Origin of the sequence: Roseivirga thermotolerans (genome assembly GCF_014653175.1) — a bacterium.
Taxonomy (GTDB): Bacteria; Bacteroidota; Bacteroidia; order Cytophagales; family Cyclobacteriaceae; genus Roseivirga; species Roseivirga thermotolerans.
In genome coordinates this window covers 173,015-230,685 of the sequence record NZ_BNAG01000002.1, presented here as the reverse complement: position 1 = coordinate 230,685, position 57,671 = coordinate 173,015, and the positions used below count along the sequence as shown (strand labels likewise).

46 protein-coding genes (2 of these 46 running past the window's edge) are annotated in these 57,671 nt (G+C 43.4%); 29 read left to right on the top strand and 17 right to left on the bottom strand.

Annotated elements, in window-relative coordinates:
• Positions 1–87, top strand: the final stretch of a protein-coding gene (locus IE164_RS06955) for an FkbM family methyltransferase (RefSeq protein ID WP_189629498.1). It extends 726 nt beyond the left edge of the window; only the last 87 of its 813 coding nucleotides appear in the window; the start codon falls outside the window, past its left edge; it ends in the stop codon at positions 85–87.
• A gap of 48 nt (positions 88–135) precedes the next feature.
• On the opposite strand, the gene ahcY is transcribed toward IE164_RS06955, so the two are convergent.
• Both ahcY and IE164_RS06945 read right to left on the bottom strand, forming a co-directional pair.
• Positions 136–1,443 carry an adenosylhomocysteinase gene (gene ahcY / locus IE164_RS06950; protein WP_189629497.1) on the bottom strand — a complete coding sequence of 436 codons (1,308 nt, stop codon included), beginning with the start codon at positions 1,441–1,443 and terminating at the stop codon, positions 136–138.
• A 62-nt stretch (positions 1,444–1,505) separates the two neighbouring features.
• Positions 1,506–2,216: a biotin--[acetyl-CoA-carboxylase] ligase gene (locus IE164_RS06945; RefSeq protein WP_189629496.1), complete on the bottom strand. Its 711-nt coding sequence runs from the start codon at positions 2,214–2,216 to the stop codon at positions 1,506–1,508.
• Positions 2,217–2,321: 105 nt separating this feature from the next.
• On the opposite strand from IE164_RS06945, the gene rsfS reads away from it, so the two are divergent.
• From rsfS to IE164_RS06925, 4 genes are all read left to right on the top strand, one after another.
• A complete protein-coding gene (gene rsfS / locus IE164_RS06940) occupies positions 2,322–2,675 on the top strand; it encodes a ribosome silencing factor (RefSeq protein ID WP_189629495.1) in 354 nt (117 codons plus the stop codon).
• Between the two features lie 58 nt (positions 2,676–2,733).
• Positions 2,734–4,824, top strand: a complete 2,091-nt coding sequence (gene ftsH / locus IE164_RS06935; protein WP_189629494.1) for an ATP-dependent zinc metalloprotease FtsH — start codon at positions 2,734–2,736, stop codon at positions 4,822–4,824.
• Positions 4,825–4,905: 81 nt separating this feature from the next.
• Positions 4,906–5,667: a UDP-2,3-diacylglucosamine diphosphatase gene (locus IE164_RS06930; RefSeq protein WP_189629493.1), complete on the top strand. Its 762-nt coding sequence runs from the start codon at positions 4,906–4,908 to the stop codon at positions 5,665–5,667.
• Positions 5,657–6,460: a hypothetical protein gene (locus tag IE164_RS06925; RefSeq protein ID WP_189629492.1), complete on the top strand. Its 804-nt coding sequence runs from the start codon at positions 5,657–5,659 to the stop codon at positions 6,458–6,460. Before IE164_RS06930 ends, IE164_RS06925 begins: the two co-directional genes overlap by 11 nt.
• Here IE164_RS06925 and IE164_RS06920 read toward each other — a convergent pair.
• From IE164_RS06920 to IE164_RS06910, 3 genes are all read right to left on the bottom strand, one after another.
• Positions 6,450–7,796 (bottom strand): TolC family protein, encoded by a 1,347-nt coding sequence (locus IE164_RS06920; protein ID WP_189629491.1) that lies wholly within the window; start codon positions 7,794–7,796, stop codon positions 6,450–6,452. The genes IE164_RS06925 and IE164_RS06920 overlap by 11 nt on opposite strands.
• A gap of 258 nt (positions 7,797–8,054) precedes the next feature.
• Complete coding sequence (locus tag IE164_RS06915) at positions 8,055–8,750, bottom strand: ABC transporter ATP-binding protein (RefSeq protein WP_229838613.1); 696 nt, start codon at positions 8,748–8,750, stop codon at positions 8,055–8,057.
• 51 nt (positions 8,751–8,801) lie between these two features.
• On the bottom strand, positions 8,802–10,049 hold the full coding sequence (locus IE164_RS06910) for an efflux RND transporter periplasmic adaptor subunit (RefSeq protein WP_189629489.1): 1,248 nt from the start codon (positions 10,047–10,049) through the stop codon (positions 8,802–8,804).
• Between the two features lie 583 nt (positions 10,050–10,632).
• Between IE164_RS06910 and IE164_RS06905 the strand changes: the two genes are divergently transcribed.
• The 9 genes from IE164_RS06905 (at position 10,633) to IE164_RS06865 (ending at position 18,854) form a co-directional block, all read left to right on the top strand.
• Positions 10,633–12,009: a sigma-54-dependent transcriptional regulator gene (locus IE164_RS06905; RefSeq protein ID WP_189629488.1), complete on the top strand. Its 1,377-nt coding sequence runs from the start codon at positions 10,633–10,635 to the stop codon at positions 12,007–12,009.
• Between the two features lie 10 nt (positions 12,010–12,019).
• Positions 12,020–13,348, top strand: coding sequence for a sensor histidine kinase (locus tag IE164_RS06900; protein ID WP_229838565.1), 1,329 nt, complete (start codon positions 12,020–12,022; stop codon positions 13,346–13,348).
• 51 nt (positions 13,349–13,399) lie between these two features.
• Entirely contained in the window at positions 13,400–13,639 is a 240-nt protein-coding gene (locus tag IE164_RS06895; protein WP_189629486.1) for an acyl carrier protein, read from the top strand.
• Positions 13,640–13,770: 131 nt separating this feature from the next.
• A complete protein-coding gene (locus IE164_RS06890) occupies positions 13,771–14,607 on the top strand; it encodes a UDP-2,3-diacylglucosamine diphosphatase (RefSeq protein ID WP_189629485.1) in 837 nt (278 codons plus the stop codon).
• A 4-nt stretch (positions 14,608–14,611) separates the two neighbouring features.
• Entirely contained in the window at positions 14,612–15,754 is a 1,143-nt protein-coding gene (locus IE164_RS06885; RefSeq protein ID WP_189629484.1) for a glycosyltransferase family protein, read from the top strand.
• A 94-nt stretch (positions 15,755–15,848) separates the two neighbouring features.
• Positions 15,849–16,220: a thioredoxin gene (trxA, locus tag IE164_RS06880; RefSeq protein ID WP_189629483.1), complete on the top strand. Its 372-nt coding sequence runs from the start codon at positions 15,849–15,851 to the stop codon at positions 16,218–16,220.
• A 185-nt stretch (positions 16,221–16,405) separates the two neighbouring features.
• Positions 16,406–16,543, top strand: coding sequence for a hypothetical protein (locus IE164_RS06875; protein ID WP_189629482.1), 138 nt, complete (start codon positions 16,406–16,408; stop codon positions 16,541–16,543).
• A 47-nt stretch (positions 16,544–16,590) separates the two neighbouring features.
• On the top strand, positions 16,591–17,577 hold the full coding sequence (locus IE164_RS06870; RefSeq protein WP_189629481.1) for a bifunctional methionine sulfoxide reductase B/A protein: 987 nt from the start codon (positions 16,591–16,593) through the stop codon (positions 17,575–17,577).
• Between the two features lie 110 nt (positions 17,578–17,687).
• Positions 17,688–18,854 (top strand): DUF3667 domain-containing protein, encoded by a 1,167-nt coding sequence (locus tag IE164_RS06865; protein WP_189629480.1) that lies wholly within the window; start codon positions 17,688–17,690, stop codon positions 18,852–18,854.
• On the opposite strand, the gene hemL is transcribed toward IE164_RS06865, so the two are convergent.
• Genes hemL through guaA form a run of 3 tightly spaced genes read right to left on the bottom strand, consistent with a single transcriptional unit; the run spans position 18,848 to position 23,492 of the window.
• A complete protein-coding gene (hemL, locus tag IE164_RS06860; protein ID WP_189629479.1) occupies positions 18,848–20,143 on the bottom strand; it encodes a glutamate-1-semialdehyde 2,1-aminomutase in 1,296 nt (431 codons plus the stop codon). The genes IE164_RS06865 and hemL overlap by 7 nt on opposite strands.
• Before the next feature lie 2 nt (positions 20,144–20,145).
• Positions 20,146–21,963 carry an ABC transporter substrate-binding protein gene (locus IE164_RS06855; protein WP_189629478.1) on the bottom strand — a complete coding sequence of 606 codons (1,818 nt, stop codon included), beginning with the start codon at positions 21,961–21,963 and terminating at the stop codon, positions 20,146–20,148.
• The gene (gene guaA / locus IE164_RS06850) at positions 21,963–23,492 is read right to left on the bottom strand and encodes a glutamine-hydrolyzing GMP synthase (protein WP_189629477.1); all 1,530 of its coding nucleotides are present in this window, start codon (positions 23,490–23,492) and stop codon (positions 21,963–21,965) included. The genes IE164_RS06855 and guaA overlap by 1 nt, the downstream gene beginning before the upstream one ends.
• Positions 23,493–23,714: 222 nt before the next feature.
• Between guaA and IE164_RS06845 the strand changes: the two genes are divergently transcribed.
• On the top strand, positions 23,715–24,122 hold the full coding sequence (locus IE164_RS06845; RefSeq protein ID WP_189629476.1) for a DUF3052 domain-containing protein: 408 nt from the start codon (positions 23,715–23,717) through the stop codon (positions 24,120–24,122).
• An 86-nt stretch (positions 24,123–24,208) separates the two neighbouring features.
• Positions 24,209–25,573: a cell envelope integrity TolA family protein gene (locus IE164_RS06840; RefSeq protein ID WP_189629475.1), complete on the top strand. Its 1,365-nt coding sequence runs from the start codon at positions 24,209–24,211 to the stop codon at positions 25,571–25,573.
• A 39-nt stretch (positions 25,574–25,612) separates the two neighbouring features.
• On the opposite strand, the gene IE164_RS06835 is transcribed toward IE164_RS06840, so the two are convergent.
• From IE164_RS06835 to hisG, 7 genes are all read right to left on the bottom strand, one after another.
• Positions 25,613–28,243 carry an ABC transporter permease gene (locus tag IE164_RS06835; protein WP_189629474.1) on the bottom strand — a complete coding sequence of 877 codons (2,631 nt, stop codon included), beginning with the start codon at positions 28,241–28,243 and terminating at the stop codon, positions 25,613–25,615.
• 1 nt (position 28,244) lies between these two features.
• Positions 28,245–28,586: a PadR family transcriptional regulator gene (locus IE164_RS06830; RefSeq protein WP_373298968.1), complete on the bottom strand. Its 342-nt coding sequence runs from the start codon at positions 28,584–28,586 to the stop codon at positions 28,245–28,247.
• 463 nt (positions 28,587–29,049) lie between these two features.
• Complete coding sequence (locus tag IE164_RS06825) at positions 29,050–29,979, bottom strand: hypothetical protein (RefSeq protein ID WP_189629473.1); 930 nt, start codon at positions 29,977–29,979, stop codon at positions 29,050–29,052.
• Positions 29,980–30,002: 23 nt separating this feature from the next.
• Positions 30,003–31,100: a bifunctional histidinol-phosphatase/imidazoleglycerol-phosphate dehydratase HisB gene (gene hisB, locus IE164_RS06820; protein WP_189629472.1), complete on the bottom strand. Its 1,098-nt coding sequence runs from the start codon at positions 31,098–31,100 to the stop codon at positions 30,003–30,005.
• Between the two features lie 55 nt (positions 31,101–31,155).
• Positions 31,156–32,205, bottom strand: coding sequence for a histidinol-phosphate transaminase (gene hisC, locus IE164_RS06815; protein ID WP_189629471.1), 1,050 nt, complete (start codon positions 32,203–32,205; stop codon positions 31,156–31,158).
• Complete coding sequence (hisD, locus tag IE164_RS06810; RefSeq protein WP_189629470.1) at positions 32,198–33,484, bottom strand: histidinol dehydrogenase; 1,287 nt, start codon at positions 33,482–33,484, stop codon at positions 32,198–32,200. The genes hisC and hisD overlap by 8 nt, the downstream gene beginning before the upstream one ends.
• Positions 33,481–34,341 (bottom strand): ATP phosphoribosyltransferase, encoded by an 861-nt coding sequence (gene hisG, locus IE164_RS06805; protein ID WP_189629469.1) that lies wholly within the window; start codon positions 34,339–34,341, stop codon positions 33,481–33,483. The genes hisD and hisG overlap by 4 nt, the downstream gene beginning before the upstream one ends.
• Before the next feature lie 210 nt (positions 34,342–34,551).
• Between hisG and IE164_RS06800 the strand changes: the two genes are divergently transcribed.
• From IE164_RS06800 to IE164_RS06785, 4 genes are all read left to right on the top strand, one after another.
• Positions 34,552–35,634 (top strand): hypothetical protein, encoded by a 1,083-nt coding sequence (locus IE164_RS06800; RefSeq protein WP_189629468.1) that lies wholly within the window; start codon positions 34,552–34,554, stop codon positions 35,632–35,634.
• Between the two features lie 445 nt (positions 35,635–36,079).
• Entirely contained in the window at positions 36,080–37,255 is a 1,176-nt protein-coding gene (locus IE164_RS06795) for a hypothetical protein (RefSeq protein WP_189629467.1), read from the top strand.
• A gap of 88 nt (positions 37,256–37,343) precedes the next feature.
• The gene (locus IE164_RS06790) at positions 37,344–37,664 is read left to right on the top strand and encodes a PadR family transcriptional regulator (protein ID WP_189629466.1); all 321 of its coding nucleotides are present in this window, start codon (positions 37,344–37,346) and stop codon (positions 37,662–37,664) included.
• A 4-nt stretch (positions 37,665–37,668) separates the two neighbouring features.
• Positions 37,669–40,260: an ABC transporter permease gene (locus IE164_RS06785; RefSeq protein WP_189629465.1), complete on the top strand. Its 2,592-nt coding sequence runs from the start codon at positions 37,669–37,671 to the stop codon at positions 40,258–40,260.
• Between the two features lie 170 nt (positions 40,261–40,430).
• Here IE164_RS06785 and IE164_RS06780 read toward each other — a convergent pair whose 3' ends face one another.
• Positions 40,431–43,526, bottom strand: coding sequence for a VPS10 domain-containing protein (locus IE164_RS06780; RefSeq protein ID WP_189629464.1), 3,096 nt, complete (start codon positions 43,524–43,526; stop codon positions 40,431–40,433).
• Between the two features lie 405 nt (positions 43,527–43,931).
• Between IE164_RS06780 and IE164_RS06775 the strand changes: the two genes are divergently transcribed.
• The 8 genes from IE164_RS06775 (at position 43,932) to IE164_RS06740 (ending at position 56,490) form a co-directional block, all read left to right on the top strand.
• A complete protein-coding gene (locus IE164_RS06775) occupies positions 43,932–46,304 on the top strand; it encodes an ABC transporter permease (RefSeq protein WP_189629463.1) in 2,373 nt (790 codons plus the stop codon).
• A 104-nt stretch (positions 46,305–46,408) separates the two neighbouring features.
• Entirely contained in the window at positions 46,409–46,750 is a 342-nt protein-coding gene (locus tag IE164_RS06770) for a PadR family transcriptional regulator (protein WP_189629462.1), read from the top strand.
• A gap of 102 nt (positions 46,751–46,852) precedes the next feature.
• The gene (locus IE164_RS06765; protein WP_189629461.1) at positions 46,853–49,516 is read left to right on the top strand and encodes an ABC transporter permease; all 2,664 of its coding nucleotides are present in this window, start codon (positions 46,853–46,855) and stop codon (positions 49,514–49,516) included.
• Positions 49,517–49,628: 112 nt separating this feature from the next.
• Positions 49,629–52,259: an ABC transporter permease gene (locus IE164_RS06760; RefSeq protein ID WP_189629460.1), complete on the top strand. Its 2,631-nt coding sequence runs from the start codon at positions 49,629–49,631 to the stop codon at positions 52,257–52,259.
• 106 nt (positions 52,260–52,365) lie between these two features.
• The gene (locus tag IE164_RS06755) at positions 52,366–53,898 is read left to right on the top strand and encodes a ferritin-like domain-containing protein (protein ID WP_189629459.1); all 1,533 of its coding nucleotides are present in this window, start codon (positions 52,366–52,368) and stop codon (positions 53,896–53,898) included.
• 21 nt (positions 53,899–53,919) lie between these two features.
• Positions 53,920–54,606, top strand: a complete 687-nt coding sequence (locus IE164_RS06750; RefSeq protein WP_189629458.1) for a hypothetical protein — start codon at positions 53,920–53,922, stop codon at positions 54,604–54,606.
• A gap of 103 nt (positions 54,607–54,709) precedes the next feature.
• Entirely contained in the window at positions 54,710–55,660 is a 951-nt protein-coding gene (bufB, locus tag IE164_RS06745; RefSeq protein ID WP_189629457.1) for an MNIO family bufferin maturase, read from the top strand.
• Positions 55,657–56,490 (top strand): HvfC/BufC N-terminal domain-containing protein, encoded by an 834-nt coding sequence (locus IE164_RS06740; protein ID WP_189629456.1) that lies wholly within the window; start codon positions 55,657–55,659, stop codon positions 56,488–56,490. Before bufB ends, IE164_RS06740 begins: the two co-directional genes overlap by 4 nt.
• 66 nt (positions 56,491–56,556) lie before the next feature.
• Here the strand turns inward: IE164_RS06740 and IE164_RS06735 are convergent, their stop codons facing one another.
• The gene (locus tag IE164_RS06735) at positions 56,557–57,477 is read right to left on the bottom strand and encodes a heme-binding protein (protein ID WP_189629455.1); all 921 of its coding nucleotides are present in this window, start codon (positions 57,475–57,477) and stop codon (positions 56,557–56,559) included.
• Positions 57,478–57,648: 171 nt separating this feature from the next.
• Between IE164_RS06735 and IE164_RS06730 the strand changes: the two genes are divergently transcribed.
• Positions 57,649–57,671 carry the start of a DUF4349 domain-containing protein gene (locus tag IE164_RS06730; RefSeq protein ID WP_189629454.1) on the top strand. It continues 634 nt past the right edge of the window, so 23 of the gene's 657 nt are visible here — the first part of the coding sequence; the start codon lies at positions 57,649–57,651; its stop codon lies beyond the right edge, outside the window.

Sequence of the window (57,671 nt, the reverse complement as noted above, 5' to 3'; positions counted from 1 at the left end):
ACAGAAGTTTTCGAAAAGGCTATTGCCAAATACCCTTTCGATAAGAGCATTAGTGGGGAGAACCTAGTTTACATCAATAGAAACTAAAAAGGCCTCCTTTTCAGGAAGCCTTTCTATTATTTTATCTGAATCAGATTAATATCTATAATGCTCCGGCTTGAATGGGCCTTCTACCGTAACACCAATATACTCTGCCTGATCTTGAGTAAGCGTATCGAGCTCTACTCCAATTTTTGCCAGATGCAATGCGGCTACTTTTTCATCCAAGTGCTTAGGCAACGTATAAACCGCGTTTTCGTAGGCTCCAGAATTAGTCCAAAGCTCTATTTGAGCAAGCGTTTGATTGGTGAAAGAGTTAGACATTACAAACGATGGGTGACCTGTAGCACATCCAAGGTTCACAAGTCTTCCTTCTGCCAACACTATGATGTCATTACCCTCGATATTGTATAAGTCCACCTGAGGTTTGATTTCAACTTTGGTACTGCCATAGTTCTTGTTCAACCAAGCCATATCAATCTCATTGTCGAAATGACCAATATTACAAACGATGGTTTTATCCCTCATGAGCTTGAAGTGCTCTCCTGTAATAATGTCTTTATTTCCTGTTGCTGTCACCACAATATCGGCTCTTTTCACAGCATCCACCATCTTCTTCACTTCGTAACCATCCATGGCAGCCTGAAGTGCACAAATTGGATCAATCTCTGTAACAATAACCCTCACACCTGCGCCTCTGAGAGATGCTGCAGAACCCTTTCCTACATCGCCATAGCCTGCCACAACGGCAACTTTACCGGCCAACATTACATCGGTAGCTCTTCTGATCGCATCTACCAGTGATTCCTTACAACCGTATTTATTATCGAATTTTGACTTGGTTACTGAATCGTTCACATTGATGGCAGGCATGGGGAGTGTACCCTTCTTCATACGCTCATACAATCTGTGAACACCCGTAGTGGTTTCTTCAGAAAGACCTTTAATTTCAGGCACCAACTCAGGGAAACGATCCAAAACCATGTTCGTTAAGTCTCCTCCATCGTCCAAAATCATATTCAATGGCTTACCTCCTTCAAAGGCAAAAAGTGTTTGCTCAATACACCAGTCAAACTCCTCTTCGTTCATACCCTTCCAGGCAAACACAGGAATGCCCGCTTTGGCAATGGCAGCCGCAGCATGATCTTGAGTAGAGAAAATATTGCATGACGACCAAGTGACTTCCGCTCCTAGTTCTACCAATGTCTCAATAAGCACAGCCGTCTGGATAGTCATGTGAAGACACCCTGCTATTCTTGCTCCTTTGAGTGGTTTGCTGGCTCCATATTCTTCTCTCAAAGCCATAAGCCCTGGCATTTCTGCCTCAGCCAATTGAATTTCTTTTCTACCCCATTCTGCCAGGTTAATATCCTTAACCTTGAATTTTACTCCTGTTTCTTGCATTGAATATTCTTTTTTCGAGGCGCAAAGGTAACACCTTAGCCTCTGCCGATCAATTGTTTATGTTAATTCCAGATAAATTCTATTGCTTTAAAGTCAAAATATTCGGTACCTCCTGAAGTTCTCATCTTCAACAGTCCGGCATCAGTCACATCTTCAATTATGCCATCGAACACTACTTCCGACCTGTATTTTCGCCTCTGCCTATAGCCAAGAAGGTGTTGCAGATACAGTTGCTTTATCTCCTCATATCTACCTGCCTTCAATTTCAAATAATATGCCTCCAAACATTCCAGAAGTCTCTCAAAAACCAACGAAAGGGCAAACTGATGACCTGCCACAGTGCTTAATGACACCGCACCTTCAAGACTCCACTTTTGTTGATTAACGTTGAGACCTATACCAACAACCGAGTTATCCAACACTTCCTTCTTCAAACTATTTTCTATGAGTATTCCACTCACTTTTTTACCATTCAGGTATACGTCATTTGGCCATTTCACTACCACAACAGCCCCAGGCAATAAACCGGCAATTGTATCTCTAACAGCCAGGGAGCTAATCATGTTAAGGTAGAATTGTTGGGCGAGCCTGAGAAAAGATGGTTTTAAAACTAGCGACAGCGTTAGGTTCTCACCGGGGTTTGTCAGCCACGCGTTACCCCGTTGCCCCTTCCCTTTGGTTTGTTCATCAGTAACTATTATTGCCCCTTCGGTTGTGGCAGTGTTTTGCAACAACTCACGAGCACTGTCATTGGTTGAATGACAGGATGGCATATAAAAGATCGCCTTACCGACAAATAAGGTATTAGCAGGAATTTTGTACAACAGTTTTCGTAGTTTTACGCGCAAAGAAATCAAAAATACTTCACTAACTCATTAATGAATTCGGAAGAACTGAGCAAGGTGGTTGTTAAGGGCATGGAGGAGAAAAAGGCCGAAGACATTGTCATCATGGACCTTCGTAAGGTTAAAGGGGCAATCTGCGACTTTTTCGTTATTTGTTCGGGCAACTCAGACACACAAATAGAAGCAATTGCTAAATCTGTTGAAGAAGAGGTAGAAAAAACCAAAGAAAGAGCCTGGAGAAAGGAAGGCTTCACCAATAGAGAATGGATTCTTATTGATTACGTGAACGTTGTAGCCCATGTATTCAGAAAAGATCGGAGGTCTTACTACGGCCTTGAAGAACTATGGGGAGATGCCGCGATCACTTCAGTGACCAACGCCAGCTAACCTTTGTGTCAGTAAAGCGTTATAAAGAAAATTTATCTAAGACTCAAATAATTGAATAATGCCAGATAGTCCAAGAAAGAAGAATATTCTGGGCAAACCAGCCCCCGGAGGTGGTAAAAAACCGAATAATCAAATATGGGTTTTCATCTCACTGATTATTCTATTTTTCGCCATTTCATTCTTTACCAATTCCAATTCAGGAATACCAGTTACCAAAGCCAAGTTTGAAAACATGCTGAAAAGCAATGATGTTGGCAAAATACTTTATATCGAAAATCAGAACATTGTAGAAATCACTCTCAAAGGCGAAGCTCTAGAGAATGCCAAATACAAAACGGAGATTGAGAAGAATAATACCTTTGGGTTCAATACAGGACCTCACTACAAAATTGAAAAGCAGTTCTTTTCTGCTGAAGATTTCCGCGACTATTACGATACGTTTGTAAGAGAAAACAATATTCCCAGCAACCAGAAGGTTTCTATTGAGTTCGACAACCGAACCACCATCTTAGAATTCCTGAGCACCTGGGGTTTCCTGATTCTCATTATCCTTTTCTTCTGGCTCATGATGCGTAGAATGACTGGAAATGCAGGTCCCGGAGGTCAAATTTTCAACATTGGAAAATCTCGTGCGGCACTTTTCGATACGGAAAACAAAGTGAAAATCACTTTTGACAACGTGGCAGGACTCGATGAAGCCAAAGAAGAAGTAAAAGAGATTGTTGACTTTTTAAAGAACCCTTCCAAATTCACAAAGCTAGGTGGTAAAATACCGAAAGGTGCTTTACTGGTAGGCCCTCCGGGTACCGGTAAAACCTTACTTGCCAAAGCCGTTGCAGGAGAGGCAGGCGTACCCTTCTTTTCCCTTTCCGGATCAGATTTTGTCGAAATGTTTGTGGGTGTAGGTGCTGCCCGAGTAAGAGACTTGTTTAAGCAAGCCAAAGAGAAAGCACCTTGTATAGTCTTTATCGATGAGATTGATGCCATTGGTAGATCGAGAGGTAAAGGTCAAATGCCGGGGTCTAATGATGAACGCGAAAATACCCTCAACTCCCTACTGGTGGAGATGGATGGTTTTGCCACAGACTCAGGAGTAATTATTTTGGCCGCTACCAACCGTCCCGATGTACTGGACAATGCCTTACTTAGACCGGGACGATTTGACCGTCAAATAAGCATAGACAAACCCGACATTGTGGGTAGGGAGGCTATCTTTAAAGTACACCTTAAGCCAATCAAGCTCGAAAAAGATGTAGACCCTAAGAAGCTTTCGGCCCAAACTCCCGGCTTTGCCGGTGCAGAAATAGCCAACGTGTGTAATGAGGCCGCCCTTATTGCCGCCAGAAAAGACAAAAAAGCAGTTGATATGTCCGATTTTCAGGACGCTATAGACCGTGTAATTGGAGGGCTTGAGAAAAAGAACAAAATTATTTCTCCTGAAGAGAAAAAGATTGTGGCTTACCACGAAGCAGGACATGCCGTGGCCGGCTGGTTCCTGGAACATGCCGATCCGTTGGTTAAAGTGTCTATCGTACCTAGAGGAGTAGCCGCTTTGGGCTATGCGCAGTATCTGCCCAAAGAGCAGTTCCTTTACCAAACTGAGCAATTGCTCGATGAGATGTGCATGACTCTGGGTGGTAGAGCTGCCGAAGAGATTATTTTCGGCAAAATATCTACCGGTGCCTTAAGCGATCTGGAAAGAGTAACCAAAATGGCCTACAGCATAGTAACGGTTTATGGAATGAACGACAAGATTGGTCATATTTCGTTCTATGACTCCAAGCAAAACGACTACAGTTTCAACAAACCTTATTCAGAAGATACGGCCAAAACCATCGATGAAGAGGTTAAGAAGATTGTTGCTCAGGCCTATGAGCGCACCAAACAGTTGCTATTAGAAAAGAAGAAAGAGCTGGAAATTTTGGCCAAAGAACTTCTTGACAAAGAAATTCTTTTCCAGTCCGATTTGGAAGGCCTTATTGGTAAGCGTCCTTTTGAGAAGGAAACCACTTACCAGGCTTACACCAACAGCAGCAATGGAAAAGCAAAAAAAGAAGCAGAAGCTGCAGAAAAAGAAAGTGTAGAAGAAACGGCTGAAACGAAAGAGCAAACCAGCCTTGACGATAGCCCTCCTAAAGAAGAATCATAATCCATAAAAAAATCAGGCTTACCGCCTGATTTTTTTTGTTTTACCCTTTCCGCTAACTTGCGCCAATTCCTTTTTTAACCCATGGAGCTTAAGCCTAAAGCATCAGAAAAAGTTTACTTCGCATCGGATTTTCATTTGGGCATACCCAACAAAGCAAAGAGTCGGGAGAGAGAACAAAAGATAATTGATTGGCTTAGTCAATGCCAAAAAGATGCCCATGCCATTTTTCTAGTGGGCGACTTATTCGATTTTTGGTTTGAGTATAAGACCACCATCCCCAAGGGCTTTTTGCGTTTCCAGGGCAAATTGGCCGAAATAGCTGATTCCGGTATAGAGCTTCATATTTTTACCGGAAACCATGACCTGTGGATGTTTGGATACTTTGAGGAAGAATTTAATGCCAAGGTATATACCGAACCCATTGACCTATTCATTAACCAAACCAGCTTGTATGTTGGGCATGGTGACGGCCTGGGGCCGGGTGACAAGGGCTATAAGTTTCTAAAAAAAGTATTTACCAATCGTTTCTTTCAATGGGCCTTTCACTGGCTACACCCCAATGTGGGTATTGGCCTGGCCAATTTTTGGTCCGGAAAAAGCAGGGCTCAGGCCAACAACACTGAGCAAAGATTTCTGGGAGAAGAAGAATGGCTTTGGTCTTATGCCAAGTCTTTAGAAAAAGAAAAACACAGAGACTATTATATTTTCGGTCATCGTCATCTGCCGCTAGATCTTGAGGTGGGAAACAACAGCCGATACATTAACCTGGGTGAATGGCTTGGTGCCTTTACTTATGCTGAATATGCTGAAGGTAAAGTAGAACTAAAGACCTATGAGGGCTAGCTTCTTACTTCTTGTGCTTCTTTGCAGTACCCAACTCGCTGCTCAGCAATTGGTATTCAAACACCGATTCGAAATTAATTTTATTCCGGAAGCAGCTTCAATAGATCGCCAGGGTTACTTGTACTTTGCCAGTAAAGACGGTACCATTGAGAAATACGATAGCAACGGCAAAATGCTATACCACTTTTCGCCACAGCGCAAGGCAGCCCCCACTTTGCTCGAAGCCTGGCAGGGTTTAAGAGTTTTTGCTTACTACCAGAACTTTCAGGAGTACCTTTTCTTAAATCGCTTTCTTACCGATTCTGAGCGCTATCCTCTGCAGTCGCTCAGCATAAGTAATTTTAGTGGTCTGGCCACCCTCTCCGGAGATAACAACCTATGGTTGTTCGACAACAATACATTGGCCGTTAAGAAGGTTGACCTAAACAATGGAGAAACCATTCTTGATAACATTTTATCCCTCAGTCTTTCAGTAAAAAACATTCAGCCCACTTTTATGCGCGAATATCAAAACCTGCTTTTTGTTGGTGATAAGAATTCAGGAGTACTCGTTTTTGATAATCTGGGCAATTATATGGACACAATTCCCCTCAAAGGGGGAGCTTACTTTAGTTTTAGAGAAAACTCACTGGTAAGCATAGAAGAAGGGCAGATAGTACTGGTAGATATCTACTCTAAGCAAAAAAGAAAGGTTGGACGTGCCAACCCTTCTTTTAAAACAGTATTTATGGAAAACAATCAGATTATCATTCAGTCTGGTAAAGTTGTTGAATACTATACCATTAATTATTAGTGGGAGAAATTAATTCGCCCATATAAATATCCAAAATCAGCTTTCTCAGATATATGCTGTATTTCGATCTCAACATTTCGAAATCTCCCCTATTCTTAGCATTAAGACTCTGCAGGTATGTGACAAAGTCTATCGTTCCATTTTCATAGCGGGTCTTCGCAAATTCAAACGACTGGTTTAGATTCAATTGACTTTGCTTAGCTGCCCCATAGGTAGTTTTAGCATTTACCAAATCCAGATATGCCCGCTGCAACTGATTGGTTAGGTCATTTTTAGCCTGCTCCAATCCTAGCTCAGAATTAAGCATTTGAATCTTGCTGGTCTGCATCTGAGTTCTATTCCTAAAGTTGTTAAACAATGGAATGTTAAGGTTTAAGGAGGCAGACTTTCTTCTGTTATTATCGAACTGGGTAGAAAGGTCAATTACAGAACCATCGGTTTGGTCTCTCAGGTTGGATGACCAACTGGTTCCGTAGCCTGCCGAAATAGATAGGTTTGGCATCCACAAATATTTGGCCGACTGCATGGCTTTTCTGGAAGCTTCTAAACTCAACTCGGCCGAACGTACGCCCGGAGAAAAGCTCATGGCCTTTTCATGCACCTCATTATAGTTTTGTAGTTCTTGTTCCAGCAAACTATCGTTGAGCGTTATGCCCTCGAAACTATATTCTTCCGAAGGATCCAACAACAAGAGCTGAATAAGCTGCAACTTAGAAGACTCTAGCGTATTCCGGTTATTTACTATAACCAGGTCTTGCTGGGCAATTTGAGATCTGAAGTTATACACTTGCTCCATATTACCCACTCCCGCTCGTTCTCTAATCTCTTCCCTTTCCAGTTGTTCTTGTAACAATTCTCTAAGGGCTTCATTAATTTTGAGGCTTTCTTTGGTGGTTACCACCTGAAGAAAAGCGTTTACCACATTGGCTTGGGTTAGCTGAACAGTACTCTTTACATTTTCTTCTGCAGCCTCATAACTAGCCTTGGCTTGTTGCATACCTAGCAAATTCGAAAATCCATCGAACAGAGTCATACTGGCACCAATGGAACCACCACCACTTAGGGTAGTAGTATTTACCAGATTTCCCGAAGTCTGGTCAAAAGAAAGTCCTTCGAACCAGTTGTGGGAAGCCCCCGCACTCAAAGAAGGTAAAAAGTTGAACTTGCTTTGGGTATATTGCGCCCTGGCAATTTCAGCACTGTTTCTGGCCCTTTTTAAAGCAATATTGTTTTGCAAAGCAATATCGATACACTCTTCTAGTGTAAGCACTTTTTGTGCAAACACCCCCGGCATGGCCATTAGCAGTAATAGGGCTATTGAAAGTATCTTTTTCATAATAATGTTTTCTATCCGTTAGGCAATAAAGATCTGAGGGAAGCCTATGTCCCTGTTATTTCAGGAGGTTGCCTCAAAAGCCAGATAAGCGCCACCCCGAACTTGCCTGCCTGCGGCAAAAGCAGGTTTCAGGGGCTTCATAGTGCTCTTTGTAGAACTTATAGATTCTGAAATTAACCTGCCTGTCAGTAGACAAGTTCAGAATCACTTGTTTTGAAGCTTTTGAGACCGCCTCACATTCAGCATTCTACTGAGTTACTAAACCAGTGAATTCTCTTTAGAATTGATGTTCTCAGATACAATCTGACCATCGAACAGGTTCACCACTCTGTGAGCGTATTCTGCATCGGTAGCAGAGTGCGTTACCATAATTACGGTTGTACCTCCTGCATTCAAATCGCTAAGAAGTGTCATTACTTCCTGGCCGTTGGTAGAATCAAGGTTACCCGTTGGCTCATCCGCAAGAATTAGGTTAGGCTTGGCAACAACCGCTCTGGCTACAGCCACCCTTTGCTGCTGACCACCTGATAACTGTTGTGGAAAGTGGTCTTTTCTATGCATAATTTGCATATGTTCCAATACTTCTTCTACCCTTTGCTTTCTTTCAGAAGATGGATATTTGAGATAGATTAGAGGAAGCTCCACGTTTTCATATACCGTTAGCTCGTCAATAAGGTTGAAGCTCTGAAACACGAAACCAATGTTTCTTTTTCTAAGCTCTGCTCTTTGTCTTTCAGAATATTTTGAGACCTCTTCATCGTAAAAATAGAACTCCCCTTCAGAAGGGTTATCCAATAGACCAATGATGTTTAGTAAAGTAGATTTACCACAACCCGATGGTCCCATGATTGCAACAAACTCACCTTCAGCAATCTGAAGATTTACGTTATTCAACGCGGTCGTTTCGATTTCATCCGTGTAATAGAACTTCTTCAGCCCCTTAGTGGTGATGATACTCTTGTTGTTTCCCATAATTATAAAAGTTAATTAGTTGTTTGAATTAATTTATTTCTTGATGATAAGCTTGTCCTTATCTTCATACCCTTCGTATGATGAAAATATCACTTTTTCTCCAGGTTTTAAACCTTCCAGTACTTCATAGTTCCGTGGAGTTTGGTTTCCAATCTTGATTCTCCTCTTGACGGCTTCGGTTTCATCTTCGTTCAACACAAAGATCCAGTTACCACCTGTAGTTTGAAAGAAGCTACCTCTAGGTATCTGAATAGCTCTTTTTTCCTCACTCAATTGGAGTCGCACAGAAAGCTCCTGGCCTCGTCTGACTCCTTCAGGAATCTCACCAACAAGCTCTACCACAAACTGACCGTTGTTGATTTCAGGAAACTTCTTTCTGATTTCCAGCTTGTAGGTATTTCCGGCAAAATCATAAGTTCCTACCAGCCCCTCATATATTCTGGGCAAATAGTGCTGATCTACTAAAGCCGACACTTTAAAGCCGTCCAAATCATCAATTTGGGCAATAGTAGTTCCCTGTCCTATTTGCTGGCCAATCTCTGCATTTACTGTAGAAAGAAGACCATCTATTGGAGCTGTCACATACAAGTCCTCCAACTGTCGCTGCACCAACTTCAGGGCATCTTCGGAGGTTACCAATCTTTCAATATTCTGATCGCGCTGGGTAATATTATTGATGGAGTCAAACTCCATTTGCTTGAGTGTATTTGTTCTGGTAGCCAACAAACGGTTATACCTTCTTTTGGCGTTTAAGTACTCCTGCTCAGTGGCTACTTTGTTCTTCCAGAGTTGCTCAGTACGCATCAACTGGTCCTTGGCCTCATCGATGTCAAAGTCTAGTGATATAACCTGTGCTTTCGAAGTAAAAAGCTGTTGTTGCAACCTGTTGTTAGTGTTTTCAATCTCATTTCTCAACCGGTTGGTTTGAGTCTGCTCGCTGATGTAATTCATTTCGAGCTGCCGGTTCTCCAACTTAAGAATAGTATCTCCCTTTTTTACTCTTACTCCACCTTCTAAAAACTTTCGTTCAACGTTGCCGCCCACTTTCGCATCGAGATATATAGTGGTTTTGGGTTGAACCGTACCGGGAATAGGTATAAACTCTTGAAAAGGGCCTTCAATAACCTCACCCACACTTATCTTCTCAATTTCTACATTGAGCTTGGCCGAGTTATCATTAAAAATAAAAACGTAAAGTATTAAGTATAGAATAGCGGCACTGCCGAGAATGGTCACTATGCGCTTAGTTGTCCAAGTCTTCTTTTTAATTTTTCTGTCCATTGCTAATTATTCGTGTTTTCTAGTCCGATCACCGATTGACAACAAGGGTGCCACTTTTGTAAAACACTATAAATCAAACGAATAGACTATATCCCACCCCGCCAGGTTGCATGTAAGTGTACAGAATTAAAACAGAAATTGATCGAAAACGAACACAATCGAACACCGGAAGAGCCCATTGGGCATAAAAAAAGGCTCGGTATGGTCAGCACCGAGCCCAAAGGTCAAAAACTCAAAATATCTGAATTAATCTTTAAATTAATTCAAAACAACAGGTGCAATATAAACACTTTCATTTCATCTGCAAAACCAAATTCTTTTAAAAGTAAGGTTTTTTCGTCTGCACCCGAGCCGATATCTGTACGTACCTGTTTTTAGCAAATTTCACCTCAATTTATTGCTATTACACACAAAGCTCAGGAGTTTTCAATGCTCGCATAAGCGATACTTTTTAAGAAAAACACGTTCATAATCGGACTAATTTTGTTGCGATATCGGACATCCTCTAAAACTAATCCCCTATATTTCGCTTCTATGCCAATTGGCATTATTTCAGTTGCAATAACTTTTCAAATACAAGCTTGTGGACAAAGAACTCGGAAAAATACTGATAATAGATGATGACGAGGACGTGCTCATTGCAGCCAAACTCTTACTGAAGAAGCACGCCAAAGAGGTGATTATAGAAAAGAACCCCAAGAAGATTCCTTTCTTAATGAACAATGGGACCTATGATGTCATATTGCTGGACATGAACTTCAGTAAAGACATTACCAGTGGTAAAGAAGGGTTCTATTGGTTGGAACAGATTTTAGAAGCCGACCCCAAAGCAGTGGTTATATTGATTACTGCCTTTGGCGATGTAGAAATGGCCGTGCGGGCTCTCAAAGAAGGGGCCACCGACTTTGTATTGAAGCCCTGGCAAAATGAAAAACTTCTCGCCACACTCTCTTCGGCCATTAAACTAAAGCAGAGCTACAAAGAAGTAGAAAAGCTCAAAAGCGCCAAAAAGCAGCTGGAAGATGATATAAGCAAGCCTTTTAAAGACATTATAGGAGACAGCCCCGCCATGAAGAATGTCTTTAGCATAATAGACAAAGTAGCGGGCACCGATGCCAATGTGCTTATTTTGGGGGAAAACGGTACGGGTAAAGAGCTTGTGGCTCGTGCTCTTCACCAACGTTCCCTGCGCAAAGACAATGTCTTTGTGGGGGTAGACATGGGAGCCATTACGGAAACACTGTTTGAATCGGAGCTATTTGGCCATAAGAAAGGCGCCTTTACCGATGCCAAGGAAGACCGAGCTGGTAGATTTGAGGTAGCATCAGGGGGCTCGTTGTTTTTAGATGAGATTGGCAACCTGAGTATGCCTCTTCAGTCTAAATTGCTTACCGTACTACAAAGCAGGCAGGTGACCCGAATTGGAACCAATAAACCCATAGATATTGACATACGCCTTATTTGCGCCACCAACATGCCGGTGTACGATATGGTTGCCGAAAATACCTTTCGGCAGGATTTGCTTTACCGTATCAATACTGTAGAAATTCACCTTCCTCCTTTGCGCGAGCGACAAGACGACATTAATCTTTTGGCCGACCATTTTGTGAAGGTCTACTGTGAAAAGTATAGAAAGCCCCCCAAAAAAATCGCTCCGTCTACTTATAAGAAACTATCGAAATACTCCTGGCCCGGCAATATCAGGGAGTTGCAACATGCCATTGAACGCGCAATTATTATGAGCGAAGGCAATGTATTAATGCCAGACGACTTCTTCTTTCTGGTTCAAAAAGCCGACTCCCAAACAGAAAGTGTGGATAATCTGAATCTGGATGAGGTGGAAAAGAATGTGATTCTCAAAGCCATTAACAAGCATTCTGGTAATATTTCTAAGGCAGCCAAAGAGTTGGGGCTTACACGTGCCTCATTGTATCGAAGATTAGAAAAGCATGGGCTTTAAAAACTTAAGAATGGCCATAATTATTAGAGTCACCTTATTGGTTGGCTCTATTTTTCTTTTGGCCTACGCCTACATAGAAACCGCCAATAATGTAAATGCTTTCTTCATTGCACTATTGGTGGCCCTTCAGGTCTATTTTCTAATAAGAACCCTGGACAAAACCAACCGAGAGATTGCAGGTTTCTTAAGCTCTATTAAGTATGATGATTTTACCACCACCTACCCCACTTCAGGAAGAGGTAAATCCATGAATGAGCTGTACAATGAATTCAACACCGTAATTAGAAAGTTTAGAGAAATACGGGCCGAAAAAGAGGCCAATTACCACTATTTCAGGACCATTGTGCAACACGTAGCCATTGGCTTGGTTACTTTCAACAAGCTGGGAGAAGTTCAGATCATTAACAGTGCGGCAAAGAAACTCATTGGCATAGATAGCATCAACAGTATTTTTGAGCTGAGCAAAGTAAGCCCTAAGCTCGTAGAGTCGCTTGTAAAACTAAAAACCGGAGGAAGTGCCCTGATTGAACTTACCCGTGAAGGCACCCGAACCCAACTCTCTATTTATGTGATTGAGCTGGTATTAAGAGGCGAAGAGTTTAAGCTGGTGTCTATTCAAAACATACAATCGGAATTGGAAGAAAAAGAAATGGATGCCTGGCAAAATCTGATTCGTGTGCTCACACATGAAATCATGAATTCGGTCACTCCATTATCATCTCTTGCCAATACGGTAGAAGTAAATCTGGTAGACAATATTGAAGATGATGTTCCGATTGAAAAGGAAGAGCTCGAAGATATTTATCTGGCTGTGCAAACCATTAAAAGAAGAAGCGAAGGGCTCATACGCTTTGTTTCTGACTTTAGAAACCTCACACGTATTCCTGAACCGAAGATCCAGGAGATAGAAATAAGAAAACTTGTTGACCACATTAAGCTTTTACTTTCTCATGAAATGGAAGTAAAGGGTATTGACTTTGTTGTAAATATTGTACCCAAAGACTTAAAACTGCATGTAGACAAAGAACTGCTCGATCAGGTTTTAATTAACCTCATTCAGAACGCCATGCACGCCCTGGAAGAAAATGAAGAAGATAAAACCATAATTATCAATGCGTTTGTGAATGAATATGGTCGACCAACCATTAAGATTAGAGACAATGGTTCCGGAATAGACGAAGAAGCTTTAGGTAAAATCTTCATTCCTTTTTTTACCACCAAAAAGCAAGGATCCGGTATAGGTCTTTCATTATCCAAACAAATTATGCGCAAACACGGAGGCGCCATAATGGTCCGTTCGGTGATCAATGAAGGCACAGAATTTACCCTTAGGTTTTAGATTTATATTGAAATGGTTTAACTTCCGCCAACCAATTTTACCACCAACCGAATGAGCAAAACGCTAGAAAAGGTAACCCAAATACTTGTTGAGAAAATAGGCATTGCCCCTACAGAAGCCACATTGGATGCTAACTTTATTAAAGACCTGGGGATAGACTCTCTCGACTATGCCGAAATTGTTATGGAGTTTGAACAGTCTTTCAACATCAGAATTCCTGATAGTGATGCCGAAAAACTTCAAACCGTTGGACAAGCCGTGAAATATATAGACGAACAACTCAAGGCTTAGCCTATATTAAGGCAATTTTAACCCTCCTTGTATCTACCTTCTTTTTTATAGCATTCAGATAATTCACTGGTCATAAAGGGGTCACATAAAGATGTGATATTGTTTTAACCCTAACCCCCAAACCTCAGACAGTGAAAAATGAATGTAAAACCATCATTGTTTCTGATGTTCACCTAGGCACAAAGGGCTCTAAAGCCAAAGAGCTCGTAAGGTTTCTAAAGCAATACAGGTGCGAGAACCTGATTCTAAACGGTGACATCATAGACGGCTGGCAACTCAAAAAGTCAGGCAAATGGAAACGTAAGCACACCCGCTTCTTCACCAAAATATTAAAAATGATAGAAGAAGATGGCACCAAAGTAACCTACCTGAGAGGCAATCACGATGACTTTCTCGATCAGATTCTACCCTTTGCTGTCGGCAATTTAAAAATCGCCAGAGACCTTGTTTACACCAGCCATGGTAAAAAGTACTACATCACCCATGGCGATGTTTTCGACTCAATTACTACCCAATTCAAATGGATTGCCAAGTTGGGCGATATAGGGTATACTTTTCTACTGTGGCTTAACAGACAATACAACTACAGACGACTGAAAAAGGGGCTTCCTTATTTTTCGCTCTCGCAAAAAGTAAAAGGTAAGGTAAAGCAGGCTGTAAAATATATTGATGATTTTGAAACACAACTCGCCAGTATGGCCCTATACAAAGGGTGTGAAGGCATAATATGCGGACATATTCATCAGCCCGCTATTAAACACATTAATGGCATACATTACTTGAATTCCGGAGACTGGGTTGAATCAATGACAGCTTTGGTAGAAGACAAGAAGGGTGAGTGGAGCCTTGTGTATTACAGCGAAAGCAACCAAAAGGAAAAAGATGAAAGTGATGAAAAAACCATTCCTCTTCATGCTTACACCGGCAATGGGACAAAAGAAGTAGCAGCAACAGCAAGTCAGGCATAATCACATGAAAGTTCTTTTTATTGTTCAGGGCGAAGGAAGAGGACACATGACACAGGCCTTAGCTTTAGAAAAAATATTGAGTAATGCCAACCACCTGGTAACCGCCATTGCAGTTGGCACCAGCAACCGAAGAAGCATCCCCAAATTTGTAGCGCAAAACACCAATGCTAACCTAAAGACATTTAAAAGTCCCAATTTCTACTTCGACAAAAACAGTAAATCTGTAAACCTTTGGAAAACAGTCACTTTTAATCTGCTCAGTACCCCCCTTTTTCTGAGAGAGCTCATTCGCCTGCACAAGTTTAGGAAAGAGTTTAAACCCGATCTTATAGTAAACTTCTACGACATACTGGGAGGATTATATTTCGGACTTTTCAGACCCTCTACTCAAAGAGTGTGTATCGCGCATCAATACCTCGCACTACACAATAGCTTTCCCTTTGCAGAGGGTTTCAAAACCCAGAAATGGGCCTTCCGGCTCAACAACCAACTCACTGCCATAGGCAGCCATAAAATAATAGCCCTTTCATTTAGACCCCTGAAAAGCGACTCACCCAAGCTCATTATAGCCCCACCGCTTTTAAGAAAGGAAGTTTTTTCGCTCACTCCGACAAACGGAGACTACATTCTGGCCTATGTGGTAAACAAAGGCTACGCTCAGGAAATCATAGAGTGGCATAAGGAAAACAAGAAAATCAAAATCCATTGCTTTTGGGATAACAAACAACTGCCCGATGAGTGGAAACCCCATAAAAACCTCACCTTTCACTACATCAACGATCAAAAATTTTTACACCTAATGGCTGGTTGCGCGGGTTATGCCTCAACTGCCGGCTTTGAGTCCATTTGTGAAGCCATGTACTTAAACAAGCCTGTATTAATGGTTCCGGTAAAAGGGCAATATGAGCAGGCCTGTAATGCACAAGATGCCAAACTGGCCGAAGCCGGCCTGAGCAGCACCACCTTTAACATAGGTCTCTTGTTAAAGCACATTACCAAAGGCCACTCACCCGGCCCTACATTCTCCAACTGGTTGAACGGCCACGAGGAAAAGTTTTTGCGCGCACTAGAAACCACAAAAACTGAAACCAAAAGGCTGCCAACCTGGGAGAGCTACAAAGGTGTTCCCCGATGGAGCAACGAGTAATCAATGCCCCTAAAAGTAACCTGTGTTACATTGGTTATACTTCTATGGAACTGTTTGTTGGCTGCAAGACTTAAATGTTTGTAATTTGAGAAGTATGAAAACAAAACAATTAAGTCTGGCTGATTTTGAAACCAAGGTATTCAACTACAAGAAAGAAAAAGAATGGAAGTTTGAAGGTGAAAAACCGGCCATTATAGACTTTTATGCCGATTGGTGCGGACCATGCCAGATGGTAGCTCCAATCTTCGAAGAGTTGGCAGCAGAGTTTCCGGAAATAGACATTTACAAGGTAGATACCGAAGTAGAACAAGAGCTAAGTGCCATGTTTGGAATCAGAAGTATTCCCAGTATTCTTTTCATTCCGAAAGACGGTAGACAGCCTATGATGCAGTCTGGCGCTCTTCCCAAAGAAGTACTCAAGGATGTGATCAAAAAAGAATTGTTAGGCGAGAACGAAACTAACTAGATAGTGGTAAAACATTACAAGTATATTTAGGAATGAAACACACTTCATTCCTTTTTTTGTGCGCGTTCGGATAAGGCTTCTGAAAGAATTATAGAAGAGAAAAAAGAACCAAACCAAATCACTTTAACATTCGACCCAACTCCTGTCTAAATTGTAGAATTGACAACGCTGGTTATCGTAAAAAAATGGAAGAGCTCAACATTCCAGCCCTTCCGCATTATATGATCTACCACAATGGTCGGCTAGTTAACAAAGATGCACCACGGCCAAGCGAAAGAGAAAAACTAATTGCAGAGTTTAACCGATATTTGGGCAAACAATAAACTTTCTGGCAAAAGCACTTGTTCTTTCTGCCGTAAACCAATTGCCTATGCTTACCTGGTCAGATGTCATTAAATTCACCAACAACGGAAATCCCAAACCCGATAGAAGGGTAGAAAAAACCGAAGCTGAATGGAAAGAAATACTTACTCCGGAACAATTCCAGATAGCCCGTTTAAAAGGAACCGAACGGGCGGGTACAGGTGAGTTCTGCGAAAGACATGAACCGGGGCTCTATGGCTGTGTTTGCTGTGGCACTCCCCTCTTCGATTCCAGGGTGAAGTTCGAATCAGGAAGCGGCTGGCCAAGCTTTACCCAGCCTGTAAAAGAAAATGCCATTAAGTATGAAAAAGACACCAGCTATGGCATGGTGAGGGTAGAAATTATGTGCAACACCTGCGATGCCCACCAGGGACATGTTTTCCCCGATGGTCCGGAACCCAGTGGTCTTAGATACTGCGTAAACTCTGCCTCCATGCAGTTACTTTCTACCGAACTTACAGAAGCAACTGCCATTGTTGGAGGTGGCTGTTTTTGGTGTACAGAGGCCGTTTTTCAGCGAATAAAAGGGGTTCATAAAGTAGAATCCGGTTACGCAGGCGGCTCTGTTAAAAAACCCACCTACCGGGAAGTAACAAGCGGACGAACAGGTCATGCAGAAGTAATCAGAATTACTTATAACCCAAATGAACTGAGCTACTCAGACCTGCTAAGAATCTTTTTCTCCACTCACGACCCCACCACACTTAACAGGCAAGGGTACGACACAGGCACGCAGTATCGTTCCATAATTATAACCTCCGGTGAAGAAGAACAAAAAATTGCTGAAGAAGTAAAAACTGAAATGGGTGACTACTTCGAAGACCCCATAGTTACTGAAATAACCGGCCCTGCGGCATTCTACCCGGCAGAAGACTATCATCAGAATTACTTTAATGACAACCCCAACCAACCCTACTGCATGGCAGTAATTAACCCTAAAGTGCAGAAGTTGAGGGCCATGTTTAAAGACAGACTCAAAGAAAGCGAGGCCTGAGCCCTACTTTTTCTTCTCGTTGGTGCACCGTTATTGATTAGATTCGGTAAGGCAAGCCTTTTACCACTTGCCTACTTCTGCTATATTTGATAGTTCGGTCGTACCAGAGCATGATAGAAAAGAAAAGAAGAAGCAACTCTTGTAACAACTGCGGCTCCAGCCTGCACGAAGACTATAATTTTTGCCCGGTATGCGGTCAGGCTAACACAGACAATAACGTTACATTTTACACGCTCATTAAAGAGTTTGTCGATAATTACCTGGGGCTTGACTCCAAGCTTGCCCACAGCCTCGTTCCTTTTCTTTTTAAGCCCGGAGCATTGACCAATCGTTTTCACGAAGGCAAAATTAAGCACTTCATTCATCCGGTAAGGCTGTATTTGGTCATGAGCCTTTTTTACTTCTTTACCATAAGCTACCTGCTCTCAGACTTTAACCTTAAAGACCTTAGCGATGACTCCGAGATAACTACCGCCAGCCTCGATGCTTTAAGGGACAACGACCGCTTAAAGGTTCTCTCCGACAGTGTGAAAATGGCCTTGATAGAAGACTCACTGACTCAGAAATACAGTGGAATAGTCTCCTTTAGTCAATTGTTAGACTCGCTAGAGGCCGACTTTTCCGAAGACTTTATAGAAGACACAAAAGTGTCACTTTCTACCGTTGAGTTACCCACGTCTGAAGACGAAGAATGGGTAGATAAAATGCACCGCTTTGCCAGAGACAGACGAATGCCCGATTCTGTATTTTGGGATTCTCTACAAGGCAATGGAGGCAATATTGAAGGTAATTTTCTTAGCCCCAATCAAAAAGTGCATGTGTATGCCCAAACCCGAAAAATCTTTGAAAACGATGAAGGCTTTAAAGGTTTTGTGCTTGGCAACCTACCGCTGATGATGTTCATTCTTATTCCGCTTTTTGCCGGAGTGCTAAAGTTTGTCTATGTACGGAGAAAGCACCTGTACATTAAGCACATTGTTCATGCCCTGCACATTCACTCATTTGCCTATCTGCTCTATGGTTTGGGCTTATTAATTATGTATAAGATAGTTACTAAAAATACCTTTCCGGCATGGGATATTGACGCAGCCCGAGCCATTATAGGGGTTGTATTTTTTATACTCACCAGTACTTATGCCTACATTTCATTTCTGAAAGTATATAAGCAGGGATGGTTTAAAACCCTTATTAAATTCAATATTGTAGGCTTTGTTTACGCCTTCTTCTTGCAAATATTCTTCTACCTGGAAATATTCATCAGTTTCTGGTACTACTGATGAATTACCCGCAGCGACTCGTTGCTGGCTTCTACAATTCTGTCTACAAGATTAGGTGTAATAGATTTGGATATGAACCAAGACTCAAACTGCGATGGTGGCAAATAAACCCCTCTCTTCAGCATTTCTCTGAAGTATTGGCCAAAGAGGTTCAAGTCAGACTTCTTGGCGTCTTCAAAATTCGATACCTTTTCGGAAGTAAAGAAAACACTAATCATAGAACCTATTCTATTGATGGTATATGGCAGCCCAAGATTATCGAGTCCTTCCTGCAAGCCATTCTCCAACTTGGCCGTAATAAGGGCCAGATCGCTATATAAGGTTTGGTCTTCTTTAATCTGACTTAACATAGCCAATCCCGCGGCCATTGCTACAGGATTACCACTCAGAGTCCCCGCCTGATACACCGGACCTACAGGAGAAACAAAATCCATTATTTCGCGCTTGCCACCGTATGCTCCTACCGGCATACCCCCGCCAATTATTTTACCAAGGGTGGTAATATCAGGTTGCACATCGAATACGCCTTGCGCTCCAGAAGGTGAAAGACGGAAACCCGTCATTACCTCATCGAAAATGAGCACTATTCCTTCCGCATTACATATTTCACGCAAACCTTCCAAAAAACCCTCCGCAGGTAGTACACAGCCCATATTGCCGGCTACAGGTTCTACAATAATAGCCGCTACATTTTCTTTATTGGCCCGAACAGCCTCATGTACTTTGTTAACATCGTTGAAGGGTACAGTAACCGTATCTTGGGCAGTACCTTTCGTAACACCGGGACTATTGGGTTCCCCCAGCGTAATGGCTCCGCTACCGGCCGCAATTAAGAACGAATCGCCATGCCCGTGATAGCAGCCCTCAAATTTGATCACTTTCGATCGTCCGGTGTAACCTCTGGCCAATCGGATGGCCGACATGGTGGCCTCTGTCCCTGAGTTCACCATTCTAACCTTTTCAATAGAGGGCACCATCTCACAAATAGTTTTGGCCATTTCTATCTCAATGGCCGTTGGTGCTCCAAACGAAAGGGATCCTGAAATGGCTTTCTGTACAGCCTCTTCTATTTTGCTATTGGCATGGCCAAGAATCATTGGGCCCCAGGAATTAATCAACTCAATGTATTCATTGCCATCCTCATCGAAAATAAAGGCTCCTTTAGCCTTCTTTATAAAAATGGGATTGCCTCCTACGGCTTTGAATGCCCTTACAGGAGAATTAACACCTCCTGGTATATATTTCTGAGCCTCTTCAAAGAGGTTGTTGCTTTTTGTAATCTGATGCATAGCTATTGATCTTGCAGTTTTACCACACGAGCGTCTTTCACTCTTAGATAGGGCATATACCGATTGTCGTTTGTCAATCGGTAATTCAGCTTTTCAGTGAGCGTTCCGGGAACCTCCTCACGCCTTCTCAAGCCCACCTGAAAATATTTTCCATACTCGCTTAGTAGCTTGCCATAGGTCACCACCAAATCGTAGCCCAAATAGGCATCGCCCAAACGTTCTTCTTTAACAGGACTTGCACGAAAGGTGTTAATATAATTCCTTCTGAATTCAGCCACATTGGCGCTGGAATAGTCTATAAAGTTACTTCCTACAAAGACAGTATTTAGTCGCTCTAACTGGCCAAACGAAAGTGATTGTTCTGCTGCCAAAAAACGGCTGGACGACAAAAACTGAATGGCATCCGGCCTGGCTGCAATGCCGCTCAAAGCACTGGTGGAAAGTGAAGAGAAATCGGAAGCTATGTATACATGCCCTAAGCTGTCTGGCAATATTCTGAGTGTGTCCCTAACAAAATCACGCTCGGTATACTTTTCCCAATTGGGGTCTCCTGCTGCACGCAAAGAATCCATTTCGGCAAACATCCTGGCTACTTTGGCAGAGTCTTTATCTACCTCAGTCTCTGCAATCAGTAACTGCTGAATCTTAACCGATTGATCAGCCGGAACCCTCATGAAAATGGTCACATTGAAGGAATCCTTTTCTATCAGTTCCTTGTAGAGCTTAGCTCTTTCATAATCGGCTTGGCCGGAGTAAAACACAGCTACTCCTTTCTTCTTATTAAAATGTTTTTTGGCATACTCGGCCGACCGAATAGCAATGGATTTGTTGCTTGGGTAGTATAAAAAGGCATAGGGATTATCAATGAGTATTTCTCCATTGGAAGACAAGGGATTCACCATGTTGATTTTCTTTTCTCGCGAAAATCTGGTCATGGTTTCAACTGCACTTTGTGTTACCGGCCCCAGAATTAAGTCGAGGCTATCTAGCTGACCGGAGTTAATCATACTTTCGAGAGTCCTGTTCGCATCGCGCGTATCGATGGTTACCAGATTGACTTTGATTCCCTCCTCTTCGAGCTTCTTTACCCCAAGCAAAGCACCATGATACATTCGGGTAGTCCAGTTAGTCTCTAACTGCACACGCCTGAGTGAATCATTACGATAAGCAAAAGGCAGAAACAGGCCTATATTATATACTTCCTTTTTTGGAGAAAAGGCAATGCCTTCAAGGCTAAGCGATAGCTCCAAATTATAATTTTGCTGAAGAGCTTCTAGCAGGTCCATATCCTGTTCTACCACAGGCAAATCCAGCATTACATCGGCTAGGCGCGAAGCAATCTTATCATCATTAAACTCGGTCAGTAACGACTTAAGACTGTCAACACCCGAAATGTGTACCAGTGCTTTTTCCTTTAAAGCGGTTACCGAAGGCGCAAGCTCTTCTGCAGATACCTGATTGAGGTGTCTAAATGCATCGGCCACCTTCCCCTCTTCAACGGCAATTACCCCCAACCAATAGTTAAGGTCTTCGTCAACACCCCAGCTGGGATATTTGGATTGAATTTGCCGAAACAGATTCTTGGCTGTAGTTCTATCTCCGGTCTTATAGGCCGATATGGCATAATAAAACGAGGCATATCTGACCATATCATTGTCAGAGTCCATGCCCGATAGGGCCTGAAACTTACCAATGGCCAATGCATACTGCTCCTTATCGAAATAAGACTTCCCTTCGTCAAACAGCTGCTTGATGTTCTGGGCTTGTAAGAGTCCAGAAATTAAAATCAATAAAAACGTAAACAGAATTCGTTTTATCATTATTCCCATTCAATGGTTGCTGGCGGCTTAGAGCTTATGTCATACACCACCCTATTAACTCCTTTTACTTTATTAATTATTTCATTCGATACATCTTGTAAGAAAGCGTATGGCAAGTCTACCCAATCGGCCGTCATACCGTCTACACTGGTCACTGCCCTAAGTGCCACCACTTGTTCGTAGGTTCTTTCATCGCCCATTACTCCCACCGACTGAACCGGTAAAAGTATAGCACCTGCTTGCCAAACCTGATCGTACAACCCTTTGTTCTTGAGGCCATTGATAAAAATGGCATCTACCTCCTGAAGAATGGCTACCTTCTGTGGAGTAATGTCTCCCAATATTCTAATTCCTAAGCCTGGTCCGGGAAACGGATGACGCCCCAGAATATTTGGATCAATCTCAAGGCTTCGGCCAACATTACGAACCTCATCTTTAAAGAGCGTGTTCAGCGGCTCCACCACCTTCAAGTTCATTTTCTCCGGCAATCCTCCAACGTTGTGATGTGATTTTATTGTAGCAGAAGGACCCTTCACGGAAACAGACTCAATAACATCGGGGTAAATGGTACCTTGCCCCAGCCATCTTACCCCCTGAATCTTGTGTGCTTCCTGATCGAAAACTTCAATAAAGACTCTTCCTATAGCCTTCCGTTTGCCCTCAGGGTCAGAAATACCTTTCAGCGCAGCGTAGAACTGATCCTTAGCGTCTACCCCTTTCACATTAAGGCCCATGCCTTTATACGACTCCAAAACAGACTCAAACTCATTCTTTCTCAAAAGCCCATTGTCCACGAATATACAGTGCAGATTTTCGCCTATGGCCTTATGAATAAGCACTGCAGCCACCGAAGAGTCTACCCCACCGGATAATCCCAATACCACCTTATCGTTGCCTAGTTTCTGCTTCAGCTCTGCCACTGTAGATTCCACAAAGATATCAGGGGTCCAGTCTTGCGCACAGCCACAGATGTGTACCACAAAGTTTCTGAGCAATATCTTTCCTTCTTCGGAATGTGTGACCTCAGGGTGAAATTGAATACCGTAGGTAGCTTCATTCTGTACCTTGTAAGCCGCTACATTTACACTTGCTGTACTTGCTATTACTTCAAAGCCCTGTGGCAATTCTTTAATGGTATCTCCATGAGACATCCACACCTGGGAATCGAGGCTAATTTCTTTCATCAAATCGAAATGCGTGTCTACTCTACTCAGGCGGGCCCTACCGTACTCTCTTATTTCTGACGGAAGCACGTTGCCTCCGTATTTCTGAGCCATGAGCTGGGCCCCATAACACACTCCCAAAACAGGCATTTTACCTCTAAACTGGTCTACATCAATATCAGGAGCATCGGCCTCGCGCACAGAGCATGGGCTACCCGAGAGAATTACCCCTTTTATATTGTCAGTTATTTCTGGTATTTGATTGTAAGGATGAATTTCGCAGTAGACATTGAGTTCTCTGACCCTTCTCGCTATCAGTTGAGTGTACTGCGATCCAAAATCTAAGATGAGGATCTGTTCTGCCATGCGCAAAAATAACACTAGCCCCGACTTATCACTAATTAAAACCTACTATTTCTAAAATTCACATACAGACTTTTATCTTTAGGAAATAGCTGATAATGAGCATCTCAGCATTTTTTATAATTCAGTAGATAATTTCGTATATAATATATTTCAAAATATTATTGTGAAATATGTAACTTTTTAAAAATATAATTCGTAATAATAAATGTATTTCAAATAAACATGGCAGGATACTCAGGAACACCTTTAGTGAAAAAACTCGGAATAAAAGAGCATCATCGGATGCTCGTTATTAACGAACCTGAAACTTACTGGGACAATCTAGCCCCGCTTCCGGAAGGGGTTGAGATTTACGATAAAATACCTGCCGGAGCCATAGACTTTATCCACTACTTCTGTCTTTCGGCCGAAAAGCTGAAGTCGGAAATTCTAGAACTCAAATCTTCATTGAAGAAAACAGGAATGTTGTGGATTTCCTGGCCAAAGAAATCCTCCAAGGTTCCCACAGACCTGAGTGATATGATTGTTAGAAATACAGGTCTTGAAGCAGGGCTTGTTGACGTCAAAGTATGCGCTGTAGACAGTATTTGGTCCGGACTTAAGTTCGTGTACCGCGTCTCAGACCGCTAAGCTTCCAATTTTATTTCAAGAACCATTATGTACCGACCTGGAAGGTCAACAAATAAACTATGTATAACCTTTAACCAATTTAAACTATGACTTTTTTAGGAATAATTATTATCATTTTAGGGTTTATTACCCTGATTGTGAGGCCCTTTCTGGCTGAGGAAGACGAATTCAAGGAGAACACCACCGGTGAGGTGATTAAAATCCGGTCTAAAGCATCGCCATGGCTTCTCATGTTCAGCCGTAAAATATCGCTAATCATTGTAGCCATAGGAGCTTTCCTGATTATGATACCCTACCTTTTCTTTTGGGCCGAACCGGGTTACCAATACTTTGTGGTATACCCCAATGGAAAAAAAGACGCCATTATGTCTGAGGGAATCAAGTTTCGAGGCTTTGCAAAGATCACCCCCTGGCAAAAATTCATCGATGTTAAAGTGGTGGGAGAAGGAGAAGATACCGAGGAAATTGAGGGAAAAATGGATCCCATCCCCATCCGGTTCATCGACCAGGTTACAGCTACAACAAAGTTATCAACTCGTTTTCAGCTACCTGCAGACAAGGAGTCTTTCATCGAGTTGGCTATCGAGTTCCGTAGTCTACAAAACCTCGCACAAAACACCCTAATTCCCACAGTAAGGGAGGTGGTATCTAATACCGGCTATATGTTTGCCGCCCAAGATTACATCTCAGGTTCTGCCTCTGATTTCCGGGTAGCCATTGAAGAGCAATTAAAAGATGGTGCCTATAGCGTTGAAAAAACAGAGTATAGGGATACAGTGGTAACGGCCATTGAGCAAGAAAACCGAGAGATCAAAGAAGTGCAGACCCGGTATGAGGTTAAAAAACGCGTGGATGAGCATGGCCAGTTTATTCGGATTCCACACGACATTAATGAAAACAACATTATAGTGGCTCAGGTAATTGTAGACGATGTAGTGTTGGAGCAAGTGTTTAAACAACGACTGGAGGCGCAACGAGACGAATCGGCCAAAAGGCAACTGGAGCAGCAAAAAATAAAAACCGCTAAAGATGCTCAGGCCAGAATTATAGCCGAGGGTGAACGAGACAAAGCAGCCGAAAGGGTGGCTCAGGAGAAAGAGCAGGTAAAAGCACTAATCTCCATTGAGACTAAACTTAAACAAGAGGAAACCAATAAGAAGCTAGCGGCCATTGCACTCGAAACAGAGAAACTAAAGGCTTCGGCCCAGAAAGTAAAAGCTGACGCTGAAGCATACCAGAACGCCAAACTTGTTTCTGCGGGTCTTACCCCACAGCAACGTGCCGAGCTGGAAAAGGAGATAGCGATTGGAGTTGCTAAGGAGTTGGCCAAAATCAAATTCCCTACAACCATGATTATGAGCAACGGTGAAAATGGAGGGGGAACACCCCTTGAGGCCCTCATCGGTGCGGCAATGACCAAACAGTTGACCACCAATACCGGAGGGAATTAAGTAAAGAGGGTGCTTCTAAAGAGCACCCTCTTTTATCTTTTACTCCGTCCTCAGCGAATCTACAGGGTTTGACTTAGCTGCTTTAACCGATAGATAACTCACTGAAATCCATGAAAGTACTATGGTGATCAGCAAGCCTAGCACAAAAACGCCAGCATGAATATTCACCCTATATTCAAAATTCTCCAACCATTGGCTCATGGCATAATAAGCAACAGGAATGGCCAATAAAGCAGCCAACAGAATAAGCTTCACATAATCTAATGACAACAATTGCAGAATTGTGCCTACCGAAGCCCCCAATACCTTTCTTACACCAATTTCCTTCGCCCGTCTACGGGTTGTAAAGGCCACTAAGCCAATCAGTCCCAAACAAGAAACCACTATAGCCAAACCGGCAAACACCTGAAAAACCAAGGCAAAATCTCTATCTGACTTATAGTATTGATCAATCTGATCGTCCAAAAATTCATAGGTAAAAGGGAAGTCAGGAACCACACCAGCCCAGGCAGTTTCAAGCCTTTCAAGCGTATTACCCATATTTTCCGGGGAAATGCGCAGTGCAATGTTCCAATACCTATCTCTGTCATCTTCAAACATGACCAATGGCTCAATGGCAGTATGCATAGACTTGAAGTGAAAGTCTTTCACCACCCCAATTATAGTTCCATTCTGACTGTTTCTAGCCAATTTAGTACCAATGGGATTTTCAAGATTAAAGTGTTTCACAAAGGCCTCATTTACTACAAACCCCTCTTTTCTATCTGAAGCGAAATCTTCTGAGAACCACCTCCCCTCTTTTAATTCGAGTCCCAAAGCAGCCAGATAGCCATTATCTACAGCTAAAACCTGGTGCATCTCACGCTTCTCTACTTCTGCCTCTCCAACGCTTATTCCATTACCTGACAAACTACCATCTCCCAAAGTATTACTGGTAAGCGATGCAGCAAGCACTCCGCTCTCGGTAGAAACTTCATTGAAAAGTAGCTCACCATACTTATAGCCGGCTTGCCATCCCATTTTCAGATAAACCACCTGCTCCTTTTCAAAACCCAGATCTTTCTTACTCAGAAAGTTCATCTGATGACCAATGATCAGAGTAGCTACAATGAGCGTGATAGAAGTAGCGTACTGCAGCACCACTAAAATCTTTCTAAATATTCCTCCAGCAGACTTTACCGAAGAGCTAGACCTTAACAAAACATTGGCTCTCAATCTGGACAAATACCACCCGGGATATGTTCCGCAAAGCAGGCTCACTAAAAGCATCAGGCCAACAAAGCCAGCCAGGTTTTGCCAGTCGCTTGAAAGATCTAAGGAAAGATGAAGGCCAAAATTGCCATTCAGCAGAGGAATTAAAACCGAAACCAATACTGCTGAGATTAGCAGACCCATTAAACTCATGAGAGCTGCCTCAACCAGAAACTGCATCACAAACTGTCTTCTTCTTGCCCCAATTACTTTCCTAACACCCACTTCCTTCAATCTAACAGAGGCTTGTGCTGTTGTCAGATTCACATAGTTAATGCAGGCAATTACCAGTATAATCACACCTATAAGACCGAATAGTTTCAGTTGTTGAACATTGCCAACGGAGGATATTCCATCTTCCCTGGTATTCAAATGAATATCTGAGACAGGTTGTAAATAATGTTCATACCAAATTTCCTTTCCATGATGCTTCACCACTAACTCATTCATTTTGGCGTTCACGGTTTCTTCTGAAGCTCCGGGTGCCAACCTCACATAGGCGGGGCTATTGATCGAGGTCCAGGAAGGCTGATTGCTCGGTATCGACCTGGCGGTCTCCATAGAAACCAGCATATCGAAGCCATTCCATTTATCGTCCATAAAATGCGTATTGGCAGGTATATCTTGAAAAACGGCTTGCACCAAAAAGGAATATACCTTTTGGTTCTGCTCAATTGAAAAACTCTGACCTATCGGGTCTTCCTCTCCAAATATCTTAAGAGCCTGGCTCTCTGAAATAGCAATACCATTGAGCGTTTGGAAAGGAGCCTTCAGGCTTCCTTTTACTTCTTTAAGATTGAACATTTCAATGAAGTCTTCGCTCACACCTGACAAGCGATAATCGAAGAATACGGAACCATTGGTCTTTAAAGGCTGATTTGAGATAATAATTGCCAGATCAGAAGCCAGCTCCACTTCAGGGATTTCGCTATCAATAACCGGAACCAACATTCCTGAAACAGCATTCAAATAGCTTGTATTCTGACTAAGATTGGAAATGGAATTAACCCTATAGAGTCGGTCTAACTCAGGAAATTCTTTATCGAAAGAGTACTCATACTTAAGATAAAGTCCAATGATTATTGAAGCTGTAAGAGACAGCACCAGGCCTAATAAGTTGATGGCCGAATTGGCTTTGTATTTAGAGAAATTACGGAAGGCAACTTTTAGATAGTTGGAGAGCATATCCATGGTATAAATCGATTTTGGAGTAATTAACTTGGTTTTGAGATTGAACATGCCTTCTTCAGCAGCCTGCTGGAAAGCCTCCTGAAATGCAGATTCGAAAGAATGTCCCTGAGTGAGTAGCTCTTCAATTTGACAGCTAATAAAATCAACCGCTTCATCTTCTACATAGGTGAAGTTCAGCCCACGCTTTCTAACTTCCCTTCTTATGGCCAGCACCTGCTCCCTTTTCATATCAGGCAATTTTAGATTGAGCAGACATGATCTTATCCATATTGCCAATAAAGGCAAAGTATTCTTCAATCTTCGTTGAAGCCGTGGCCTCACCAACCTTGGTTAACTCATAGTACTTCCTGGAGCGATGATCAACCACCTCAGAAGTAGTCGTGAGAACACCCTCTTTTTCAAGCTTGTGAAGGGTTGGGTATAAGGCTCCAAAGGTGAGTTGAATTTCTCCGCCTGACAGCTCCTTTACCCTTTGAGTGATCTCATAGCCGTACATTCGGCCATATTCATAGAGGAGCTTAAGCACTATGGTTCGAAGTGTTCCTCTTAGCAGTTCATTAGATGTAATCATATATAAGAAAATTATATATTCAAATTTCCTAGATAATACTCATCCAACCTAGTGAAGGTTACCAAACTATTTAAAAAATGTAGTGGGCTGTCACAAAACATAACCTAATCCGAAAGTCTATTGTATAAATGGTGAAAATGGAGGGGAACACCCCTAGAAGCCTTAATTGGTACGGCCGTGACGAAGCAACTGACGACCGGTGGCAACCAGGCATAAGTAGAATTAAAAAACGAGGCTACTCAAAAACCAGGTCAGCCTCACCCTGAACTTGCCTGTGGCAAAGGCAGGCAAGTTCAGGGTCTTCATAGTGCTGATTATCGAACTTATAGATTCTAAAATGGACCTATCTGTTGGTAGACAAACTCAGAATGACAAGCTTTAAAGCTTTTGAGATAACCTGGTTTCTGTTTCAGGCCATTAAAGGTGCCTGCTATTTCACAAAACCTGCGATCATAATCTGTGGCTAATGATCATCAAAGGCCTTGCCCACATAATACCGAACACCAAAAGAAAAGGTGTTCCAATCCCACGCCTTAAGACCATGGTTATACTCCATTCTGAGACCAAAGTCTCTGTGCCTGTAAAGGACCTGGTTTCGCCAAAAAAGTGGGTAATCTCTATTGCCAATGTAACCATGGTAGCCCGATATGTCTGAGCCAATCAACCAGTTTCCGTAGCTAAATTCACCTCCTATTCCGTACAGTGGAGCATCGTTCTGTAAATTGCTGGAACCATTGGGCAGTCCGTTCTGATTCGTTTGCCAGGTGAGAAATCCGAGCATCCATTTGAGTAAAAAAGACGATTGCTCGTTGTTCCAAAGGGTTTTGCTAAACTGGGCATCCCAGTTGAGCATACCATGATCGGAGAATCGGGCATTGACTAAATTACCTCCTGTGGTACTCTTAAATTGAGTACGGAAAGTTACGTTGAGAAAGCCTGATTGATCTTCATCGAAAACCCTGAATATGAACCCTCCTATGATATCGCCTGTATTTCTTCCCTTCCCATCAAAGGCTGTCATTCTTCTTAGATCTCGTGTAGCTTCAGACACCACCCAAGATTCGCGTGGAATACTACTGGCAAAGAGCATAACCCTGTTTTTTGCCAATGGCAGATTGGTAGCCAGGAAAAAATTATTGGTCTTATCGCCACCACCACGGTGAAAATCGCCTCCGGCATCGAACCAAAACTCATTATCTATTTTACCATTGTACAAGACAGGCACTCTCAAGGCATTGGGGCCTAAAAAACCAGGCGAAATATTCTGGTACCGGTTTCTGAATGGCCCTGCAGCATTGGGATAGTTGTGCAATGCATCCCACCAGTCGAGATTTTCCTGAGCACAGACCTGAATACTCAATGACAAGGAAAGAAATAAAAAAAAATTCCGCATGGATTTAGAATTGACCGGCCAAATTACAAAGTCCCTTTTGTTGAAGGAAGTTTATCGAGTTCATTTTCATTGCGCTGCACGGCCATCTTAATGGCTTTGGCGAATGCCTTGAAAATCGCTTCAATTTTATGATGCTCATTTTCTCCTTCCACCTTTATATTGAGGTTGCTTCTAGATGTATCTGAAAATGATTTAAAGAAGTGCATAAACATTTCGGTGGGCATATCTCCCACCTTTTCTCGGCTAAACTTAGCGTCCCATACCAGCCAAGGCCTTCCACTAAAATCTATCGCCACCTGAGCTAAGGCTTCATCCATCGGAAGTAGAAAACCATAGCGGTTTATTCCTTTCTTATCACCAAGGGCTTTCAAGTAAGCTTCTCCCAATGCGAGAGCCGTATCTTCAATGGTATGGTGTTCGTCTATGTGCAAGTCTCCCTTTACATGCACTTTAAGATCGGCACCGGAGTGTTTACCCAACTGGTCGAGCATATGATCGAAAAAGCCAAGTCCGGTTTGATTATCGCAAGCCCCCTGACCGTCAAGGTTCAATTCTACCAGCACATCTGTTTCTTTTGTGGTGCGCTGCACCACGGCTTTCCGGTCGGGTAAACGAAGGAACTTGTAAATTTCATCCCAACTTGTTGTAGACAACACAGCTCTTTCGTCTTTCTCTTGAGAGATGAAAATGGCCTTTGCGCCAAGGTTTTCGGCCAGTTGAATGTCGGTTTTTCTATCTCCTAACACATAGGAATTGGACAAATCATAATCTCCCTCTAAATACCTGGTTAGCAATGCCGTGCCAGGTTTCCTGGTAGGTGCGTTTTCATGTTCAAAAGTGCGGTCGATACAGATTTCATCGAACACAACTCCTTCATTCGCCAAGGTCTTCAGCATTTTATTGTGAGCAGGCCAAAATGTTTCTTCTGGAAAAGAATCGGTTCCTAAACCATCTTGATTAGTAACCATTACCAGTTCATAATCGAGCTGTTCGGCTATTTTTCTAAGGTTAGAAATAGCTCCCGGTAAAAACTCCAGTTTCTCCAAAGAGTCTATCTGAAAGTCGGTGGGCGGCTCCACAATAATGGTTCCGTCTCTATCGATAAATAATACTTTTTTCATGGTTGGTTTTTCAACATCATTGCAGGCCTGCCTACAGACAGGCTTGCCATGAGGATTAGTTTGACAACTTCTTTAATTCTTCAATCAGCTTTTTATTCTCTTCTTGGGTGCCAATGGTTATCCGAATCCCTTCTTCGCATAAAACCACTTTAGACCGGTCTCTCAAAATCACCTGTTGGTCAATCAATTTCAAGTACACCTCTCGTGCTTCATTAATTTTCACCAGAAAGAAGTTTGCATCTGAACGATACACCCTCTTCACTATAGGCAGCTTTTCCAACTCGGTTTTCAGTATCTCCCTGTTTGCAAGAATCTGCGCAACCATTTGATCCTTCTTTTCCAGATTATTGAGTGCTCCTATAACGGTTTTTTGAGTCAGCCCACTGAGGTTGTAAGGAGGTTTTATCTTATTCAGTATACCCACAATTTCGGGAGAAGCAAAAGCCATTCCCAACCTCAATGAAGCCAAGCCCCAGGCTTTACTCATGGTTTGCAGCACTACAAGGTTGGGAAACTCCCTAAGTCGATGAATGAATGAAGGCCTCTTCGCAAAGTCTATATAGGCCTCATCTACCACCACTATGCCTTTGAAAGCCTTTAGCACAATCTCTATTTTCTCAAGGCTCACATCGTTTCCTGTTGGGTTATTAGGCGAGCAAATCCAAATTAGTTTTGTGTCGGGCTCAATGATAGAAAGTAATTCCTGAATGTCCAGGTCATACTGATTGGTAAGTAGCACCTCTTTAACCTGCACATTGTTAATATCTGCACTTACCTTGTACATGCCGTAGGTGGGCGGATTGATAATCACCTTATCTTTCTGTGGTTCACAAAACGCCCTAAATAGCAAATCGATAGGTTCATCGCTCCCATTTCCCAGAAAAATTTGATCAGGACTAACGGCCTTGATTTCTGCCAACCGTGTTTTGAGAGCGTACTGATACGGATCGGGGTAGCGGTTCCAGTTATCTTCCGTTATGGAACCTAAAGGGTTTTCATTGGCGTCTAAAAATATTCCCTCACTCCCTTTATAGTCATCTCTTGCCGATGAATAAGGCACCAGTTGCTTCAAGTGAGGCCTTAATAAATCGTTTGGGTCAAACATCTCTCAGCGCGTTAAGTCTTACGGTTACAGCATTCTTGTGTGCCTGAAGTTCTTCAGCTTCGGCCATTTTTTCAACCACCGGACCAAGCACTTTCAATCCTTCAGGGCTAATCTCCTGATAGGTTATTTTCTTCACGAAACTATCGAGTGAAACACCACTGTACATTTTAGCATAGCCATTCGTGGGCAAGGTGTGATTCGTTCCTGAGGCATAATCTCCGGCCGATTCGGGGGTCAAATGGCCCAGAAACACGGAACCTGCATTAACTATCTGGTTAGCAATTCTCCATGGTTCGCTCACACTCAGTATCAAGTGTTCTGCTCCGTATTCATTGAGCAGTTCAATGGCTTCGTTTTCGTTTAAAACTATGGCCACACTATTTTTCAAGGCCTGACTAGCCACACCCGCCCTGGGTAGTGCAGCCAGTTGTGTTTCTATGGCCTTTTGAACCTGTTGTATCATGGCTTGAGAATTGGCCACCAAAACCACCTGGGAGTCTGACCCATGTTCGGCCTGTGAAAGCAAGTCGGCCGCAACAAACTCAGGACTTGCCGTACCATCGGCATAAATCGCTACTTCTGATGGCCCGGCAGGCATATCTATTGCCAAACCGAAGCGCGTAGATAATTGCTTGGCAGCGGTAACGTATTGATTGCCGGGGCCAAAAATTTTGTATACCTGAGGTATGGTTTCTGTACCAAAAGTAAGCGCGGCAATGGCTTGTGCACCTCCCACCTTAAAAACTCTGGATATACCCACTACCCTGGCGGTGTATAAAATGGCCGGGTGAACCTTTCCTTCTTTGTTGGGTGGAGTGCACAGCACTATCTCCCGACAACCGGCTAGTCTGGCCGGAACTGCGAGCATTAAAACCGTTGAAAACAATGGGGCTGTTCCACCGGGTATATAAAGCCCCACCTTCTCAATACCTACCGACCTGCGGTAGCATTTCACTCCCTGCATTGTTTCTACCACCAGCTCGGGTTGTTCCTGAGCCTTGTGAAACGCTTCAATGTTAGATTTGGCAGTGAGTATGGCTGTTTTCAGTTGAGAGTCAACCAGTTTTTCGGCTTCTTCAAACTCCGACTCAGGCACTTGAAAATCTTCTACATCTACTCCATCGAATTGTCGGGTAAGTTGCCGAAGGGCAGAGTCTCCCTTCTGCTTTACCATCTCCATTACCGGTCTTACTTTTTGCTCTATTTCCTCCAAGTCCATTGTAGGACGCTTGAGTAACTGAGACCATGAAGACTTATCCGGATTTATAAAGACTTTCATTGGATCATCTTTTCAATTGGCACCACCAAAATACCTTCTGCTCCTGCTGATTTAAGGTCTTCTATAATCTGCCAAAAATCGTCTTCCTGAATTACAGTGTGCACTGAACTCCACCCTTCCATAGCCAGGGGCAATACTGTTGGGCTCTTCATACCCGGCAAAATCTTAATGATTTCCTGCACCTTATTATTGGGTGCATTGAGCAGAATGTACTTGTTGTTTTTGGCTGCCTGAACAGAGTTGATCCGAAATATCAGCCGATCGAGGATGGCCTGCTTTTCGGGAGCCAGGTTTGGTGTAGCCAGTAATACAGCCTCCGACTTGTAAATCACTTCTACCTCTTTTAGCCCATTGCTAAGCAGGGTAGATCCGGAGCTCACTATGTCGCAAATACCATAGGCCAAACCTATGCTTGGTGCTATTTCTACCGAACCGCTGATTTCATGTATATCGGCCTCAACACCTTGAGCTTTTAGAAAGTCGCCCAGAATTTTGGGGTACGATGTAGCCAGGCTTTTGCCTGCAAAATCCTGCACACCGTTATACTCCTCATTTTTATCGATGGCCAAAGAGAGCCTACACTTTGAGAACCCCAAGTGCTTTACCCAGGTTACCTCTTTGTTTTTTTCTTCGGCTTCATTAGCTCCTACAATGCCAATATCGGCAATACCGTCCTGCACATATCCGGGAATATCATCGTCTCTTAAAAAGAGAAATTCCATCGGGAAGTTGGTTGCATCGGCTTTTAGTTTGCCGGTACCGTTATTCACTTTTATGCCACACTCTTTGATTAGTTTTAAGGAGTCATCGCTCAGGCGGCCTTTCTTTTGAATAGCTATTCGTAATATATTCTCCATCTGAATTATTCAACTGGTAAGTTTAGAAAATGATTAAAGAAAACTGGAAAGGGAAGCGACCGCGTAGGCCACATAGGGGGTTGCAATATCTCTCTCAAGAGAGATGGTGGAAATGATGAGCGTGGAAATGTGCGAGAATCATTTGCATTGCGCTGCAAAGATAGTGAACCAATGCACATTTCAAATTCGCATGGTAACCTTTTCTGAAATTTGACATTAAGATATGTGCACAAATACCAAAAAGTCAGTAATCCTAGTCAAGATTCGAGCCGTACTCCCTCAAGAGCCATTCAAAATCAGACCAGGCCTGCCCAACTTGCTCTAAATAAAGATTCACGAGCCGCACTGCTTTCATCGGGTCTGGTACAGCTTGCTTCACATAAATACAGTAAACTGGTCAAAGCTGAGCAATGGGGCAACAATAGGGCCAACCGCCCACTTGTAAATAAAGCAGTGTCTCCTCAACTTTCTGTAAAGCAGATGATGTTCAGCACCGCACATGGAGCCAGAACAGCGATAACAACCGACAATCAAACTATATTGAAGGATGCACTGGAGGCACTTCATGAAGTTCAGGAAGGAACCCTGGGAGATGCATCAAGCTTTGCGGCTAAAACGGCCGCACTGGCAGACAGGGTGAAGAGTTTAAACGGACATATCGATGAAGAAACTAAAGCTGCCATAAAGAACCTCTACGAAGAGTTTGGTGAATTATCGTTCAGAGTTAATCCGGTTTTAAGGGAGGCATGGGATCGGTGTCTGGCTTCAACCCGTGATGCTGCTGCCAGAAGCAGGTATGGAAGAGTTGGCCCTAAGTTTCGCTCTAAATTTCAGGAAGTACTGCACGAAATTGCTGTAGCGCATCCGGCATTAGTTGGCCTAATCAATAACATTATCACAGACGATGTAAATAAAGAACACATGGTAAATAAAGGACTTGGAGGTCTACAAACGGCCAGCATAAACCTAATGGATGCTGGAGTGGGTGAAAGACAGCGGGGTGGTAGGGGTTCGCTTTCCGAACTACATAAAGAACTTCACCGACTAAAGTCAGGAGGTGCGTCTTACGACTACAACTCCATGTTGCCCGTGATTCGGCAGATCATTGAACAAGTACAGGCCACTTATGATCCTGATGCTATGGGTACTCTTACGCTTGCCCCTCCGGCAGCCGGTGCTTCTGCCATGCCAGCCGCAGCTGCCCCTATGGTAGGGGCACCAACACCGGCTATGGCGGGTGCTGGTGCAGGAGCAGGGGCGGGTGCTCTACCGACAGCTACAGGATCCAGTTAACACCTTTGTTGAATCCTAATCAAATGAAATACAAATACCCAACCTTCTCTGGTTGGGCCGTACAGATAGCCATTTGTAATTTTCACATTACAATAATTTTAAAAACTACATTTAAGGTGAAATTGAACTACTTTTCTGCACAACCCGGCAACACACTCAGCCCATATAAGAATTAGAGCAACTAATAGGGTTACTTACTTAAGTCGCAAGAAGTATATTTCTGAACCTTGCCTCCATTTGTGTCTTCACAAATGGCTGTTAAAAGACGCTATGAGGACACAGCTTGTGGCCAGTATACCGGATCTAACAAATGCGATCTAAATGAGTAACCCTAAAATCTAAAGTAAAATATTGTCTTATCTAACTTTACTATTAAACTTATAAGTTATATTTTAATATTCCTTTCTCCCTAACACACACAACATTTAAATAATCACACCAATAAATGAAATCAATTGTTCTTACTATTGTATTAGGGAGTACTATACCCATTGATGGACTCTATGCGCAGAGACCTCAAATGGTAAGTGCTGTTATTGACGGCTGCGGCCTAAGTGATGGCTATGGAGAGTATGTAGTGGTGTACGGTGGCGGCTCATCATTCACCCTCTCTCCCTCTACGCTCGACTTAAGGTATGGCACATCGTCTCCGGCCTCAACCACATTTACCGATAGCTTCGAAAGTCTATCTGTTGCTGCTACATGGGCCTCTACCCTCAACGCACTGCTACCACTAAGCGGTTGTTCCGATCTAAATTTCATTGGTGCTTCTTCCGGCTCGACCATTCCTTCCGGAAGCCACCTGGTGGTATTTAATAATATAAACCTTACATCTATTAATTTTTCCGGGTGGTGTGGTTTAGGCCTTGGCAATGTATATGTTGTGCTTTCTAACGATAGTTCCTGGCCAGACAACGGTCTGTTTGCCAACAGCCCCTCCGGCTTCAGGTACTTTCAGTCTATTGTAAACGGTACTACCACCAATTTTAACTATCAAAACCTATGGGCCTCTACAAGAAACGGCAATTACCTTGTATGGCACAATGGTGGAGGTGCGCCTTTTGTTTATGCCAATTATCCTAATTGTAACCCAACCGATGGGCAATCATTGCCTGTCGACCTTATTAGTTTTAAAGTAATCGCGAGAACAACAGATGTGATGATCACCTGGTCTACAGCATGGGAAGTAAACAACAGTCATTTTGAGGTGCAGCGCTCACCGAACGGATGGGACTGGAACGTAGTGGGTAAGGTAGAAGGGAGTGCTCATGCAACACATACCATAGCCTACAGTTTCGTTGATGCAGAACCGCTTGACGATAGATCGTATTACAGGCTAAAGCAAGTAGATTTTTCCGGGCAGAGCGAAATCTTTGAAGTGCAAAGCGTCTATTTTAAACGCGAGTTCAAGGTGAAAATAGTATCGAACCCGGTGAGCGAAATTCTTACCCTAACCGGTAATCGGCCACTAGAATATTTGCAAGCAACCAACAACAGCGGACAGTTTTTCGACCTAAGACCTATTGACAGAAATACCTACAATGTATCTCACCTTGGAGCAGGTTACTACCGACTGATTATTCCCAAACACCCTCCCATCTCATTTATTGTGGATAGATAAAATCATTAAAAACTACATTTAAGGTAAAAATTAATTGAATCGCTTTGTCCCTGAATTATTAAAAACTACATTTAAGGCAAAAATTAAAATGGGCAAACATCATCTGGGAGAGTTTGAGGAGATAGTAATGCTCACCGTGGCCATTCTCAAAGAAGAAGCCTACGGTGTATCTATTATCGAAGAAATGGAAACCCGTCTGAATCGGTCAGTCAGCATGGGAGCATTGCAAACTGTTTTGAAACGCCTCGAAGGCAAAGGCTACCTGGAGTCTGAACTAAAAGGAGCCACTAAAATACGTGGCGGCAAGCGCAAAAGGTACTTTACTCTAACCTCACTGGGGAAATCGGTGCTTAAGGAAACCAAGGAACAGCGCCTCGGGCTTTGGAACGCCATTCCCGATTTTGCCTAAGGTTATGAAAAACACCAACCCTCCTCAGTTGCTTTTGCGCTTCTTTCGGTGGTTTTGCGATCCATATATGGCAGAACACCTGGAAGGAGACTTGCTCGAGCGGTTCGAAAAAAGACAGTTGGAACGTGGCTCTGCCAAAGCAAAATTTCTTTTCGCAAAAGATGTTCTTCTGCTGCTAAGACCCGGCATTGTTCGTTCCTTTAAAGGATATCAAAAACTCAATTATTACGACATGTTCAAACACAACTTAATCATTACGCTCCGGTCGTTTGTTCGACACAAAAGCTCCTTTATCATCAACCTACTAGGCCTCACCACAGGCTTGGCCTGTGTACTGCTTATTTATCTTTGGGTGAATGACGAACTGTTGGTTGATGGTTTTCATGAAAATAAAGAAAGCCTCTACCATATTATGTCTAACCATACCGATGCTAGTGGCACATTTACTATAAAAGGCACTCCCGGTCTGTTGCACGAAGAAATAAAAACCCAGGTGCCCGAAGTCCAATGGGCTGCCGTCTATACCGACCCTCATGAATACACTGTATCGGTGAGCGGAAGCACGCCATTATCGCTCAAAGTGCAAGGTAGATTTGCCAACCAGGAGTACCTGAGTGCCTTTTCATTTCCGTTGAAGGCGGGTCAATCGCAAAGCCTGCTGTCAACTAACTACGATGCACTAATTACCGAATCGCTGGCAGAGCGCCTTTTCCCCAATCAGGATGCTCTGGGACAAACTATAGAATGGCACTTTAGAGGCTCTAAAACTGAATTCAAAGTGAGTGGTGTGTTGGAAAACATTCCCCAAAATAGTTCTGAGCAATTTGAGCTTATTCTTCCATGGAATTACTTCCACGATGAACTCATTACCTACAAACAATGGGGTAACTACTATGCCCGCCAATCTGTGGTTATTGGCCCGGGTAGTTCTGCCGAGGTAGTGGGTCAAAAAATAGATGCTATTTTTAAAGCGAACTTGCCCGATACCAGGGTAGAGCTGTTTCTAAGTCCATACACCGACCTATATCTGCATGGTAAATTCATTAATGGCGAGCAGGCCGGTGGACGCATAGAATCGGTACGGCTTCTCTCCTTTATTGCCTTACTTATTTTGCTTATCGCCTGCATCAATTTTATCAATTTAACCACCGCAAGAGCCTCGCAACGTATGAAAGAAGTGGGGGTTAAAAAATCGTTGGGGGCTACCCGACAATCACTAGCCTATCAGTTTTTAACCGAATCGGTACTACTCTGCGCATTGGCCACTTTACTAGCCTTCTTGCTGGTATTTTTACTACTTCCTGAGTTTAATCATATCACCCAAAAAAATATCCGTCTTGTGTTTAGTCCGCAACTGCTTGTTGCCGCCACTGTCTTGTTGTTGGTGGTAGGACTGTTGGCCGGAAGTTATCCTGCCCTGCACCTTTCCCGACTCAAGGCCCTGCTTATTTTAAAAGGTTTTAAAGCCACCAATAACTCAAGTGGAATAGGCCGAAAAGCCCTGGTGGTATTTCAATTCGCTCTTTCAACGGTACTCATTGTAAGTGTGGTGGTCATTTTCAGGCAAATGGAATTGGTACAAACTAAAAACTTGGGCTACGACCGCAATAACCTGATTTACTTTGAGCGAGAAGGGCAGCTTACCGATCAGTACGAGGCCTTTCTCGCTGAACTCAAAAACTTACCGGGAGTAGAAAATGCTGCAGTTTCGGGCTTTATGGTTGGGGGCATGAACTCTACCGGAGGTGTTGGTTGGAAGGGCAAAACGGACGAGGATCAGATTCAGTTTTGGGAATATAATGCGGGCATAAACTCTGTGGAACTGCTGGGAGTGGAATTTCTGAAAGGCCGAGGATTTTCAGAAGAGTTTAAGACAAACGAGAACGGAGTTATCTTTAATGAAACGGCTATCAAAGCCATGGGTATGGAAGATCCAATTGGCAAAACCGTTTATCATTATACGGGTCAAAAACAGATTGTAGGCGTTGTAAAAGATTTTTCGATCGCCTCCATCCATAAACCGGCAGAACCGGCCCTTTTTCTATACCGTCCGGAATCTACTCATTTCATTATGGCCAGAATCAATGGTGAGCAAACTTCAACTACTTTACAGCAAATTGAGAAGCTCTACAGCCAGTTCAATCCTGAATTCCCATTCAAACCCATATTTGTAGATCAAGACTATCAGGCCCTATATGCTTCCGAACAACGAATGGCAGTACTATCGCGCTACTCGGCCATATTGGCTATTCTTATTTCTTGTTTGGGACTGTTTGGGCTTACTGCTTATACCACCGAAAAAAGGGTAAAGGAAATCAGCATAAGAAAGGTTCTGGGGTCTGGTGTATGGCGAATAATTGTACTACTCACCGGCCAGTTTTCAATTTTAGTCGGGCTGGGCATCATCATAGCTCTGCCGCTCAGCTACTGGGCTGCCCAACAATGGTTGAGCGACTTTGCGTATCAAATTGAACTGAAATGGTGGTTCTTTGCTTTGGCTGGCCTTGGCACTCTGTTACTGGCATGGCTCACCGTATTTGGGCAAACGTTTAAGGCAGCCAGGGTAAACCCTGCCACCAACCTGCGTAATGAATAAACAATGCTGTCTTAAAAGTTATTGCTTGCGTCATTCCCTGCCTAACGCCTAGGGTAAGTTTGATTCAGAATCTCCACTGACCTTGCTTCTAAGCTCTTTGGAGATTCTCGATCGAGTTTGAGAACGTTAACTTTTAAGACAGCACCTTACTAATTGAGGGGCTCTCTTGGTTAATTAAAGCCTTTCACCAGCTCCAGATTTAGTCCCTCTACAAAGCTTTTATAGGCAACCCACTCATTATTAAAAAAGTCATTGATTCTTTGAAGTACCGGTTGCCAATTCTTACTCACATTACTATAAGCATATTGAGCCGCCTGCGACAAGGGATCGTAGCTACCTCCTATTTTGCTCCTTAGATTGCCCAACTGGTTAGAAATAGCATTAGGATCACTCCTAAAACCCTGAACCGGCTTTTCAAAAATCAACTCCCTCAAAGCCGCCAGCTCCTTTTTTACCTGACCTGACTTCTTTCTTAGCTCTTCATTGTCTTCATCAAGAACCTCTACCCTGCTCACAATTTGTTGTGCTTCGGTAAGCCGATCTACCGCCTCAGTCATTTCGGTCACTAGTGCATTGTATTGGGTAATAAACCTTTGTTTCTCTTCTAAAGCCGGCATATCCCACTCCACCCGCTCATCTTTTAACAAATTGAGTGTTCCGGAGGCAGAAGTTCCGTTATAAGTAAGTTTTACGGTATATGTACCGGGCAGCGCATCGTAGCCACCAGGAGGAGTTACCTCTTCCCCTGTGGGCTTTCTTTGACCGGGACGTCTCACACCATCTGTTTCGAATCCCCAATACACCCTGTTTAGCCCTTGATCCGGTGCAAAGTACCGGGTTCTGATCACTTCGCCATTGGCATCGGATATTTCCATTTTCACACGTCCTTTCTTCTCTTTCACATAGAAGTTAATGGCTGCGCTAAACGGTTTATTCTCTCCGAAAAACATACCATGACCTGTACTTCTGTAGCCCCAGTATGGGCCAATAATGGCATTAGTGGCATCAGGAATTGAAAATAGATGCAGTTCTTTCTCCATGAGCTTGTCGGCACCCAGGCTGGTTGCTTCTCGCAAAGGCCTTATGTCGTCCAAAATCCAGATGGCACGACCAAAAGTACCTATTATCAGATCGTGTTCTCTGGGATGAATAGCCAGATCCATAGTGGGTACTGTGGGGAATCCGTGTGTCCACTTTTCCCAGGTCTGGCTGCCATCCATACTTACATATAGGCCTGATTCTGTACCCAAAAACATTAGGTTTGGCTCAACCGGATCTTGCACAAAAGCAAGGGCAAAACCAAACACATCAGTATCGTCTACAATTCGTTTCCAGGTGCGTCCGTAGTTGGTAGTCTGATACACATAGGGAGACCAGTTATCTCTGCGGTGGTCATCGAACACGACCACAGCAGTACCCTCGTTGTGAGTACTGGCCTTTATTTGTTGTACCCAGGTGGCCTCCGGCAATCCGGGAAACTTTCCGGCACTATTCGTCCAGCTTTTACCTCCATCGCGCGTCAGTTGTACGTTACCATCATCCGTACCCACCCATATTAATCCCTGCTCTCTGGTGCTTGGCTCTATTACCGTAATGGTAGTGTGCATCTCAGCACCTGAGTTATCATAGTTGAGCCCTCCAGTATCGAACTGCTTCTGTTTTTCGGGGTTATTTGTGGTAAGGTCTGGTGAAATAATTTCCCAGGTCAATCCATGGTCGCCCGACTTAAACAAGTACTGGGCTCCAAGGTATACAGTCTTCTTATCGAAGGGGTCTATATTCACTCCGGCATTCCAATTCCAGCGTAGTTCTTCTCCATTAGGATGCTCGGGTTGAATACCCAGCATTTTGCCGGTTTCTCTGTCGTAGCGTTGAATGTTAGCTCCTTGGCTCAATGAGTATCCATAGCGTGAATCTAGCGGGTCGGGTACTACATCGAAACCGTCTCCTCCTACAATTCTTTCCCAGTAGCTATTCCTTATTCCTCCCTGCTTCAGCAGCTGACTTGGCCCTAACCAGGCACCATTATCTTGCATACCGCCCATTACATTGTATGGGGTTTCCATATCGTAATTCACATGGTAAAACTGGCCAATCGGCAGGTTTTCCGAATATTGCCAGCTACCACCGCGGTCGGTGCTCAGCACTAGCCCCCCATCATTACCCAACACCATAAAGTCGGGATTATCGGGATGCACATAAAAAGCATGATTATCGACATGTACATAGCCGGGGTTTACAAAAGTGCTAAAGCTTCGGCCACCGTCTTCGCTAAATGTAACTGTGGTGTGCAGCGAATACACTCTGTTTTCGTTTTTAGGGTCTACATAAATCTCGGCATAATAAAACGGTCGGTTACCAATACCACTTTCGCCTTTGTTGGAAATCCTATACCAAGTTTCACCTCCATTGTCGGAGCGATACAGGGCATTCTCTTTCGACTCTACATAGGCGTAAATCCGATCGGGCATAGAGGGAGCTATGGCCAATCCTATTCGTCCCAAATCCCCTTTAGGTAACCCATGTTCAGCCGTCTTTCTCTTCCAGGTTTCTCCACCATCATGCGAAATATAGATACCCGAGGCCGGCCCTCCCGAATTAAAAAACCAGGGCCATCTTCTATGCTCCCACATAGCCGCAACGAGCTTATTGGGGTTAGTAGGATCTATCACAAGGTCAGCAATTCCTGCACCGGGCACATCATAAAGCACCTTTTTCCAGGTCTTTCCACCATCAGTTGTTTTAAAAACACCTCTCTCCGGATGCTCGGCCCATGGAGAGCCAATAGCCCCCACCCAAACGGTATTGGGATCGTTCGGATGCACAATTATGCGATGGATGTTTTTTGTCTTTTCTAAGCCCATATGTTGCCAGGTTCTTCCGGCATCCAGGCTTTTATAAATTCCATAACCCGAATTGAGCGAGTTTCTTGGGTTACCCTCACCGGTACCTACCCATATAGTGCTAGGGTTGGAAGGATCTATCTTTACCGCTCCTACCGAAGCTACTTCCTGATTGTCAAAAACAGGCTGCCAGGTAGTTCCTCCACTAGTAGACTTCCACAAACCTCCGGAGGCTGTTCCGGCATAGATAATGTTAGTGTTGTGCCGAACTACATCGATAGACGTAATTCTTCCGGACATTCCTGCCGGGCCAATAGACCTCGGCTTCATGGTTTCGAATAAAGAGAGGTCTGTTTGAGCCTGTAAGCTGCTATATGTAAAAGCAACTAATAGAAAGAGTAGGGCTTTGGATGATTTAATCATGGAGCAAATGGTTTTGCTCAAAAATAGCTTATCCTAAACAGTCCTATAAATATGTTTATCTGAGTGGTTATTGGTAGAATAAGAAAACGTAACTGATCTAAAACAGCCTTGCATATTTCAATCAAGGCCTTTCTAAACATCCACATAGCACTCTTTACATTTTTGCCAGACATTTTAAGCAAGTTAGACCAAATCGGCCTAGTTATGCATTTTTAGTCCACATCCCGATAAATAAGGGATGTTCAAACTCAACAAACCAAAAAGGGGGGGGGTCTGCTATGCAACCTTCAGGGTTTAATAAAATCTATGAAGTGTTTGAACTCGCAAATAAAAGACAGGAACTGATATAGATGAGCTCAAAGGTATTTTATCCAATTCAGTAACAGCTGACCAAATTTCACATCAATGCTAAGACATCATTTTCTAAGTAGTTTCAGATACCTTCAGAGAAATAAAATTTATTCCCTTCTAAACATTGGAGGTCTGGCAGCAGGGATTTCCATTGCCCTTCTGGTTGCCCTTTGGATCAATGATGAGCTTTCTTTCAATAAGTACCATGAGAATTACGATAGAGTGGTTAAAGTACTGAGAAAAAATACCCAAGGAGAAATTTCAGTTAGCGACACCCATGTGGGCAAACTTGGCGAATTATTGAACGAGGATTACCCATCCCTATTCAAACATGTTGTTTTAGCTTCAAGCCCAAAGCAACATGTTTTATCAACCAATGAGAAAACCTTTACTCAAACCGGAATTTTTATTCAGGATGGCGCACCTGAGCTCCTCTCTCTAAAAATGAAAAAGGGAAGCTGGGATGGACTGAAAGATTTGAATTCAATTATGCTTTCAGAGTCATTGGCTACTAAACTATTTGGGGACAAGGATCCGATTAACCAATTCATTAAGGTGAATGCCGAATGGACCTTACTGGTTACTGGGGTTTATGAAGATTTACCTAAAAACTCTTCGTTCGCAGAGGCATCCTTCTTCTCTCCTATAGAACGATATTACAAGGACAGCCCAAGACTTTACAACTGGCGTGTTTATTCCATGAATATTTATGCTGAATTGTTACCAAATGTAGATATAGATGTTGCTTCGGAGACCATAGAACAACTGATGAATCAACATTCTGAAAAAGCAGAAAGTGCTCTTTTTTTTCAGCCAATGAGTGATTGGCATTTGTATTCTTCTTTTGAAAACGGCAGCCGGGTAATGAGTGAGTCTTTAAAATTCATTTGGTTCTATGGACTAATAGGCACATTTGTGTTGCTGCTAGCCTGCATAAACTTTATGAACCTTAGCACAGCCAAATCAACAAATAGAGCTAAAGAAATTGGGGTTCGTAAAGTATTGGGCTCAAAGCGCTCCCAGCTTGTTTACTATTTCCTAAGCGAATCCATTATCAACACCTTTCTGGCCTTTCTTTTATCTATTATAGTAGCAATACTCCTGCTGCCATGGTTTAATGATCTGGCCTATAAAAGCATCAAATTCCCTTGGGCCAACTTGAGCTTTTGGCTGTATGCACTCATCTTCATCGGTGCCACTTCTTTTATAGCGGGAAGTTACCCTGCTATTTATCTTTCTTCACTTGCCCCAACTAAAACACTAAAAAGAAAGCCTTCTAAGAAAAGGGTATTTAACCTAAGAAAAGTTTTGGTAGTAGTTCAGTATACCATTTCCATTTCATTGATCATTGGAACTTTAGTAGTTCGCAAACAGATAGAGTTTGCCAAGAACAGGTCGCTTGGTTATAATCAACAAGGCCTTCTGACAGTTAATTCTAAATCGCCAGACTTTGCGGGTAAATTTGAATTGCTAAGAAGTAACCTCATATCTACTGGGGTTGTTTCTGAAGTAGCAGAGGCCGACCACCCTTTAACTACCATACGAGGAAACAATAATGGCTTTGATTGGAACGGTAGACCTGAAGAATCGAACCCAATGTTCAACACCGTAATGGTTTCCCCTGAATATGGTAAAACTGTAGGATGGAATATTATCGAGGGAAGAGACTTCTCAAGAGAATTCTCATCCAATAGAAACTCAATTATACTTAGTGAATCTGCAGTGAAAGTGATGGGGCTTGAAAACCCCGTTGGAGAAAGAATAAGATCCAGATATGATTATGATGGAAAGACAGAGTTCACAGTAATTGGTGTGATTGAGGATATGGTTAAGGAATCTCCCTTCGACCCACCTATGCCAGCGATTATTTTTCCTTCAGAAAATGACATGGAGTGGTTATTTATTCGATTGAACACGGCCGAGAAAACTGCCTCTGCTATTAACAAAATAGACAAAGTGTTTGTGAGCATTCTTCCAAACACCCCGGTAAGCTACGAACTTACTGAAGATGTGTACTCATTAAAGTTCCAAGCAGAGGAGCGACTTGGCAAACTAGTCGGTTTCTTTAGTGCATTAGCCATTTTTATTAGCTGTTTAGGGCTTTTCGGCATGGCCTCTTATATGGCAGAAAAACGCAGCAAAGAAATTGGCATTAGAAAAGTATTAGGTGCCAGCACTGAAGGGCTATGGGTATTGTTATCAAAAGACTTCGGTATTCTAATACTTATAGCCTGTCTTATTTCTTCTCCATTGGCCTACAATGTTTTGGACAATTGGCTTCAAGGCTATGAGGTTAGAACTGAACTTTCATGGTGGTTATTTGTAGTTGCAGGCCTCTCTGCTGTTCTTATCACCCTAGCTTCTGTAAGTATTCAAACCTTCAAAATAATTCTCAAAACTCCTTTAAGCTACCTTAAGGAAGATTAAGCCACTTAAAGAAGAACCCAAATAGAGGTTTGGCTATATTTCTTACTAAAAAGTAGAACATATAAATTTTAATACCGTACATTTGTTCTACAATCTAGTATGTTATGAAAGAAACTAAACTGGGCGATTTTGAGGAGGTAATTCTTTTGTTGGTTGGCATTCTTGACAAGGAGGCTTATGCCTTTAGAATTGCCGAAGAGTTTGAATCGCAAACGAAAAGGGCCGTATCCATTGGCGCTGTGCACTCTACCCTTAACCGGTTGGGCGAAAAAGGTTTTTTAACCTCAGCAATGGGTGGCGCAACTGCCGAGAGAGGCGGTCGGAGAAAGCGGATTTACCAAATCACTGCCGCAGGACAACGGGCATTAGAAGAGTCCAAAGACTTTAAAATGTCACTTTGGAATCAGTTCCCTGCTTTTGCCGGCAATTTGAAATTCAAATTTTAAACGTGACTGCGAGCCGTCCTGTAGACTGGCAACAAGGTGGTTTCCCTCTACAAAGAGGAAGCTACCACTGTCATAACTACTCCGCAATGGCGCCTCATTAAAATGAAGAACTCTAAAAGACATATTGCCCCTCCCCGATTAGCTGAAAAGCTACTGCTCTGGTTCTTGAAAGATGAACTGGCGGAAGAGGTGTTGGGCGATCTGGACGAGAAGTTCTATTCAACAGCAGAAAAACACTCAACACGAAAGGCAAAGCGCAACTATTGGTTTCAGGTCATTAACTATATGCGCCCTTTTGCTTTCAAAGCCACAAAAACTCAGCGTATAACAACAAATCTTATGATTGGTCATTTCTTTAAACTCTCCTGGAGAACACTTCAGCGCAACAAAATTTTTTCATCTATAAAAATTACCGGTTTTGCCATTGGCATTGCTGCCTGCATACTCATTTCACTATTCATTGGGCACGAACTTACCTACGATAGGCACTACCAAAATCAGGATCAGATTTTCCGAATAGCAAACCAATATGCCGGTACCGGAGACTTTGGTAGGTGGACAAACATGCAAGGGCCTTTTAAGCCCATTTTGGAAGACTACATTCCGGAAATAGAGTTGGTAGCCCGCACTGTATTTTGGAAGTGGGGAGATGTTGGCGAAAATCATATCAGAAGGTCAGACACAAACGCTAACATTTTTGAAAGTGGTTTCTTCTATGCCGACCCCGAACTATTAGAAATTCTGGAAATACCCATGGTATATGGCAATGCAAAGACAGCTCTCACCGAACCCAACAGCATTGTGATTTCCAAAAGTAAGGCCGACAAGTTCTTTCCCGGAATAAATCCAGTGGGTCAGCAGCTTATTTTAAATGATAGAGCAACTCAACCCTATACAATAGGGGGAGTAATGGAAGACTTACCCAACACTATGCATTTGCAAGGTGATTTTATACTCACTCTAAAGGGCCGGGAATCTGGCCCCGGTTCCACCGGCTGGTGTTGCTCCAATTATACCTTCTATATAAGAACCAAACCGGAAACTCAAAAAAGAGCCATTGAACAGAAACTTGTGAAGGTGAGAGACACCTACGTAATGGATAAACTGAGCGAAGCCGGGGTAACCGATCTGGAAGATATGCAAAAATACAGGTCGTATTATCTACAACCCATAGCCAATGTATATTTGAACCCTGAAGATATTGAAGACTATCAACAGCACGGCTCCATTGAACTGGTCTGGATTTTTGGTGCTATTGCCCTGGTTATCCTACTTCTGGCCTGCCTCAACTTCATCAATCTGTCAACTGCCAAATTAATTAACCGCTCCAAAGAGGTAGGACTCAGAAAGGTGGTAGGCTCATTCAGATCTGGGCTTATTTGGCAATTCCTTGTAGAATCTGTGCTCTATTGCTTTTTGGCTGTATTACTCGGGCTAGTATTTGTCACTCTGGCACTACCTACCTTTAACTTTATTGCCGAAAAGTCGCTGACTATTCCCTGGGCAAGCCCCTGGTTCATACCTCTATTGCTGCTTTCTGTATTGGTCGTTGGGCTTATTTCAGGAATCTACCCTGCCCTATATCTATCAAAATTTTCACCAACCGAGGCACTAAAGGGTAAAACACGGTTGAGCAGAAAGGCCTCTTTTGTGAGAGGCGGCATGGTGGTGTTTCAGTTTACTGCAACCGTAATTCTGATTATCTGCACACTGGTCTTGCACCAGCAATTCAACCACTACATGAACCAATCGTTGGGCTATGACAAAGAACAGGTCATCAATATTCTTGGGTTGGAATCACTCGAGCCTCAAAAACGCGATGTACTAAAAGAAGAATTGCTCCGCCTTCCAACCGTAGAGAGCGCCACACTTGGCGACTATCTACCTGTATCCGGAGGCCGAACCTCGAATGCTGGCTACTGGCTGGATGGCCGTAAAAGTATTGACCCCGGGTTTGAGGCGGCCACATGGCTTGTAGACGAAGACTACCTCCAAACCATGAGCATGCGGTTGGTAGAAGGAAGAAACCTCACTGGCCAATCGCTCGATAGTGCCAGCATTATTATTAATCAAAGCATGCAAAAATACCTGCAATTGGAACAACCCATTGGGGCAAGACTCATAGACATGTTCGATAACAAATATGCCGTTATTGGTGTGGTCGAAGACTTTTATTTTGAGTCGCTTACCGGCAACATAGGCCCACTAGCAATGCTACAGGGCAAAGGTAGTTCTACACTCTCGGTAAAAGTAAACACTGATCAACTTAGCGAAGCCGTTGCAGGAGTCAGCTCGGTTTGGGCAAGTCTTAAACCCCATCAACCCATTCGATATACTTTTCTGGACGATAGGTTCGAACGTATGTATGACGACTTACTGAGAGCCAAAACTATCTTCATTATCTTCAGTGTTTTGTCGGTTACTGTAGCCTGCCTTGGTTTGTTTGCCCTTTCTGCCTTTACCATAGAACAGCGAGGCAAAGAAATAAGCGTTAGGAAAGTGCTGGGGGCTAGTGTAAGCCGCATTTTCAGGCTTCTAGCCACCGATTTTATACGGCTGGTTCTTATCTCAATTGTTATAGCCATTCCTATTGGTTGGTACCTGGCTCAGGGCATTTTGCAAGATATGGCCAACACCATCCGACTTTCGTGGCCCCTATTCGGTCTGGCTGCGATCATCGCCTTTGCCGTTGCCCTGTTCACCATAAGTTTTGAAGCCATTAAAGCGGCTCTCGTCAACCCTGCAGAAAGGTTAAGATCCGAATGAAGTTGAAACACCCATACACGATTAGCCAAGTAATTCTCTCATCAATCTGGAAGATTGCCACAATCCTACCTCACCTGTTTACCGACTGGCATACTCAGACTTGTGGGGCACTATGAAAAACCCCAGGAACCATATTACCCCTCCTCGTCTGGCAGAAAAGCTACTTCTCTGGTTTTTGAAAGATGAACTGGCCGAAGAGGTATTGGGCGATCTGGACGAGAAGTTCTATTCAACTGCAGAAACCCATTCCCTACGAAAGGCCAGGCGCAACTACTGGTATCAGGTCATTCATTACCTGCGCCCCTTTGCCTTTCGTTTTTTCAAAATCAAAAACTCAAATACTATGATCAATCATAACTTTAAAGTGAGCTACCGACAGATGCTCAAGAACAAAGGCTATTCCTTTATCAATGTGGGCGGTTTGGCCATGGGCATGGTGGTGGCCATGCTCATCGGACTATGGGTTGTGGACGAGCTAAATTTCAATAAGTATCACAAAAACTATGACCGCATTGCGCAGATACTGCGGGTAGAATCCAATGGTCAGGGCGGAATAGCCGTGAACAACGCATTAGCCACCGGTATGGGCAACCTGGTGCGTGAATCTTTCCCCGACCAAATAGAGGAGCTATTTATGGTAAGGTCCAGAAAGCAAGCCCCGGTAATTACCAATGGTGACAAGAAATTTCGCGAAGTAGGTGTTTTTCTGGAAGAAAATGGCCCTGGTGTGCTCACATTAGATATGATTTACGGCAGCACTGAAGGGCTGAAAGAAACACGATCGGTTCTACTTTCCCAAACACTGTCCAAAAAGCTTTTTGGAGAGGAAAACCCCGTTGGAAAAACAGTAAAGCTCAATGCAGACATAGACTTGTTAGTTGGTGGGGTATATAAAGATTTACCCAAAAACTCAAAGTTTTCAGACGCAGCGTTTTTCTCACGGCTTCTCTTGCTTTTTAGGGAGAATGAAGAGTCCATGAACGTTTGGAACAATTACAACATCGATATCTATGTAAAACTGGCCAACAATGTAAATCATGTTCAACTTGCCGAGCTCATTACCGAAAAAATCAAAGGGCATTATGATGATTGGGCAAGAGAGTCAGGCCAGACATTTATTCTTCACCCTATGAAAGACTGGCACCTGAATTCTGAATGGAAAGATGGGATGTCTGTGACAAGTCAGGAAAAGAAATTCGTTAGGCTCTATGGCGTAATTGGCGTATTTGTGCTGCTACTGGCCTGCATAAACTTTATGAATCTGAGTACCGCCAGGTCTGAAAAACGGGCCAAAGAAGTTGGCATTCGCAAAACACTGGGTTCACTTAGAAAACAGCTCATCACTCAGTTCTATATGGAGTCATTCCTTTATACCCTTTCTGCCTTTGGGCTGTCACTAATACTACTTTGGGCCTTACTACCTTGGTTCAATGAAACTTCAGGTAAAGGCATTTTGGCACCATGGGGTATGCCTGAGTTCTGGCTGGCCGGCACCGGGTTCATTCTATTTACATCCTTTATTTCAGGCTCTTACCCTGCCGCTTACCTTTCTAGTTTTAAACCGCTAAAGGCTTTAAAAGGCGGGCTCAAGTTTGGCAAAAGCGCCTCTATTCCGCGTAAGGTTTTGGTGGTATTTCAATTTACCATTTCCATTGCCCTGATTATCGGAACCATTACCGTAAACAACCAGATTCAGGCGGCCAAAGACCGCCCCATCGGTTACTCTCCAGAAGGAATGATCGCAATAGCTCCGGGCTCACCCCGGTTTGGTCAGCAAAAGGAATTATTGAAGCAAGAAATTCTGAAAACAGGAATGGCCGAAGCAATTGGTTTTTCCAACTATCCGGTAACCAGCACCTTAGGCTGGAACCACGGATTCTCATGGGAAGGCATGGACCCGGGATTCGATCAATCGTTCAACACCATCACTATTTCCAATGGATATGCCGATGCCGTAGGTATGGAGTTCATTACCGGCAGAGACTTCGACCCTACCAGAGAAACCGACAAGAACGCCATCATTATCAATGAATCGGCTATGAAAGCCATGCAACTGGAAAATCCGGTAGGTACAGTAGTGCGATACGATCCGGGCTGGCGAGAAGCGGTAAACTACACCATTATTGGTGTGGTAAAGGACATGATCAAAGGTGATCCTTTTCAGCGAACCGATCAGTCGATCATGTTCTTAGATCAGGAATACACCAGCTATATGTATATCCGCCTGAATCCGAATGTAAGTACGAGCGAATCTATTGCCACCATTGGCGAAGTTTACCGTCAAATTTTACCGGAAGCTCCATTCGACTTCCATTTTGCCGATGATCAATACAACCAAAAATTTGAGGCGGAACTTCGCATAGCAAGTCTTGCAAGGTTCTTTACCCTGTTGGCTATACTCATTAGTTGTTTAGGTTTATTTGGCCTTTCATCGTTCATTGCCGAACAACGAACCAAAGAAATAGGCATTAGAAAAGTATTGGGAGCAAGCATTCTAAATCTCTGGAAGCTACTCTCGAAAGACTTTACACTGTTGGTAGTAATTGCCTGCTTTATTGCCATACCACTGGCTTATGCCGTGCTGGACAACTGGCTAAATAGTTACCCGGTGCGTACAGAACTATATTGGTGGGTGTTTGCCATTGCCGGTTTTGGTGCTCTATTGGTGAGTTTGCTCACTGTAAGTATTCAGTCCATAAAAGCAGCCATGGCCAACCCGGTTAGAAGTCTCAGGTCTGAGTAGCGTGCGAGATGGGCTTTTTAAAAAAAACAGGTAATAATCCGGGGTGACTTTTAATTGCAGATTCCTTAAATTGGGACATGTAATTTCACACCAAACTATTTTTTCAATGAACGCACCATCTAAAGCCCCACTCTTGCTGGGCAATGACTCCGTGGTCAATAAGGAAAATTTTCCCCAGGCCATTCAACAAGCCATAGAGATTGAAATAGCCACTATACCGGTCTATTTGTACACATATTACTCTATTAACAGAAATCCCAACCAGGATGAATTAATCGAGCAACTAACCGCTGACCTCCTGGCTGCCGGTAAAACAAAAGAAGAAGCCTCCACTCTGGCTCAGGAACTTTCGGCTGATATTATGGTTTATGCCAACCGGGCAGGAGCCTTAATAATGAGCGTGGTAATAGAAGAAATGCTACACATGGCCCTTTCTTCCAACATTAAACAAGCCACCGTTGGACAGCCGGAGTTACTTTACAAAACCCCGACCAGCTGGCCGGCCTATTTACCCGGACACATACCGGAGTTTCCGATCAATCGATCGAAACTTTCTTTCAGGTCGCTTTATACCTTTCTTCAAATTGAGTCTCCGGACAAACTGAAAGAACCCGGCACCGAGATGTTGCTTGCTGCCAAACCTATTGAATATACCACCATTGGCGAATTCTACTCTCAAATTGAAAAGTATCTGGGTAGTGCCGATGTGGAGTACCATCCGGAAAGACCCCAACTCATTCCCGGCAAAGGCTACTACACAAACAACACCATTGATACCATATATTATAACCGCGAACACAAACCGGTATTTACCAATGCAGAAGATAGTGGCGACCTGATATACGTAACCGATGCAGAAAGTGCCATTGCGGCTATGCAGGAAATTGTTGAACAAGGGGAAGGACACACCCCCGAGCCGGGAAGTGGTTTAACCACGGGGCTTAATGCCAACGGAACGGTGAATTGTGCTCCGGGCAATATAGATGACACAGACGACCCTAGCGGAGACGAAGAATCACACTTTTTTAAGTTCAATCAGGTGTATTGTGACTTGCATAAATACCTGCATAAGTTTGCTCATGCTATGGGCAAAGAGGTATGCGATGTAGGCGACCAGGACGCCAGTGCAAAAACCTACTTTGATCCCGCCAAACTAGACGAGATAAATGACGAGTTCTTTACCAAATACTTCGTGCTCAATGTTCCGGAAAACCCAAGCGTAGCCGATTACACCAGCCCTGCTGTTCAAAAGGTGGCCACTCTTACCAATGCCATTTACACCTACATCTTTTTAATGAGCGAAGATTGCTATCGCAGAAAGGGACACACCCAATATGAACTCTTTATGTTTGGCATTCATAAGTCTATGATATTCATTCTTAACTCACTTTGTGGTGAACTAACAGGAATGAGCTATGTGGCCAAAGATGGCAAAACATATAATGCTGCCCCTACCTTTGAAGACTACCACTTTGCAACCTCTTCCAGCCCTAAATCGCAGTTAATAGAACTATTCAACAGCGCTGTAGGTGCCTATGATGGTATTGCCTATCTCGGACAAAGAATTCATGACTTACCCGATGTGCCATTGGAGCCTTATCTGGATAAAGAAAAAGGAAAGCTCTCATTTGCAGGTTAATCACTTATAAAACTCACACGTATGTATATTTTTAACAACACTCATTTTTTGTACGATAGCTGTGGCGGCAGAGGAAGCAGCTGTGGAAGCTCCAACGGTTGCGGCTCCAGCAGCAAGGGAGAAAAAGACATTACTACTCCCCTTGAATTGCACGCCTGCATGGGGCTGAACGCCTGCAAAGGCCATGATAGATTTGGAACCAACGCCTGTGCTGGACAAGGCTTTTGCGCCACTCAAACACACGTTTGTCACACACTAAACAACTGCCGCGGACAAGGTGGTTGTGGTTTATATGGTGACGCCTCCGAACAATGCCGACCGGGAGCCAACGACTGCGCCTGGCAAGGCAGCTGCGCCACCCCCATACAAGCCGAACGATTTAGCACTCAGGGACCAAATGCCGGTAAAAGCACCTGGCTACTTGCCCGCAAGCTGTTTGAAGAAAGAATGGCCAAAGCCAACCGAACAGTTGGCCCCTCTCCTTTTCCTTCAGGACCACCGCAAAAATGGTTGCAATCTGTAGCCGCCAACGGTGAGTACGACTCTTGCGGAAATAGCGGAGATAAATATTGCTCTTTCGGCTACAACAGCCCGGCAAAAAATGCTGAAGAAATGATTGAGGCCAGCAGAGAAGCCCTCAAAGACACTTGTACCGAATGTAAAAAGGTAGAAGAAGATGAAAAAAGGGAAAGCCAGGCTCAGCAGTAGCGCAAACGGTCTTCCGGTATAAATTACCAATCAATGACAGAGCGGGAATTCTGTGAAGCATGTAGTGCTGTTAAGTTCCCGCTTCTGCTTAACCCCACTGAATATGCATGCCCATAATACAGACCATTTTGAACGCCAATTGCAAAACCTGCCGCAATTAGGCTTAGGACTGGGGCTCCGAAGCCAACACTTTAAATACATTACTGAAAATCATCCGCCAGTAGACTGGTTTGAGGTTATCTCCGAAAACTTCATGGACTCCGGTGGAAGGCCCATGAACTTTCTAAGGCAAATTGCCGAAGAATATCCTTTGGTTATGCATGGGGTCTCTCTTTCCATAGGAAGCACCGACCCGCTGAACATGGACTACTTAAAGCGGCTCAAAAAACTAGCTTCCGAAATTCAACCCAAATGGATTAGTGACCACCTTTGCTGGACGGGCGTATTGGGCTTAAATACACACGACCTTCTTCCTGTGCCACTCAATGAAGAAACTCTGAATCATATAGTACAGCGTATTAAACAGGTGCAAGATTTTCTGGAACGCCCACTTATTCTCGAAAACCCAAGCACTTACCTGAGCTTTCAGCATTCCGATATTCATGAACCTTTGTTTTTGAAGGAAATGGCCGAGCAGAGTGGCTGCGGTCTGCTTCTCGATGTTAACAACGTATACGTGACCTGTTTTAACAATGAGTGGGATCCTATAAAATACATTGAAGAACTCCCACACGAACGAATTGTGCAAATGCACCTGGCTGGCCACATGCATTGCGGCACACACATAATAGACACACATGATAGCCCGGTAATAGATTCCGTCTGGGAGCTGTTTAGAATTGCCTGGCAAAAAATCGGAGGTTGTTCAGTGCTTCTGGAGTGGGATAACCATATTCCCTCTTTTGAAGAGTACCATGCCGAAGTTTTGAAAGCCAGGGAATACATGGAGGGTGAACCGGGGCCCATTCAAATGAACCCACCATCAACCACAGACCTTAAAGTTTCTAACCCGGTGAGTTTTTTAGTACCGGAAGTTAGCCAGGAACTACAATGACAAAGCCAAGCCTTTCAGCCACTCAAAAATGGATGCAACAAATACTGGTGTCTCCACTCGCTTTCGAAACCGACCCCAACAGTTATTTGCCGGACTCATTTAAGAACGATGTAGAGAAGCTCATTAAACCCAACAGCAGACTCTCTGCGAATGAGCGATTGCAAATTTACCAAACAGGCTACCTGGCCAGATTACGCGACTGCATGGAAAAGCAATTTTCGGTACTTCAGATGGCTCTCGGAAAAGAGCTATTTCAGGCGTTTGTCGATGACTACCTGCAGAAGTATCCTTCGCAAAGCTATACACTCAGCGAGCTGGGTCACCGGTTTGCTCAATACCTTGAAGAAACAAGACCAGACAAAGAGCTGGCTCCAGAAGAGCGCGAAACCTGGCCCGATTTTATGATTGAGCTGGTAAGGTTTGAGTATAAAATCACCCGCATTTTCGATGCCGACTTCTCCACTACCTTTGAATATGCCTTACTGAAAACTCCAAGTGAGCAACTTCGTTTGGTGGAGGCCCTGGAGTTGTTCGCTTTTAAGTTTCCAATTAGCCAATATTATCAGCAGGCTATTAAAGGCAAGTCTCCTGCAATACCAACCCCTTTGCCAACCTACGTGGCTCTGGCAAGGACAAAAGACTTTAGAATTGGTCTGTTCGAACTGAATCGCGGTCAATACATCTTCCTCAACCTTTGGAAAATGCATGGACAATTTGCTCCAACCTTAAAGGCATTTATTGAGCAGACAGGAATAGACCAAAAAGCATTTCAGGAAGTCTGGCCAAAATGGAAAGAATATTTTACTGAAAGCCTGCTCCTGAGCACTTAAATGTATACGATTCACCCGTCCGACCGCTTGGATCGGTCGGACGGGTGGGGTGGCTATTAGAATTTCTTATACATCGGCCACCTTCTGCAGGGTATTGATATCCACATGAGGCCAATTAAACTTCCTTCCGTTAGGGGCTGTAGAAGGAGGAAACACCAGGTTGATCGTCTGTGAATATTGAAGCTGCCATGAACTGCTACCATTAGCGTTCAACACCTCTTCTAGCCAAAAAATACAGCTCATTTTTGTAGCATCGGTATTCTTGGTTATGAATGGGGTATTGAGGATACCTCCTGTGGCGTTCTCAGAAGACAGATTGAGCGTAATAACCTGACCAAACTTCTGATCCTTTACATCATTGGCCAGCTGCTGGTTAGGATTGGCCTGAGGGAAATCTGGAAACCGTGGATGCATGGTATATTGTTCTTCTCCATAACCAAACACGCCTCCTCCATCAACCAAAGTTGGGCTTGTTTTAGCCTCAGGAAAATCAAACTTTCCGTTAGATTCGCTGGAGTTACCCATTAACAAGATTGAATTACCATGCGGAATATTACCGAGTCTGGCCACATTAAAGCCGCTATCGAAATTGGTAATGTTCAGCAACATTCCTGTTTCGGCATGAATTTCGGTGCCCTTACTAAAGCCTCGGGCATTACAAAATTCAGTATCGCAATCGCTAAAGACCTTCTGTTCATAGATTAATCCCACAATGGTCTGGTCATCTTCCATACCACGATTACCGGCAATAACAGCCGGAGAAAACGACCATGTTTCATAATATGGAATTACCTCCAGAACAAAACCATCGGCCGGAGGAGTAAAGGGTGAGTTACCTGGTACGGCAATAACATTCCAACCTGTGCCCGATCCGGGTTTGCTTTCCCAAGTGCCCAGAAAGCCTTGTAAAATACCTAGATCGATTTCCTGTGATTCTTTTGCGGACAGCAACCTCGCTCCGAGTACTGTCGGGTCCATTTTTCCCATAGTTCTGATATTTAGTGTGTTAAAAAAGTAATCTAAAGTAAGACTTTTCCGGCTGATTTTAAAACAGGGTCAATAATTGAACATGACACCTACCTAACCGCTCCTAACCAAGACCAACCGGTAGTACTAGATCAAGTGGAAGCTCGTTATTATCGCTATAAACACTCAATCATGAAGAAAACTTACATTTTAGC

Excerpts from the sequence above, each read along its gene's own strand:
- ahcY (WP_189629497.1), bottom strand. The coding sequence starts at position 1,443 with ATGCAAGAAACAGGAGTAAAATTCAAGGTTAAGGATATTAACCTGGCA.
- IE164_RS06945 (WP_189629496.1), bottom strand. The coding sequence starts at position 2,216 with ATGCCATCCTGTCATTCAACCAATGACAGTGCTCGTGAGTTGTTGCAA.
- rsfS (WP_189629495.1), top strand. The coding sequence starts at position 2,322 with ATGAATTCGGAAGAACTGAGCAAGGTGGTTGTTAAGGGCATGGAGGAG.
- ftsH (WP_189629494.1), top strand. The coding sequence starts at position 2,734 with ATGCCAGATAGTCCAAGAAAGAAGAATATTCTGGGCAAACCAGCCCCC.
- IE164_RS06930 (WP_189629493.1), top strand. The coding sequence starts at position 4,906 with ATGGAGCTTAAGCCTAAAGCATCAGAAAAAGTTTACTTCGCATCGGAT.
- IE164_RS06925 (WP_189629492.1), top strand. The coding sequence starts at position 5,657 with ATGAGGGCTAGCTTCTTACTTCTTGTGCTTCTTTGCAGTACCCAACTC.
- IE164_RS06920 (WP_189629491.1), bottom strand. The coding sequence starts at position 7,796 with ATGAAAAAGATACTTTCAATAGCCCTATTACTGCTAATGGCCATGCCG.
- IE164_RS06910 (WP_189629489.1), bottom strand. The coding sequence starts at position 10,049 with ATGGACAGAAAAATTAAAAAGAAGACTTGGACAACTAAGCGCATAGTG.
- IE164_RS06900 (WP_229838565.1), top strand. The coding sequence starts at position 12,020 with ATGGCCATAATTATTAGAGTCACCTTATTGGTTGGCTCTATTTTTCTT.
- IE164_RS06895 (WP_189629486.1), top strand. The coding sequence starts at position 13,400 with ATGAGCAAAACGCTAGAAAAGGTAACCCAAATACTTGTTGAGAAAATA.
- IE164_RS06885 (WP_189629484.1), top strand. The coding sequence starts at position 14,612 with ATGAAAGTTCTTTTTATTGTTCAGGGCGAAGGAAGAGGACACATGACA.
- trxA (WP_189629483.1), top strand. The coding sequence starts at position 15,849 with ATGAAAACAAAACAATTAAGTCTGGCTGATTTTGAAACCAAGGTATTC.
- IE164_RS06875 (WP_189629482.1), top strand. The coding sequence starts at position 16,406 with ATGGAAGAGCTCAACATTCCAGCCCTTCCGCATTATATGATCTACCAC.
- IE164_RS06870 (WP_189629481.1), top strand. The coding sequence starts at position 16,591 with ATGCTTACCTGGTCAGATGTCATTAAATTCACCAACAACGGAAATCCC.
- IE164_RS06865 (WP_189629480.1), top strand. The coding sequence starts at position 17,688 with ATGATAGAAAAGAAAAGAAGAAGCAACTCTTGTAACAACTGCGGCTCC.
- hemL (WP_189629479.1), bottom strand. The coding sequence starts at position 20,143 with ATGCATCAGATTACAAAAAGCAACAACCTCTTTGAAGAGGCTCAGAAA.
- IE164_RS06855 (WP_189629478.1), bottom strand. The coding sequence starts at position 21,963 with ATGATAAAACGAATTCTGTTTACGTTTTTATTGATTTTAATTTCTGGA.
- guaA (WP_189629477.1), bottom strand. The coding sequence starts at position 23,492 with ATGGCAGAACAGATCCTCATCTTAGATTTTGGATCGCAGTACACTCAA.
- IE164_RS06845 (WP_189629476.1), top strand. The coding sequence starts at position 23,715 with ATGGCAGGATACTCAGGAACACCTTTAGTGAAAAAACTCGGAATAAAA.
- IE164_RS06840 (WP_189629475.1), top strand. The coding sequence starts at position 24,209 with ATGACTTTTTTAGGAATAATTATTATCATTTTAGGGTTTATTACCCTG.
- IE164_RS06835 (WP_189629474.1), bottom strand. The coding sequence starts at position 28,243 with ATGAAAAGGGAGCAGGTGCTGGCCATAAGAAGGGAAGTTAGAAAGCGT.
- IE164_RS06830 (WP_373298968.1), bottom strand. The coding sequence starts at position 28,586 with ATGATTACATCTAATGAACTGCTAAGAGGAACACTTCGAACCATAGTG.
- IE164_RS06825 (WP_189629473.1), bottom strand. The coding sequence starts at position 29,979 with ATGCGGAATTTTTTTTTATTTCTTTCCTTGTCATTGAGTATTCAGGTC.
- hisB (WP_189629472.1), bottom strand. The coding sequence starts at position 31,100 with ATGAAAAAAGTATTATTTATCGATAGAGACGGAACCATTATTGTGGAG.
- hisC (WP_189629471.1), bottom strand. The coding sequence starts at position 32,205 with ATGTTTGACCCAAACGATTTATTAAGGCCTCACTTGAAGCAACTGGTG.
- hisD (WP_189629470.1), bottom strand. The coding sequence starts at position 33,484 with ATGAAAGTCTTTATAAATCCGGATAAGTCTTCATGGTCTCAGTTACTC.
- hisG (WP_189629469.1), bottom strand. The coding sequence starts at position 34,341 with ATGGAGAATATATTACGAATAGCTATTCAAAAGAAAGGCCGCCTGAGC.
- IE164_RS06795 (WP_189629467.1), top strand. The coding sequence starts at position 36,080 with ATGAAATCAATTGTTCTTACTATTGTATTAGGGAGTACTATACCCATT.
- IE164_RS06790 (WP_189629466.1), top strand. The coding sequence starts at position 37,344 with ATGGGCAAACATCATCTGGGAGAGTTTGAGGAGATAGTAATGCTCACC.
- IE164_RS06785 (WP_189629465.1), top strand. The coding sequence starts at position 37,669 with ATGAAAAACACCAACCCTCCTCAGTTGCTTTTGCGCTTCTTTCGGTGG.
- IE164_RS06780 (WP_189629464.1), bottom strand. The coding sequence starts at position 43,526 with ATGATTAAATCATCCAAAGCCCTACTCTTTCTATTAGTTGCTTTTACA.
- IE164_RS06775 (WP_189629463.1), top strand. The coding sequence starts at position 43,932 with ATGCTAAGACATCATTTTCTAAGTAGTTTCAGATACCTTCAGAGAAAT.
- IE164_RS06770 (WP_189629462.1), top strand. The coding sequence starts at position 46,409 with ATGAAAGAAACTAAACTGGGCGATTTTGAGGAGGTAATTCTTTTGTTG.
- IE164_RS06765 (WP_189629461.1), top strand. The coding sequence starts at position 46,853 with ATGAAGAACTCTAAAAGACATATTGCCCCTCCCCGATTAGCTGAAAAG.
- IE164_RS06760 (WP_189629460.1), top strand. The coding sequence starts at position 49,629 with ATGAAAAACCCCAGGAACCATATTACCCCTCCTCGTCTGGCAGAAAAG.
- IE164_RS06755 (WP_189629459.1), top strand. The coding sequence starts at position 52,366 with ATGAACGCACCATCTAAAGCCCCACTCTTGCTGGGCAATGACTCCGTG.
- IE164_RS06750 (WP_189629458.1), top strand. The coding sequence starts at position 53,920 with ATGTATATTTTTAACAACACTCATTTTTTGTACGATAGCTGTGGCGGC.
- bufB (WP_189629457.1), top strand. The coding sequence starts at position 54,710 with ATGCATGCCCATAATACAGACCATTTTGAACGCCAATTGCAAAACCTG.
- IE164_RS06740 (WP_189629456.1), top strand. The coding sequence starts at position 55,657 with ATGACAAAGCCAAGCCTTTCAGCCACTCAAAAATGGATGCAACAAATA.
- IE164_RS06735 (WP_189629455.1), bottom strand. The coding sequence starts at position 57,477 with ATGGGAAAAATGGACCCGACAGTACTCGGAGCGAGGTTGCTGTCCGCA.